This is a genomic window from Salinicola sp. 4072 (assembly GCF_036663415.1).
Taxonomy (GTDB): domain Bacteria; phylum Pseudomonadota; class Gammaproteobacteria; order Pseudomonadales; family Halomonadaceae; genus Salinicola; species Salinicola salarius_A.
Genome location: NZ_JAXOVV010000006.1, coordinates 114,266 through 159,440 on the forward strand (window position 1 = coordinate 114,266; position 45,175 = coordinate 159,440).

Genomic DNA, 45,175 nt, shown 5'->3' on the forward strand with positions numbered 1-45,175 from the left:
ACAGCCCGCTTCGATTCCGTTCAAGCCGTGGTGGCAGGCGCTCGGCGCCCTGGTTCTGGTGGCCTGGCTTGCCGGTTGCGCCGGACAGGCACCTGCACCGGACGTGCCGCGCCAGCCCGACGACTGGCAGCGGCAACAGGACGACCTGGCCGCGCTCGACACCTGGACGGTAGCCGGCAAGGTCGGCCTGCGAACCCCGGAAGAGAGCCGCAGCGCCAATCTGGACTGGTCACAGTCGCCCGGCCACTACCGCATGCTGATCAGCGGCCCGTTCGGCGCCGGACGCAGCGTGCTCGAAGGCCGCCAAGGCGCGGTGACGCTGACCACCAGCGACGGCCGTTTCGAGGCATCGTCACCGGAAGCCCTGATGCAGCAGCAACTGGGCTGGTCGCTACCGATCTCGGCACTCGACTACTGGGTGCGCGGCCTTCCGGCGCCCGGTCGCTCTCACCAGCAGAGCGAAGACGAACTCGGCTTCCCCAGGACCTTGAGCCAGGACGGCTGGAACATTCGCTATCGCGACTGGACCTACGCCGATTCGCTATGGCTGCCGAGCCGCCTGATCATGACCTACGACGACATCCGCGCCACGCTGGTCGTCAACCAGTGGCAGCCGCAGACTGGAGCCGAACGTCCCGCCGACGGGCCTGAGCGATCCTCTAACGGGCCTGAGCGATCCGCTGAAAAGACACCGGACGCGACCCGATGACACCATTGACGCTGCCCGCGCCGGCCAAGCTCAATCGCCTGTTGCGCATTACCGGTCGCCGGCCGGATGGCTATCACACGCTGCAGACGCTGTTCCAGATTCTCGATCGCGGCGATACGCTGCGATTCCATCCGAGGTGCGACAGCGACGAGATCACGCTCACCCCCGCGCTGGCCAATGTTGCCGAAGCGGACAATCTCGTCGTTCGAGCGGCTCGGCTTCTTCAGCGCGAGACCGGCTGTCGCCAAGGCGCGGCGATCGAGCTGGAAAAACGTCTACCGATGGGCGGCGGGCTGGGCGGCGGTAGCTCCAACGCCGCCACCACGCTGTTGGCGCTCGACCACCTCTGGGGACTCGATCTCGGCCTCGAGCGACTGGCGACGCTGGGGCTGGAACTGGGCGCCGATGTCCCGGTGTTCGTGCAGGGCCACAGCGCCTGGGCGGAGGGCGTCGGCGAACGTCTCGTCCCCGTCGACCTGGTGCCCTCCTGGTTCGTCGTCATCCACCCAGGCGTGGAGATCTCCACCGCGGCGATTTTCGGCCACCCCGGTTTGACACGTAATAGCACGGTCATTAGTATGCGTCGCGCACTCGACGGGGCCGCCCCCGACGCCGTGTGGCGCAACGATTGCGAGAGCATCGTGCGAGCGCTTCACCTCGAGGTAGACCGCGCGCTGAACTGGCTCGGCCAGTACGGCACGGCGGCACTGACAGGGACAGGCGCCTGCGTCTTCTGTCCGCTGGACGACGAAACGCAAGCCGAACAGGTGCTGCGACAGGTCCCGGACGAATGGCAGGCATTCAAGGCCCGCGGCAGCAACGTATCTCCGCTGCACCAGGCTCTGGAAGCTGCCAAGGGTCTGGACAGGACTCGAGCGTGACGTCGCCACACCGTCCACTGAGGAAATCGCTTCGACTACGCGGTTTTTATCAGACTTTTCAGACGGCTTGTGGCATCACGGCTGGTTTTCCGTCCAAACCTAGCCAACGGTTTGTGCTTTTGCGCATAATAGGCGCGACCAATGATTGCTGGGGTATCGCCAAGTGGTAAGGCACTGGTTTCTGGTACCAGCATTCCCAGGTTCGAATCCTGGTACCCCAGCCACTTCCTGACTTTCGACAAGCCTGCATACGGAAACCGGGTCGCGATGGCCACTCAGCCCACACGATTTCCCCACCGGCGTTGCGGTTGCTTCTCCTGCCGTCTCGACGTACGACTTCGATGCCAGCCCGCATCGTCGACGGGCAAGCGTGGCATTTCAGAATCTTGCCCATCGCACCGCCTTCCCCCTGCAGCCTCGTCATCCGTCCTGAAACCGAAACGAATGTCCTCTACCGACCTTCAACTGCTCTCAAAGGTGGCCGCGCGTGTCTAAATTGATGGTTTTTACCGGTAACGCCAACGTCGGACTTGCTTCGAAGGTAGCCGAGAGTCTGGATAACCGACTGGGTCACGCGACGGTCGGGCAGTTCAGCGATGGCGAAATCGCCGTCGAAATCAACGAAAACGTACGCGGTAAAGACGTCTTTATCCTGCAGTCGACCTGCGCGCCGACCAACGACAACCTCATGGAGCTGATCCTGATGGTCGATGCGCTGCGTCGCGCCTCGGCCACCCGCATCACGGCCGTCGTGCCCTACTTCGGCTATGCGCGCCAGGATCGCCGCGTGCGTTCGGCCCGCGTGCCGATCTCGGCCAAGGTCGTCGCCGACATGATGGTCAAGGCCGGTGTCGACCGCGTCATGACCATGGATCTGCACGCCGACCAGATCCAGGGCTTCTTCGACGTGCCGGTGGACAACGTCTACGGCTCTCCGATCCTGCTCGACGACATCGAACGCCAGAACTACGACGACCTGGTCGTGGTCTCTCCCGATGTCGGCGGCGTGGTCCGTGCCCGCGCCATCGCCAAGCAGCTCAACGTCGACCTGGCGATCATCGACAAGCGTCGCCCGCAGGCCAACCAGGCTCAGGTGATGCACATCATCGGCGACATCCAGGATCGCACCTGCGTGGTGGTCGACGACATGGTCGATACCGCCGGCACCCTCTGCAAGGCCGCCGAGGCATTGAAGGATCGTGGCGCTCGCCGAGTGGTCGCTTATGCCACGCATCCGATCCTGTCCGGGCCCGCCGTGGACAATATTAGCGGTTCAGTGCTTGACGAACTCGTCGTTGCCGATACCATACCGCTCTCCGAACCTGCACGTCGTAGCGGCAAGATCCGTCAGTTGACGGTCGCCGGCCTGATCGCCGAAGCCATTCGTCGTGTGAGTAACGAAGAATCCGTCAGCGCGATGTTCCACTGATCGCCGTCGGAACGGTCTTCGGATAACGGCCGTTTCGAAACGATAGGGAACCACGCGCGGATACGTGGGCCACTGCCGTGAGGGCAGTGGCCCTACTGGAAACGGCATCGTCTGGTCGCGGGCGGTGCCGATTTCCATTACTTGACCATTAGAGGTGACAATCAATGTCCCATTACACCCTGACCGCCAATGTTCGTAAGGAGCTGGGGAAAGGTGCGAGCCGCCGCCTGCGCCGCAAGAACGAACAGGTCGCTGCCATCATCTACGGTGGTTCTGCCGAACCGCAGCCGATCACCATCGACAAGCCGGCCTTCTACAAGGCGATCGAAGACGAAGCGTTCTTCTCCTCGATCATCGACATCAGTGTCGACGGCAAGAGCGAGCAGGTCGTCATTCGTGATCTGCAGCGCCATCCGTACAAGGCGCTGGTTACTCACGCTGACTTCATGCGCGTCGATGCGACCCACGAGCTGACCCTGAATGTCCCGCTGCACTTCCTCAACGAAGAAGCATGCAAAGGCGTCAAGGACGAAGGTGGCGTGCTGCACGTTCTGAACAACGACGTTCAGATCAGCTGCCTGCCGTCCAAGCTGCCGGAATACATCGAAGTCGACGTGGCCAACCTGGGCCTCGGCGAGACCATCCACCTGTCCGACATCAAGCTGCCGGAAGGTGTGACTCTGGTCGAGCTGACCCACGGTGAAGAGCACGACGCCGGTGTCGTCAGCGTCACGCACCCGACCGTCGCCAGTGACGACGAAGTCGCCGGTGAAGGCGTCGACGAAGAAGGCGAACCGAAAGGCGACGCATAACCCTGCGTCAGAGACCGGACAACAGGCAGTCGGCAATGACAGTGAAAGCGATCATCGGTCTCGGTAATCCGGGGCCGGAATACGAAGACACTCGTCACAATGCCGGCGCCTGGCTGGTCGAGCAGCTCGCTCGGGACACAGCGGAAACGCTGCGTCCCGAACGCAAGTTTCTGGGTCTTCATGCCAGGATCCGCCTGGGCGGGCACGATCTTCACCTGCTCAACCCCACCACTTTCATGAATCGCAGCGGTGCCTCGGTGGCTGCGCTGTGCCAGTTCTTCAAGATCGCTCCGGACGAGCTCCTCGTCGCTCACGACGAACTCGACATCGCGCCCGGCTGCGCCCGTTACAAGACGGGTGGCGGACACGGCGGTCATAACGGCCTGCGCGACATCATCAGCGCACTGGGCAACAGCAACGGCTTCCACCGTTTGCGTATCGGCATCGGCCACCCCGGCAGTGCCAAGCTCGTCACCAACTATGTCCTCGGTCGTCCCGGCAAGGCCGAACGCCAGGCCATCGACGATTCGCTTGATGAAACCATCGCCACCCTGCCCGACGTACTCGACGGAGATTGGGCCAAGGCGATGAATCGTCTGCATAGTTTCAAACCCGCCTGATTCGCTCGTAGCTCGTAGCTCGTAGCTCGTAGCTCGTAGCTCGTAGCTCGTAGCTCGTAGCTCGTAGCTCGTAGCTCGTAGCTCGTAGCTCGTAGCTCGTAGCTCGTAGCTCGTAGCTCGTAGCTCGTAGCTCGGCAAGAGTCTGGCCCCCGCCGACCGCGTCCCGTAGAATGCCCGCCATTCACTTTTTCGTGCTTATTCGTTCGCGTCTGCCATGATCGAATCGAATTCAGGATCACACCGTTTCAGGGATATATCATGGGTTTCAATTGCGGCATCGTCGGCCTGCCCAACGTTGGCAAGTCGACCCTCTTCAATGCGTTGACGCGCTCCGGCATCGACGCCGAGAACTTCCCGTTCTGCACCATCGAACCCAATACCGGTATCGTGCCGATGCCCGACCCGCGTCTCGACAAGCTCGCCGAGATCGTCAAGCCGGAAAAGGTGGTGCCGACCACGATGGAGTTCGTCGATATCGCCGGCCTGGTCGAGGGCGCCTCCAAGGGTGAAGGCCTGGGCAACCAGTTCCTCGCCAACATTCGCGAAACTGACGCCATCGCCCACGTGGTTCGCTGCTTCGACGACGACAACGTCATCCACGTCGCGAATCAGGTCGACCCCACCGCCGATATCGAGACCATCAATCTCGAGCTGGCCCTGGCCGACCTCGACGCCGTCGAACGCTCGATTCAGCGCCTGACCCGTGTGGTCAAGGGCGGTGACAAGGAAGCGATCGCCACCAAGGCCATTCTGGATCGTATTCAGCCGCACCTGGCCGAAGGTCAGCCGCTGCGCAGCTTTGGCCTCGATGCCGAGGAACAGCAGCAACTGCGCAGCTTCGGCTTCCTCACGCTCAAGCCAACGATGTACATCGCCAACGTCAACGAGGACGGGTTCGACAACAACCCTCACCTCGATATCGTGCGCGAGATCGCCGCCAGGGAGAATGCGGTAGTCGTGCCGGTCTGCAACAAGCTGGAAGCGGAGATCGCCGAACTCGAGGACGAAGAACGCGCCATGTTCCTCGAAGAAATGGGTATGGAAGAACCCGGTCTCGATCGCGTCATTCGTGCCGGCTACGGCCTGCTGGGGCTGCAAACCTATTTCACTGCCGGTGTGAAGGAAGTGCGAGCCTGGACCGTCAAGGTCGGCGCGACCGCACCGCAAGCCGCCGGCGTGATCCACACCGATTTCGAGAAGGGCTTCATCCGTGCCGAGGTGGTCAGCTACGAGGACTTCGTCGCCCTGGGTGGCGAGAATGGCGCCAAGGAAGCCGGCAAGTGGCGTCTCGAAGGCAAGGCTTACGTCGTGAAGGACGGCGACGTGATGCACTTCCGCTTCAACGTCTGAGGGTTTTCTCGGAATGCAGTAGCGGTCCTATTGTTCATTGAGGTCCCGAAAATCAGGTCAGCCAAACCTACTGGCCGAGGACAGGGGGCTTTCTTTCCGGTGATCAAACCCACTGGCGGCAAACGTTATCGGTAGCGGTGCTGTCGTGGTTTAATGAAATCGCCCGGCGCCTGTGCGATGTCCAAAGGTGATATCTCGCGCCCGCTTCCCAAACCTAAGATTGGGCGGTTCGCGGTAGAGGTCATCAATCACTTAGGGACTAGGTGACGAAGATGTTCAAAGTCTGACGCGGAGAGAAAACATGACACAGCCCCCTTTTATTAGCCGCGTCGCCGTTCGCAACTATAAGAGCATCGGCTATTGCGATGTGAGTCTGCGCCCGCTGACCTACTTGGTGGGTCACAACGGCGCGGGCAAGAGCAATTTCATGGATGCCCTGCATTTCGTGCGCGACGCGCTTTCCAATTCACTGGATAGTGCTCTGAACGAACGGGGCGGCATCAACGAGGTTCGCCGGCGTAGCGGAGGTCATCCTACGCATTTCGCACTTCGAATCGAGTTCGTCATGCAAGGCGGCCAAGTTGGGCACTATGGCTTCGTTATCGGGGCGTTGAAGAATGGCGGTTACGAGGTGCAGCGAGAGGAATGCGTTGTCGCTGGCATCGGCAAGGGTCCATTCTTCCGCATCGGGAAAGGCAAGCTTCGAGATAGCAGCGAGACCACCTTCCCCTCGGTAACTGCGGACAGATTGGCATTGGTGGCAGCCTCGGGCCTGACGGACTTCCGCCCGGTATTTGATGCATTGACCGCGATGGGCTTCTATAACCTCAACCCAAAACTGATGCGCGAATTACAGAAACCCCAAGATGGCAGACTGTTGCGGCCTGCCGGGGAGAACATCGCCAGCGTGATCGGACATTTGGAAAAGGTAGCACCTGCCCAGATGACGCTGATAGAGGAATATTTACACTCCGTGGCGCCTATGGTACATGGCGTGGAGCGCAAGCCCATTGGGCCAATGGAAACGCTGGAGTTTCGTCAGGACATGGCCGGCTCCAAACATCCTTGGCGTTTCCTTTCTCAAAATATGTCCGATGGCACCCTACGCGCACTGGGCGTTCTGGCCGCACTGTTACAGGGTAATGTGGATTATTCACCGACATTGATCGGCATCGAGGAACCTGAAACCGCCCTGCATCCGGCAGCTAGCGCCGCACTTCGCGAGGCATTGGTGCGCGCTTCTGAAACCACGCAAGTCCTTGTGACTAGTCACAGTCCAGACCTCCTGGATGACCGCAGTATCGACGCGGATGCCGTGCTGGCCGTCGTGTCTGAGGCGGGCGAAACAAAGGTTGCGCCACTGGACGAAGGCTCACGCCAAGTCATGCGGGAGCATCTGTTCTCGGCTGGTGAACTGCTACGCATGAACCAACTGGCACCCGACCGAGACAGTATAGAACGCCAGGACAAGGCGGCCTCTGGGGATCTTTTCAGTGAAATGGAGTCTACATGATCCCAGTCGCCAGCATTGTGGAGGGCCATGGCGAAGTTGACGCCTTGCCGGTTTTGCTGCGTCGTCTGAATGCATGGCGTCCGGGCCGTGACTACGCGCATGCGCTCCCACCGATTCGGGTTCACAGGGACCGTTTTCTCAATCGCGAAGAGGAGTTCCGCAAGCAACTGTTGCTGGCGGCCGCCAAATGCGGCGAGCAGGGATGGATTCTGGTGGTTTTGGACGCCGATGACGACTGTCCAGCCACCTTGGCAGCCGAGGTCCATCAGCGTGCGAGGCAGCATTTGCCGCACCGGCGCCTATCGGTGGTATTGGCCAAGCGCGAATACGAAGCTTGGTTCATTGCGGCAGCCCCGTCACTCGACGGACGCCGGGGATTCCGCTACCCGGCTGATGCCCAAGTCGATGCAGAGACGCCGCGAGACGCGAAGGGTTGGCTGCGCCGAAATATGGAGGGCGGAACCTACAGCGAAGTGCTGGATCAACCCGCTTTCACGGCACATTTCGACCTGCAACAAGCATTTGACAACAGTCGTTCATTCCGCAAGCTGTGCAAAGAATGGCAAGTCAACATCGTAGATTTGAACGGCAATTGAAGCAGGGTATTGCTTATCGCCGTCTTTAGGGAAACGCTGCATAAATGCCTGCGCGAGCGAATCGCTTCGTTGCGTGGTACTCGAAAATCCGCCTAACTTCATTAGGTCTCCTTTTCTGCGTTCCATACGCCTCGCGCTTCATCTCGCTCGTCGATTTATTCAGCATTTCCTTAGGATGCTGACGTATCGGCCAAACTTCTGTGTTGGCGGCTTTGCGTTCCTTGGCCGAAGCGCTATTCCCTCGAGACGCCTGGGTGCCATCCAAAGGCCTTGTCGAGATCAGACCCAAGAAATTATTGACGTTTCATCAAGTTATGGTAGTATTCGCAACCGTTGTCAGGCGACTCAGGTTAGCTTGACACGGCTGCCCCGAAGGCTACGTAGCTCAGCTGGTTAGAGCACATCACTCATAATGATGGGGTCCCCTGTTCGAATCAGGGCGTAGCCACCAGATATCGCGAAAAAGCCCGCCGTTCTCACGATCGGCGGGCTTTTTCGTATCGGCTTTCTGCCGGGTTTCCTTATTGTCGCTTGGCGGCAGGCTGTCGATTCGCGCAGCCTGCCGCACGATTCAGATGGCGCGACGGCGACTCTCTTCGATGTAGGCTCCACGCAGCTTTCGCGCCACCTCGCCGGGACGGCCGCCTGCGACCGGCACACCGTCGATCGCCACGACCGGCGTGACGAACGATGACGCCGACGTCACGAAGCACTCTCTGGCATTTTGTGCTTCCTCGACGCTGAAGGCCCGCTCCTCGACGCGCAGAGACAGCGTCTGGGCGAGCTCCAGAACGACGGCACGAGTAATGCCGGGGAGAATGGCGTGGGAGAGCTCTCGCGTCACCAGCGCTCCGTCGTGGGTCAGCATCCACGCGTTGTTCGATGCTCCTTCGGTTACCAGCCCCTCCTCGACCATCCAGGCATCGTCGGCACCGGCCGCCGTCGCCGCCATCTTGGCCATCACGGGGTAGAGCAGCTGCACCGTCTTGATGTCGCGTCGCGTCCAGCGCCAGTCGGGTTGCGTCGCGACACGAATGCCCTCGCGGCCACTGCGGCTGTCGACGAGGGCCTTGGCCTGGGTGAACAGCACCAGCGTCGGCGGCGTATCGGCGCCAGGATAGTGGAAGTCCCGATCACCGGCGCTACCTCGCGTCAGCTGGAGGTAGACCATGCCCTCCTCGAGCGCGTTGCGCCGGATCAATTCGCGATGGATCGTCAGCAGCGCATCGTCATCCCACGGCAACGCCATCTCGAGTTCACCCGCCGAGCGCTTCAAGCGCCGCATATGGCCGGAAAAATCGATCAGCTTGCCCTCCAGCACCGAACAAACCTCGTAGACGCCATCGGCAAACAGGAAGCCGCGATCGAAGACCGATACCTTGGCGTCCTGTTCCGCGACGTAGTCGCCATTCACGTAGACCGTGCGCTGTGTCATCTCATGCCGTCTCTATGTCTGTCTTCACGTTCAGGTTCGCCTTCATGTTTACGTCTTCCGCTGAATCCGCGCCGGGGTACAGAACCTGGTTCATGATAGCGATCGCTCAGCCCCACAATGCCGACGTCGCCGGATGGATGCCTTCAGCATCGAAACGCATGCCGTGCTCGCGATCCTGTGCCAGCAATAACGGGCCATCGAGATCGACCACCGCCGCCCCCTGCGCCACCAGCAGCGCCGGCGCCATCGACAGCGACGACCCCACCATGCAGCCGACCATGATCTCGAACCCGCTTGCCAGCGCTTCCCGCTTGAGCGCCAGTGCTTCGGTCAAGCCGCCGGTCTTGTCGAGCTTGATGTTGATCATGTCGTAGCGGCCGACCAGATCGGGTAGCGACGTGCGGTCGTGGCACGCTTCGTCGGCACACACCGGCAGCGGACGCTCGATCTCCGCCAACGGCGCATCCTGGCCCGCCGGCAGCGGCTGCTCGACCATGCTGATTCCCAGCGACACCAGCGTCGGCGCCAGACGTTCGTAGGCGTCGCGATCCCAGCCCTCGTTGGCGTCGACGATGATCCGTGCCTCGGGTGCGCCCTCGCGAACGGCCTCGAGGCGCTCGATATCCCCCTCGCCGCCCAGCTTCAGCTTGAGCAGCGGCCGAGCGGCGTGGCGCCGGGCCTTCTCGCGCATGGCATCGGGTGACTCCAGCGACAGCGTGAAAGCGGTGATCTCGGCCCTGGGCGCGTCAAGACCGGCGAGTTTCCACACCGGCTTGCCAGCGGACTTGGCTTCCATATCCCAGAACGCGCAGTCGAGCGCATTGCGTGCCGCACCGGCCGGCAGTCGCGACTGCAGTTCGAGACGATCCATGCCCTGCGCCAGCGCATCACGCATCGACTCGATCTGGGCGATGACGCTATCGACCGACTCGCCGTAGTGGGCATAGGGCACGCATTCACCGCGGCCGGCATGAGCGCCATCGCTCAGCGTCGCGACCACGACTCGCGCCTCGCTGCGTGAACCGCGGGAGATGGTGAAGACTTCGGCGAGCGGAAAGACCTGCTCCTCGACGCTCAGCTTCAGCATGCCAGCACCGCCGCGGCCAGCCGATCCGCGCCCTGCCGGTAGGGATCGACACACGGCAATCCCAGCCGCGATTCGAGCGCCTCCAGATACCGGTCTGCCTCGTCGACCGCCATGTTGGAGGTATTGACCGAGACACCGACGACCTGGCACGCCGGGTTCACCACCTGCGCCAGCGGCAGCGCCGTATCGCGTAGCTGTTCCAGCGTCGGCAGCGAATAGTGCGGCAACCCTCGCATATGGGTGCGCGTCGGCTCATGGCACAGGATTAGCGCGTCCGGCTGGCCACCGTGGATCAATGCCATGGTGACGCCGGAATAGGAAGGGTGGAACAGACTGCCCTGCCCTTCGATGATATCCCAGTGATCGTCGTCGTTGTCCGGCGTCAGCCACTCGATCGAACCCGCCATGAAATCGGCGATGACGGCATCCAGCGGCACGCCTTCGCCGGTGATCAGAATCCCGGTCTGGCCGGTGGCACGGAAACTCGACTTCGCGCCGCGCTCGCGCAGGGCGATGTCCAGCGCCAGCGCCGTGTACATCTTGCCGATGGAGCAGTCGGTACCCACGGCCAGACAGCGCTTGCCACGGCGCTTCTTGCCGTCGCCAATCGGATACTGGACCTGCGGCACGCGCACGTCGATCAGGCGCCCGCCATGCTTCTCCGCCGCCGCCACCAGCTCCGGCTCGTCACGCAGCAGATTGTGCAGCCCGGAAGCGATATCCATGCCGGCTGCCAGCGCCTCTTTGAGCACCACGATCCAACTGCGGGAAATCACCCCGCCGCGATTGGCCGCACCGATCACCAGCGTCCTGGCACCCTGCGCCACGGCCGCGTCGATATCGAGATCCGGCAGTTTCATGTCCGCCTGGCATCCGGGTAACCGGTACTGCCCCAGCGCATACTCCGGGCGCCAGTCGCGAATGCCCTGGGCGACCTTGGCGGACAGCGGATCGGGCACGTCGCCCAGGAACAGCAAATAGGGAGTCTTGAGCATGTCATCACTACTCGTTCAATGTGAAAAGAGCCGACCCGCAAACGGTCGGCACCGAACGTCATCCTGCACCGCCATCAGCCAGTTTGACTGACGAGACTCAACCGGTCATCAGGTCGGCTCGATTGAAGAACGTGGTCAACGCCCGGACCAGATATTGCGGATCGCGCGTACCGGCCGTCTCGCGAATCGAGTGCATGCCGAACTGCGGCACGCCCACGTCGATGGTCGGCACGCCAAGCTCGGTGGCGGTGATCGGGCCGATGGTGCTGCCGCAGCCCATGTCCGCGCGGGTCACGAACTGCTGCACCGGCACGTCGGCTTCACGGCAGATATCCTGGAACAGTGCCGCCGTGGCGCTGTTGGTGGCGTAACGCTGGCTGGCGTTGACCTTGATCACCGGCCCGGCGTTGAGCGACGGCCCATGATTGGCGTCGTGCTTGTCGGCGAAGTTGGGGTGCACGGCGTGGGCGTTGTCGCAGGAGATCATCAGGGAGCGCTGGATCAACCGTACGAACCCTTCGTCGCCGGGCTCGCCGAGTGCCGCGTTCACGCGGCGCAGCACGTCGGCCAGAAACGGCCCCTGGGCGCCACAGGCACTGGCACTGCCGACTTCCTCATGATCATTGGCCACGAACAGCGCGCCCTGCTGGCCATCGGCAGCCAACAGCGCTTCGACACCGATGAAGCAGGAAAGCAGGTTGTCGAGTCGCGCGCTGGCGATCATTTCCCTGTTGATGCCGACCCGAGCCGGCGGCTGGACGTCGTAGAAGCCCAGCTCGAAGTCGACGATGTCCGCCACCTCGATGGCGTGCTCGCGCTCGATCCACTGTTTGAGCAGGTGATCGAAATCCGGCGCATCGCCGCCCTGCATCAGCAGCGGTGCCATCTGCGTCTGCGCATTAAGGACACGACCGTTGTTGGCTTCGCGATCCATATGGATCGCCAGGCTGGGGATGATCGCCACTGGCTCACCCATATTGAGCAAAACCCCTTGCAGACGGCCATCGGTTCGGCGAACGTGAACCCGACCGGCGATCCCCAGGTCGCGATCGAACCACGGCGACAGCAACGCACCGCCATAGACCTGGACACCCAACTGCAGCCAGCCCTTGTTGACGATCGCCGGTTGCGGCTTGAGCCGCAGCGCCGGGCTATCCGTATGAGCGCCGACCATGCGCATCGCCTCGAGCGGCGAAGCCGGCAACTGGAACGCGATCAAGGCACTATCGTTACGCGTCACGTAATATTTGTCGCCTCGTGTTAACTTCCAGCTGTCAGTTTCCTTGAGGGGCCGATATCCTGCCGCCTCCAGCCGTGTCACGAGGTTGGCGGTGGCGTGCCAGGGAGAAGGCGAGCGCTGGAGGAAATCGAGCAAGCGATCTTCGAGAGCCTTGTCGGCGGCGTGTTCTGACATGGGTTTCCTCGGATGTCGGTCTGTAGTCACGCGGACTGACTGCTACAATGGGTCCCGGACCTGAAAAAGATTCATGGATCCGGTGGTCTTCTAGGGAATAGAGAGTGTACAGGAAACCGGGAGTGCTTCATTGATGACCCTGACTGCCGCCGCTCGGTACGCGGCCATGTGTTTGCTATTGCTGGCATGGAGCGTCACGGCGCTAGCCGGTCCCACCCCAACGGACGATCAGCGTCAGGCGGCAAGCGAGGTCGCCGAGTCACTGCAATATGGCCACTACGCCGACGTCGATCTCGACGACGATTGGTCGAAGCGAGCCTTTCAACGTCTGCTGGACGTGCTGGACGATCAGCGCGCTTATCTGCTGCAACGAGACGTCGACAATTTCAGCGACCTGGAAACGTCACTCGATGATGCCGTCAAGTCCGGTGCTCTGGACCGCGTCTATGCATTCTATTCACACTATCAGGATCGCGTGGAAGCCCGGCTCCAGTGGCTGGTAGACAAGGTCGATCAAGGCGTCGACTACGCCTACACCAGCAACGAGCGCCTGGCGCTCGACCGGGAAGACTCTCCTTGGGCGGGCAGCGAGGGAGCGCTCGACGAGCTCTGGAACAAACGGCTGGAGAACGCCGCCCTGACGCTTTTCTTGAGCGACCAATCTCCCGAGGAGATCCAGAAGACGCTCCACGACCGCTACGCCAATCAGCTCAATCGCGTGCGCCAGACCAACGCCGAAGACGTGCTCGTGCTGTTGATGGCAGCGGTCACCGGCACGATCGACCCGCATACCGAATACTTTTCCCCGCAGCAGAGCGAATCCTTCGATATCCAGATGCGCCTCTCGCTGGAAGGGATCGGCGCGCTGCTGCAGAGCGACGGCGAGTACGTCAAGGTATCGAGCCTGGTACCCGGCGGCCCCGCCGACAAGGCCGGGGCACTGCAACCGGCGGATCGCATTGTTGCCGTCGGCCAGAACGAAGACGGCGACATGGTCAACGTGGTCGGCATGCGTCTCGATGAAGTGGTCGACCTGATTCGTGGCCCGAAAGGCTCGACGGTGCGACTCGACATCATCCCGGCCAAGGCCGTCGACGTGACCCGCACGCACACCATCCGGATCACGCGAGATACCGTCAAGCTCGAGGATCAGGCCGCCCATAGCCGGGTGGAAGAGATCCAGCGTGACGGCACGACGCACAAGATCGGCATCATCACCGTGCCGGCATTCTACGTCGACTTCGACGCCTGGCAGGCGGGCGAGTCCGACTACCGCAGCACCACCCGGGACGTGGCCAAGGAGATCGACAAGCTCAAGGCGCAGAACGTCGAAGGCATCGTGCTCGATCTGCGCAATGACGGCGGCGGCGCGCTCCAGGAAGCCAACTCGATGATCGGCCTGTTCATCGACCGGGGCCCCACCGTACAGGTCCGCGATGCCGGCGGACGCATCAATCTCTACGGCGATACCGACGCCGGGGTGGCCTACGAAGGTCCGCTGGCGGTGCTGGTCAACCGGCTTTCCGCTTCCGCCTCGGAGATCTTCGCCGGCGCGATCCAGGATTACGGTCGCGGCCTGGTGGTCGGCAGCCGCACGTTCGGCAAGGGCACCGTCCAGACACTGACCGACCTGAGCCACGGCCAGATCAAGCTGACCCGCGCCAAGTTCTATCGCATTTCCGGCGAAAGCACGCAGCATCGCGGTGTCGAGCCGGACATCCTGTTCCCGAGTCTGATCGACCCCGACGAGATCGGCGAAAGCGCCCTCGACAACGCCCTCCCCTGGGATCGCGTCCGCCCGGTGCAGTATCGTCTTTACGGTGAGCCGTGGCGCTACCTGGAAGCGCTGCAGGATCGCCACGAGCAGCGCATCGCCAACGACCCGGACTTCGTCTACCTGGAGAAGCAGGCTCAGTTGAGCAAGCGGCTGCGCGATCAACAGACCAGCATCAGCCTCAACAAGGAGCAGCGTCAGCGCGAGATGGATGCCCAGGAGACCGAGCAGCTGGCGCTCGAGAACCAGCGTCGTAGGGCGCTGGGCATGGAACCGCTCGATCACTGGACCGATGCCCGCGAACAGGACGAGACGTCAAGCAACGACCAGACCGACACCAGCGACCAGAGCAGCGACAGCGGCAGCGGCAGCGGCAGCGGCAAGGACGATGCCAATGCCGAAGACGCCAACCCGACCGATCGCGCCGAACTGCAGGAAACCTCCCAGATCCTGCTGGACTACATTCAGTTGAAGTCCAACGGATGATCGGCGGCGCTCCGGCCCGTCGCCGGAACGCCGACCCGTAGCTGCCGGCGCTCGATCTCCAGCCTGACCGAAGCCTCGCGAAGACATTCGCGGGGCTTTTTTGATCAATCGGTCGTGGCAACTCACGGCATTAATGGTTCGAAACCCGAACTCTCGGTATTCAGAAAATCGCCGGCCGGTCGTTGTACGTTTAAAAGACCCGAGAGAGCGATGCCATGATTGCGATATTGATCCGGGCCGCGGCCCTCGTCTGGCTGGGGCTGGCCGGGCTTGCCCAGGCCGACCCGGCTCATGACGACCCGATTCAGGCCGATACGGTTCATGACGACACGGTTCAGGCCGACACGATTCATGACGACGATGACCAGACGGCTCGTCACGCCACCACAGCAAACCCATCATGCCCGCCGGGGGCGACACGACCACGGCAGCAAGACGCCCTGACCACGCTGGCCCGGCAGCTCGAAGCATGGGACGAGGCGTATTATCAGCGTGGCGAGCGTCTCGTTGACGATGGCGTCTACGACGAAGCCAAACGCCGCTGGCAACGCTGGCGAGACTGTCTTAAACCCCTCGATCTCAAACCCCTCGGTCTCGATCCTGCCGCCGAGCCATCCCGCCAGCCTACGCCGGCTTCCTCCCGGGACGAGCTCGAACATCCCTTCGCCCAGACCGGACTCGACAAGCTGCCCGATCGCCAGGCCGTCGGCGAATGGCTTGCCAGGCAGTCGGACCAGACGCTTTGGATCCAGCCCAAGGTAGACGGCGTTGCCGTGTCGCTCGTGTACCGGAATGGCGAGCTCGAGACCGCCATCAGTCGTGGCGACGGAGAAACAGGCCAGGACTGGACGCGTCAGGTCAGGCAGATCGAGAGCCTTCCCCAGCACCTGCCGACCGACGAACCGGTCACCTTGCAGGGAGAGCTCTATCTTCGTCTTCCCGGTCACGTACAGGCCCGGGATGGCGGCGTCTCCGCGCGCTCCGAGGTGGCCGGGCTGCTGAACCGACACGAGCTGTCCGCGGAGGCAGCTCGTGACATCGGCTTTTTTGCCTGGGCCTGGCCGGATGGCCCTGCCAGCGGCGAACGTCGGCTCCAGCAACTGGCCGATCTCGGCTTTGGCGACACGGCCAGATACACCCGAACGGTCTCGCAGCTATCGGAAGTCGTGCAGTGGCGCGACCGCTGGTATCACGCCCCGCTGCCGTTCGCCTCCGATGGTGTCGTCATCAAGCGCAGCCACAGGCCTCCCGGGGCGCGCTGGCAGGCAGCGCCGCCGAGCTGGGCTATCGCCTGGAAATACCCGGCGGCGCAGACGCTGGCCGTGGTCGAAGCGATCGACGTTTCGATCGGCCGCACCGGACGCCTCACGCCCATCGCCCAGCTCGATCCCGTCCTGCTCGACGATCGGGAGGTCAGTTCGGTGAGCCTGGGGTCGCTGGCGCATTGGCAGGAACTGGACGTTCGCCCCGGCGATCAGGTATCGCTCTCGCTCGCTGGCGCGACCATTCCCCAGATCGAACGCGTGGTCATCCCGGCAACGCCGCGCCAGGCGCTGACGCTTCCCGATGCCGAACGCTACGATGCGCTCTCCTGCCTGACATTGATGCCCGGCTGTCGCGAACAGTTTCTGGCCCGCCTGGCATGGCTCGGCAGCGAGGATGGCCTGGACATGAGCGGCATCGGCCCTGCCAGCTGGGCTGCGCTGGTCGATGCCGGCCTGGTCGATGATCTGCTGGATTGGCGGCAGTTGCGTGCGGAGCAGTTGCAAACGCTGCCTGGCGTCGGGGAAGCCCGCGCCCGGCAGTGGATCGACGCCTTCCGTGCCGCCGAAAGGAGGGATCGGACGCGATGGCTCATCGCCCTCGGCCTGCCGTCGATACCGGATGAAGTGCGTCGAGCCGCCTTGGCAGCGCCACTCGCCGCCTTGCGAGATCGTTCCGAACAGGGCTGGCAGACGTACGCCGGCATCGGCGCCACTCGCAGTGCGCAGTTGGTGGCGTTCTTCCACGATCCGACCATCGGCGCCCTGCTGGCCTCCCTGCCGCCATCTTCATCAGTCTCGCCGTCAACCCCGTCGTCAGCGCCATCGTCAACCTCGCTGTCAACTTCTCCTGCCAGACGGCCTTGACTTGCCAGACGACCTTGACGGGCTGAGAAGCCTCATCTTTCCAATACGATGTAAACCACCGCCCGATTCACGAAAACGCGGCATGGCAGGCAAGCCAGGCCGCGCTACAGTCGAGACGTGCCTGCATCTTCCGGAGCCGGGCGGCGGCGCCGGCACGCCGTCGGCAGTACGCCTCCGACCGGCGGGTCGACGCCACCAATGCCCATGATTCCTCTCCCGGATGCATCCTGAAGGCATATTCCCAACCACGATGTCGACGACGGCCGATTCCCGCATCATCGCAGAGTCGCCAAAGCGTCCGACACAGACAGGGATCGACATGATGTTTCCGGCGAGGCGAGCCTTCCTGTTCCTTCAAGGGCCCCGCTCCCCGTTTTTCCATCAGCTCGGGCAGCGGCTCAGTGACGATGGCCACAAGGTCGTCAAGGTCAACTTCAGCACCGGCGACCAGGCCGGGTGGCATGGCAAGTCGACGGAGACCTTTCGAGATCCCTGGCCCATGCTGGGGGAATTCGTCACCGATCTATGGCGACGCCACGACATTACCGACCAGATCGCCTTCGACGACTGCCGCCCCGCCCACAAGGCGGTGATGCCCGCGGCACGCCGGCGCGGCATACGCAATCATGTCCTGGAATCGGGCTACTTCCAGCCCTACTGGGTCACGCTGGAACGTGAAGGCGCCCATGGCCATTCGCTGCTGCCGAAGGACCCGGAGTGGTATCACAGCGTCGGCCCGACCCTCCCTCGGGCCTTGCCACCCCGCCCCTTCCCGCAGCCGTTTGCCATGCGCGCCGTCCATGATGCCGGCTATCGTCTGGCACAGCTCGCCAACCCGTTGATGTTCTGGCACACCCGCGGCCAAGCCGAACTGCCCCGGGACGTGAGCTACCGCGGAGGCACGAGACGGCTTCTCGGCCGGCGTCAGGCCGCCAGCCGTTGCCGGGCGCTGCTCGATGACGGCCGACCGTTCTATCTCTTCCCGCTGCAGCCCGACGATGACCGTCGGACTCGCTTCCATTCGTCCTACGCCAGCGGGTGGAAAGCCGTGGAGCAAGTCGTCGATTCCTTTGCCCGCTTTGCCCCGGAGCGTACACGTCTGGCAATCGTCGGCCCGGCCGACGACATGCCCGGCCACCGGCGCCGCCTGCGCAAGCTGGCCGTGGAAACCGATATCGGCGATCGCCTGGTCTTCCTGCCCGGCGGCAACCTGAGCACGCTGATTGATCACGCCTCAGGCCTGGTAACGATCAACGGCAGCGAAGGGCTCATGGCGCTCGAAAGCGAATGCCCCACGCTCGCGCTCGGCAATGCCATCTACCGCATGCCCGGGCTCACCTCGCCCAGCTCGCTCGACGACTTCTGGCGTCATCCGATCGGTCCGGACAAGCGGCTGTTCCGAAGTTTTGCCAGGGTCGTCATTCACGCGACCCAGATCAACGGGGGCTTCTTCAGCCGCGAAGGTATCGATCTGGCGGTGATCAATGCGGTATCCCACCTGACCGAGAACGTCTCCCCCATCGAGCGCCTGCTCTGGGATTCCCGCCTCCCGGTCGCCTCCTAGCGCCTGCGCCTGTTGCCGTTTCAGCGCGAACCGCGCTGCCGCACCAATGACGCCAGGCCCGGCTCGATCGCAAGGGCCTGAAACGGAAAGCGGCCAGGTGGATGCCACCTGGCCGCTACGCTTCCCCGTGGAAAGTTCGGTCTACTGGTTGGCTGGCACCAGCGCCCGTCCGATATCGATGCGGGGCTTCACCATCAATTTGGTGAACGCCATCAGCACCATCTCCTCGATGGCCGGCCCCATGTCCTGCTTGAGCGCCTCATAACTCGGGTAGCTCGGCTCGGGGGCGATACACATCTCGAAGAAGTGCTGCCGGTTGATGTGCGGGTTATCTATGAAGAACTGGCTCAGGCGGTTGTGCTTCTCCTGCTTCGCGGCGCTGGAAACGTAGTTGCCGATCCTGGCGAAGAACTGCTCCACGCTGCGCAGCGGAAGATGATAGATGCAGGCCTCCCACTCCCGGGCGAAATCCATGATCTCGGGCTCGGGCTCCAGCACCGTGCCATCCTGTTTCGCCATCAACCAGTGATAGCCCATGTGGAGCCGATGAGACTGGCGATAGACGAACAGCGCCTTGGTATCGGAAGCCTGCTCGCCCAGCGACCAGTACTCGGCTTCCAGCAGCTTGCCTTCGAGATCTTCCTGATAGGCAATGGATTCCTGACAGATGACGTTGATCCACGGCAACCGGAAGTAGAAGCGCTTGAGGTTCTCCTCGCCCGGAAAACGCTGCGCGAACGCCGCATAGAAATCCTTGACCGTCAGGCCTTTCTTGAAAGTCAGGAACTCGTCGGCATCGAAGCCGTAAACGACGTTGTAGCAATCCTTCTTCAGATAGAGCTCCAGCGCGCCGTTGATATAGTCTGCCTTGCGCCTGGAGAAGCCCTGCTCGTCCTCGATCTCGACGAAGGCCACCTCTTTTTCCGGATAGCGTTCTCGCAGCTCGGCGACACAGTCCCGTAGAAAATCATGCTCGATATGGCTAAGCACGATGAGCCGGTCGAATCCCAGTCGCAGGTGGTGCAGGCAGGAAGCGAAGACGACGTCTTCTTCTCCCCGAACCATCGTGATGGCGGTAAATTCAAGTTTCATCGTGAAGTTTCCTGTCAATGTCAAAGGTTCTCGTCGCCCGGAGGCGACGCAGATCGGGAACGTTTGCCGTCATCATCCGAACGGGATCGGGCCGGTGATTTCTGCCTCACAACGCAGCGTCAGCGTCTCACCCACCAGAAGGCTCGGGCCTTCTCCGGATTGCCGATATCGAGCGCCTTGCGGGCCGCGTTCTGCGCCATGAGTCGCGCACCGGCCGGATCGTCGATCAACTGCTGCATCGCCGAACGCCAAGCCTCGGGGGTATCCTCGACCAGCAAGCCGTCTTCGCCTTGCGAGACGATTTCACGGTAAGGAGAGCGGGCGCTGTAGAGCCCCACGCTGCCCATCGCGGCGTTATCCAGAAACTTGATGTAGGTCTTGCCGGCATTGAATGGGGTATCGCGCATCGGCGTCAGGCTGATATGCATGCGCTGCCGGTCGCGATAGCGCTGGAAGGCCCGCCAGCCTAGCGGCTTGGGAGTGCGTACCCGCTGCAGCCCCCGCAGCGAGACCGGCGAAAAGCCTCCCAGCATGATCTCGAACATCAACGCCTTGTTGCGTTCGTGAATATCGACCAGGGCCGGCGTGATGTTCTCGAGATCGGCCAGGTGGGCACGCGAGCCATGGAACCCGACGCGCGGCGCCGACTGGATGAAATGATCGTGGGTGGGCATCGGCGCGATCAGCGATGGCGCCAGCAGCGAGACCGAATCGTGGCGCCGGCTGAAGTGCTTCGCCAACGGCTCGCAGCAGGCGATCACTTCGTCGGCGATCGCCAGCAGGCGCGGCTGCACGTGGGACGACACGTGCGCCATGCGCCGCCGGTAGGTTTCCGGCAGCTTTTCGTCCAGCGCGGCGGCATCGATATCGTCGTCGATCAGATAGCGAATGGTGGCCACGCGGTGCCGGTTGTCTTCCAGCCACGAGATCCAGGCGCCGTTGAGAGATCGGCAGACGAGGATATGGGCATTGCGCAGCTCGCCCACCAGCCACGGCATGCACATGACCGGCAGCCGCCAGTAGCTGGTGTCGATACGCTTGACCTCGATGCCACGTGATTGCAGCCACGGTGCCACCGATTTCAGGAAGTAGATATCTTCGGTCGGGCAGGTTCCATCACTCAAAACCACCCAGCGCGGATAGTTCATGATCAGTCCCCTCGTAGGCTGGATTGTCATTCCTTTCGCGACGGTTCAACGCAGCGAAAAGTCCTCGTAAGTCAGTGTCAGGCTGGGGTGGTAGGCCGGATCGTCGAACAGCCGATGACGCCACCGGCGACGCATGTAATCCGCCTCCCGGGTCGCTCGCAGGCGCTTGGCACTGGTATCGTCGGCGCCCCGGGAGACGGACTCGTGGTGGTAGAGTTCGGCAAACGGCGTCCATAGATTGCGGTATCCCGCTTCCTGCACCTTGAGGCAGAAATCGACGTCGTTGAACGCGACCGCCAGGTTCTCTTCGTCCAGCCCGCCGACGGCATCGAATAGCGACTTGCGTACCACCAGACACGCCGCTGTCACGGCGGAAAAGTTCTGGACGAGATGCAGCCGGCTGAAATAACCGGGTTCGTGGCGCGAGAAATACTTGTGCGCATGACCCGCGACACCGCCCACACCCAGCAGCACCCCGCCGTGCTGGACCGTGCCGTCGGGGTAGTAGAGCTTGGCACCGACGCAGCCGATCTCCTCGCGACAGGCCTGGCTTACCATCTCCTCCAGCCAATCCTCGTTGATCGGTTCGATGTCGTTGTTGATCAGCCCCAGGATGTCGCCGCGCGCGTGACGAGCGCCGAAATTGTTGATCGCCGAGTAGTTGAACGGGTATGGCCACGACAGCACGCGAACTCGCGCATCCCTGGCGATCTCGTCCAGGAAGGCCAGGGTCTCGCGGCAGGTGGAGCCGTTGTCGAGAATCAGCACTTCCAGCCGCGAATAGCGTGTGCGTTCGAGCAGTGCCTCGACACAAGGCCGCAGGATCGACACCTGGTCGCGCGTCGGAATGAGCAGACTCACCAGCGGCGCCGGGTCGGGAAGCGGCCAGCGAATCCGATAAGTATTGGGATACTTGCCCGGCTCGGCGCGCGCCCCCGCGGTATGCCGGTCCAGATGATCCTGCACCGCACGCAGACCGGCGCCGGCGGTATAGCGCTTCTCCACGGCCGCGGCTGCCGTCGAGCCCTGGCCGGCGTGCCAGTGATAAAGCACCCTGGGGATCCTGACGATTCGATCCACCGCGAGCCCAGCGCAGAATCGCAGGGTCAGGTCGTGATCCTGGCTGCCCTCGAAGCCCTGGCGGAAACCGCCGATGGCCCGCACTCTCGACGTCCGATAAACGCCGAGATGGGAGATATAGTTCTGGCCCAGCAACAGATCCGGGTTCCAGGCCGGCTTGAAGTGGGGATCGTAACGCTCGTCGAACCCATCGACCTTGTCCTCGTCGCTGTAGAGCAGCTCTGCCTGCGGTTGCTCCTGCAGCGTCTCGACGACGTGATAGAGCGCCTCCGGTACCAGCCGGTCATCATGATCCAGCAGTGCCACGTACTCGCCCCGGGCACGTGCCAGCGCGCTGTTGCTCGCCGCACAGATATGGCCATTGGTCGGTCGAAACACTACGTCGATGCGCGAATCCCGCTCGGCGTAACGGGAAAGCGTTTCCCGGATTCGCGGATCGGTGGAGGCATCGTCGGCGATACACAGCTGCCAGTGCGGATAGCGCTGCGCCAGGACCGATTCGATACAACGTTCGAGGTCTTCGGGCGCCGGGTCATAGGTCGGCAGCAGAATCGAGATCAGCGGCCGATAGGAAAATGCCGCCAGCTGGTGCGCCATCTGCTCGGCGGACAGCACGGGCTGCTGTGCCAGCCACTGCCGATAGCTCTTGCGCGGGCACAGCCGGACGAACGTCTCCTCGTACTGCCGAAGGGCAAGCGCTCGCCAATGGACGTTCTGCTCTCTGGCACGCTGCTTCAGCTGCGGCAGAATGTCGGTCTTGGGAGTCTCGAGCCACTGGCCGTGCAGATTGGCCAGGCGCTGGGCCAGGCGGTCGTAGGCAAACCACGGGCTCAGCCAGACCAGTCTCAGATGCTCGACGGCGAAGCACCCCTCGGTTTCCAGCGGGTCGAACCGAATCGCCCGGACACCCGCGCCGATGTAACAGAGCCGCTTGGCGGTCCGTCCCGGCTTGAGCGTCAGGTAGAAGCTCTCCGCCTCGTTGAAGCCTCGCCCCGTATCGACGTACAACCGCACCGCCCCGCTCGGCTGGTCATGCCGAATCGTGACTTCGAGCATGTTCCAGCCGGGCATCGGCAGATGGCGCTTCCAGGCGAACTGGGGGTCGTTGCCCGTCGAACGCCAGACGTACTGGCGAGCCGTGTCCGCCTCTTCCTGCGTCAGCCGCTCGAGATGGTAGAGCGGCTTCAGGCGTGGGTGACAGACGATCCGCGTGGTGCGATTCAGGCCACGCCAGAACATCCAGTGCTTGGCGTCCGATACCGGCGACAGAGAAGTCTGCATGGCGTATCCCTCAAGGTTCCAGCACGGGCTGAAGGGAAGCGGTTCGATGCACGCGGTGCCGACCCAGGGACTGTTGGGTCAGGGTCACGCGGCAGTCGACGATGTCGCCGGGCACGGCTTCCAACGGCAGATGGAAACCCACGTAGGCGCCCCGCGGCGCGCCCCAGCGCAGCATGCCGGGGCGCAGCGCATTGGCCAGCGTGCGGCCGACCTTGCGATCGTTGACCCAGACCTCGATCTCGACCGGGCTGTCATCGGTGGCCCACCACGCCCATCCCACCACCTTGTCGGCCACGCACTGCTGAATCGCCCCATGCACGAACGGCCGACCCTGCCGGAAAAGCCCCAGCCGCAGCTCGAAGAGCCGCTGGCTCTCCCGATAGAGCTGGAAGTCCTCCGCGTTCAGCTCCCGCAAGGCCAGCTCGTCGGCCAGATCGATGTCGTAGACGTGATCGACGGAGGCGTGCCCCAGGTTTTCGGCCATGCCGGGTATCTGCCAGCCGTAGAGATCGTTCAGGATCGCCAGCGATTCCGCGTACCGTTCCGTCAACCCGATAAATCCCAGTGCCTCGAGCCGCGTCGACTCCAGAAATCGGCTCTGGCGATTGATCATGTCGTGACGCCGATAGAACGCTGAGAACGAATCCTGGTAGCCGTGGTGGCGCACGAAGTGGTGATATTCGGACGCCAGCCGCTGCAAGGGGTCGCGCACGAACGAAAAGCAGTGGCGCATGCCCGCCAGATGGGCATATTTATCCAACCGAACGTGCCCACCCAGCAGCTGTACATTCTGTTCGGAGAGAATCTGCCAGAGCCGCCAGACGTCGCGCCGTTCGTAGACCCAGCGCACCACCATGGGGGCGGTTTCGCGCTGCTTTTCCCCGTAGTCGTGCCAGACCTGGTCCTCGCCGAGGTGCGCCCTGGCCCCTAGCCGGAAGCTGGTTCCCGCGGTCTTGGGAATGTGAACGAAGAAGCAGGGCTGGCGCCGGGGCGCGACCATTTCCGGCAGCAGCTCACAGCTGGCCTGACGCACCCGGCTCAACAGCTCGGGCGAGAAGCGAACGCTCACCTCGTTCATGTCGTGGTTGCGGAAATAGTCCAGATCGCGGGAGTGCGCCGGCCCCAGGTTGGCGCGGCCGCGCGTCATCTTGGTATCGACGAACTCTTCGTACGATTTGATGTTGTAGTGGTAGATTTTCAGCGGGGTGTCGACCACGCGCTCGGTACGGCCGGATTTCACCTTGCCTTCCAGGAAATCCGCTTGCTGACCGTTGGCGGTGAGATAGCGATAGCCGGGCTTGAGCTCCGCCGTATGCGCGGTCATTGACAGCACCAGCGACGGTTTGACGATCGACTTTACGTGACAATTGACGACGCGCTCGCTGTCGCTCGCCAGGCGGAAGCGCTCCAGGACACCGCCGGGCTGGCGAAAGCGCATGCCCGACGAGCCGAAGATCCGCCAGTTGATCGCCACGGCGCCCACATCATGGGAGGCCAGGGTCGGCGCCAGCCATTCCAGCGGACGGTCACAGTTCGGGTGCACCAGGAATTCGTCGACATCCAGGAACGCCATGTAGGTGGCCTCCCGCCCGTGATGCTCCAGCACATGCTGGTACCACAGCGTCTGCGCCTTCTCCTCAGGCTCCCACTGCCGCACGGTGACCAGTCCCTGGCGTTGCCACTTCGCCAGCAGCAGATCGGTACCATCGGTGCTGCCATGGTCGGCAATGTAGAAATGCTCGAAGCCGATCAGGCGGTGATAGGCGATCCACTCGGCCAGATAGGGCCGCTCGTTCTTGACGATGGCGACGATGGCGAAGCGATAACGGGCTTGATTGGCAGTAGTACGTGAAATCATCGGCGTAAGTTTCCCAGGCAACACGAACTCGGCGACTATTTCGCCGAACTCAGGACCGGGCCGACGTCCACTCGATGGCGGTAAATGAATCGAGTGATGGCCCGAATCTTTCTATCGGTAATGGCTTCACCGAAGACGTCTGCAGCTTCGGCGAGACTTGCAAATCTTGGCTGGCTGGCGGTACACGCCGAAAACAGCGCATCGGCAATATCGAAAGGCAATTCGGCATGGGCGGGAGACTGGCCCGAGCCGGTCTGGATCATCACGCGCCGCATGGGCCCTTCCAGGCGCGCCCGGAACTGATCCGGGCTGCGCAACGGCACGTGATAGACGCACGCCCCGCTGGCCTCGACGAACTTCAGCGTCTCGGGATCCGGCAGTACCGGAACATCCTTCTCGCCGGCGAAAGCCTGGTGATAGGCCATGTGAACCCGCGTACCGGAACGCTTGCGGAACAGCACCTTGTGGCGGCTGTTCTGGCGGGTATCGACGCAGAGATAGTCCCCGTCGAGAAACTGCCCGCTCAGATCCCGCTCCGCGTAGTGGCGGCGTTGGGGGATCAGGTTCAGCCACGGCAGCGCAAAGCACTCCCCGACCGCGCCCTCTCGCGCACCGGCGGGCAGGCCGGCCAGGAAGGCGGCGAAGAAGTCGCCGATCGAGGCATGACTTCCCAACGACAGGAACTCGTCGGCATCGAAGCAGTAGACGTAGTTCTCCTTCTTGGGGTCGATGAACAGCGACAGCGCCCGATTGACGTAGAAGGCCTTGCGCCGCCCGAAGTGCCCCTGGCTTTCGAGCTCGACGAGGTCGACTTCCACCGCAGGGAAATCGCGACGCAACTTGTCGATACACTGACGCAGGAAGTCATGTTCCAGATAACTGATCACGATCAGACGCTGGAACCCCAGTCGCGCATGGTGAAGCAGCGACGACCACACGATATCGCTCTCGCCGCGCACCATAGTGAGGGCGGTGAAACAGATGTTCGGCGTGGAACGAGAATCCGCGCGCTTTGAATCGACTGTCACGCTCTCCCCCTCAACCGCTAAATATGTCGCAGGATCGGCACTGGAGATCGATAACGGATCTCCATCTGCTCTTTCGTCAATCGACCGACGGTGAACGAATCCGCTGGCGATGCATCGGCTCGTCGTCATCGGCGACAGGGCCCGCCACCCGGCCAACGCTCACCACTTAGTGGCCAGCGCTCACCACCGAGCGGCCAGCGCCGGCGCCGAGTGGCCAGCCACGATGTCATTCGCCGATGAACGGATTTCTTCCGACTTCGCTGATCAGCCGGCCCCACTTGAGTATCTGCATCTCGTCCAGCGCGTCCGCGCCATGCAGCGCCGGCGGGAATCCCAGGGCCGCCCACTTGTCCATCGGATGGAGGATGTGGAAGGTCGTCAGCCCCAGGTCGCCCGGCATCTGGGCGTCCGCGACCACGTTGTCGCCGATGTGCAGGTGACGATCGATCCCTTCGTTGGCCAGGTCCTGTTTCACCTTGACCCACATCGAGCCGTTATCCTTGCGCGCCTGCTCTTCGCTGGAGACCATCAGCCGATAGGCAGCGGCAACGCCGGCCTTGCGCAGCATCAGCCCCACCTGCTCGCGGTTGTAATAGCTGTCGGAAATGACCCAGAGGATGTGCCCCTGCGCGGCGAGATGGTTGAACAGCTCGACCATCTCGTCCTTGGGCTGGATCATTTCGAGATCGAGTTCGTACTCCAGCGCCATCCACTCCTGCGCGGTGTCCGGGCTGACGTCCAGCTGGTCGGCCAGCTCGTCGTAGATCGCCTCGATGCGCACGTCGCCCTGGAAGTTGGCACGTCGGCGCAGGGTCGATTCGGCATCGTTGCGCAACTTGACGAAGGCCTGTGCGGAGGGAACGATCCCCTGTTCCGCCAACATCTTGCCCAGCTTCAGCTTGGCGTAATCCGGCATGGTGTATTCGCGGCGCACCAGGGTGTCGAACACATCGAAACTGATGCAGGCATGCGCCTGGATGCTGGCGATATGCTGCTCCAGCCGGCCGTGATAGCTGGCGGTGATATAGCCGTTGTCCGTGGTGAACTGCCCGGTTGGCGGATAGAAGAACAGCTGCCGGAAGCCGTGATGCTCGGCCAGCGGCCCCAGCACGCGCTCGAGGGCGTGAAGCATCGAGTTGTCGTTGGGCAACGGCTCTTCCGGGAAATCCTCGTAGGTCCAGGTCTGGTCCAGCACACCGTTCATCGCCTCGGGGCGCGACCAGAACATGCCGCCGGCGGGATAGCTCAGGAACTCGGGAATGTGGCCCAGCCCCAGCTTCTCCTGCCATTCGCGCATGAAACCCTTGTTCATGGTCTGATGGTTGACCCAGGAAGGCATCATCCAGAACGTCGTCGGGTAGTAGAGTCCGAGGGATTCGTCGGCGGCGAAAGCGTTCAGCAATCGCGTGATGACGGAAGTATCGCGAAGCAGATATTCGATCAGATACTCCGCCCACTGCGTCTGTTCCTTGCCCGAATAGAGCGACTTCTTCGAATGCAGGTGGCAGAACAGATCGTACTCCTGCAGGGCCTGGCCATACTCCACCAGCACCGGGCCGAAGTTGCGGCCGCGGTTGGGCACGACGCGAGTCTCGAGCTTGCCGACCCGCGCATGCTCGCCGAACAGCTGCCGGGCACGCGTCTCGAAGCTGGCATCCGCCAGCGTGAGATAGACGTCGACGGTCACCGGGAACCGCTCGATGGCCTGAGCAAAGCGATCCAGAAAATCGACATAGAAGACATGCAGGCAGAGCGCGACCTTCAGCTCGCTCGCTGCCGGCGTCAGCCTCTTGCCGGGCGTGACGATCTCCCGGGGGAACCAGCGCACCGTGGCGGGCACATGCTGCCGTCCTTCGCTACGCCCATGCAGCAGATAGTGCTGAAGCGGGCTCTGCTGGGCATGAAAGACATCGATGTACATCCGATGATAGGTTTCGCTGTCGAAGCGCGGCGAGGGGTTGACCGGCGCGAAGCGGGACTTGCGAAGATAGTCGTCGAACGCCTCACGCTGCGTCGAGAAGCGCAGCCCGTATGTCGTCTGATACCATTTGGGATCGAACAGACCCGTGTTCAGCGCATCCATGAACGCCTGGCTCATCATGGCGGCATGGGCCCCGCCTTCACGTGCGGTATCCCCCAGCGGCAGCTCGATGGCCTCGGACTCGACGGCTTCCGGATTGACGATTTCCGGACCGAGGACATCAGAGCTTGCCACTTCCTCGACGATGGCCGCCGAAGCGGGGTCGACAGGCGATGTCACCTTGTCGCTGCCGTCGGCGTCGGTCGAGGAAAGATCGTCGTTGACCGCCTCGCCCTCCGCGACGACGAACGTTTCGGTCACGGTAACCAGATTTTTGTCATCGGGGACGGACTCTTTGCGCGGCTGATCCTCGATGCCGCTCTCCGGCACGACGATATTGTCGTCCATTCCCACGACCTCTTCCGCCGCCAGACGTTTCTTGCGCGCCTGACTGGCGAACTGGGTCTGAAATAGCCACGGTAGTAGCGATATCATCTTTCCCGTTGGTTTCATGTGGGCCCCCACCTCTCGATTTATATTGCGAACATTTGCATCGGATTGACGATGCCGTTGCCGGTGATGTCATCATCGACACTGAAAAGGTGCCAAACATCGTGCGGAATGCAGTTGGGTCGGGTCGCAAAGACCTCGTAAAGCCCCTGCACATCCTCTGGTGAATAATTCACGCCGTGTCGTCGACACATCACGACATGGTCGATCGCTCCATCGAAGACCGTCTTCAAATCCTGGAAATGGCGCTGCGTTCCCGCCTGGCGTCCGTAGAAGTATTCGAACTCCTGATTGCTCTTCTGCCGAATGTCGACCATCTGCCCGTGCGGCGCGGTCAGCAGGCATTCGAAAAGCAGCGAACGGTCGAGCATGGTGCAGCCATTGCGCCAGCCGACGCCCTCGTGGAAGACGCCCTTCAACAGCGCATGGTGCTTGCTGACTTCGGCGTCACCCGGCTTGGTGGCGATGAAATAGAGCCCGGTGGTATCCCGCTCGAGGATATGGGTGAGAATCTTCTGGATCGTGCCGGAGTAGCCCAGGTCCAGCATCAGAGGGCGCTTGTCCGGGTCCATCAATCCGGACCGTTCCAGATAGGCAACCAGCGATTTTCGGGTCGGTGAAACGACCTTCTTCAACGCCTCGAGATGGGGCGTCAACCACTGCAGAACCAGATCCTTGTCCTTGGGAAGCTCACAATTGAAGCGCAGCAGCTCGAACGGCAACGCCGCGAATATCTCATGCAACTGAAGACCAAATCGTTTGCGCATGAGATCCAGAATGCTGCCCGAGAAATCGTTGCTCAGCGCCATCGGCGTGATTACCTCCGAGCCCAGCATGGCGCGGAAGAGCAGCGTTCTGGACACCCGCAGGTAGACAGGATCGTGCGGCAGGTCGATCGACGACTCCCGCTGGAGACGAGTCAACAGACGGTGAAAGCACCAGCCTTCTCGCGCCAGGCACACCGGCAAATGACCTTCGACCTCGGCTTCAATGGACTCGGCGTAAACGTGCAATGCGGGCCCAAGAAAGGTCGCCCCGAATTCATATAATGCCCGGCTCTTGGCTTGCATGGTGATGCCTCGTCTGTCGTTTGGTGTGTCACAATGAGCGACTTGTTTCTATGATCGACTTATTACTGTTAGCGACTTATTGCATTCTTTCCCATCACGGCGATGGGATACCGCCAGGCGCATCTCATACGGAATACGTCATGACACCAAGTGCCATTATCGGTAGCGGTGACACATGCAGAAGCAACATTGCTTCATCGTAAAAACGCCACCTTTATTGTAAAACCAGGGCCATCGATTGCGGCCCATCAATAGCCCGCCTGACAATTCGTTGGCTGTTAATCAGAATCCGTTGCCGGGTAGCAACAGGCTTTTCGAAGCATCAGCAACATCAATAACCAACGAAAATAGAACTTAAAAATCAAACCGATGATGATGTGACGCCAATTTCGCGCGTTGGTAACCGAGCAACCATTGATAAGACTTTAGTCAGATTAATCGCGCCCCGGGTTTTATTGAAGATGAATTTACTCATCGATATTCACCATCCATAAATCAATGAATAAATCACTCCAGGAGCTTATTAAAAACTTCATGAATGGCGGAATTAGACTTACTCAATAGAAACATTTCGCAGAATTTTATTATCGTTTTGTAGCCCGGCAACGCCCACTCGAGTGGCGGGCCGGGCTTTCGACAGGAGGAAAAGACGTGTCAGGCGGCAACGCGAGGATCGATCGTCTTGCCCCGCCCCACCGCGTAGTAGTCGACTCCGGCCGCGGACATGGTTTCCGGGTCGAACAGGTTGCGACCATCGATGACCACCGGTGCACTCAGCTGGCCGCGAATCCATTCGGCATCGAGGGTGCGAAACTCCTTCCATTCGGTGCAGATCACCAGCGCATCGGCCTTCTTGACCGCCTGGATACGGTCCGCGACCAATACCAGGTCATCTCTCTCGCCGTAGATGCGGCGGCACTCCTTCATGGCCTCGGGATCGTAGGCCTGCACCGTGGCGCCTTTGTCCCATAGCGCTTCCATCAGCGTCCGACTTGGCGCATCCCGCATGTCATCGGTTTCCGGCTTGAAGGACAGCCCCCAGACCGCGATGGTCTTGCCTTCCAGTTCGCCATCCAGGGCGTGGGAAAGCTTTTCGAACAGGGTGGATTTCTGGCGCTTGTTGACCGCCTCTACGGCCTTCAGCAGCTCGGCCTCGTATCCCACCTTGCTGGCGGTACGGGCCAGTGCCTGCACGTCCTTCGGAAAGCAGGAACCGCCATAGCCACAGCCGGGATAGATGAAGTGATAGCCGATACGCGGGTCGGAGCCGATGCCACGCCGCACGTCCTCGATATCCGCGCCTAGGCGTTCGGCCAGGTTGGCGATCTCGTTCATGAAGCTGATCTTGGTCGCCAGCATCGCGTTGGCCGCATACTTGGTCAGTTCGGCCGCGCGCACGCTCATGAACATCAACTTCTCGCGATTGCGGTTGTAGGGTGCGTAGCACTCCCGCATCAGATCGGCGACGCGATCCGAGTCGGTCCCGACGACGATACGGGCACCTCGGGTGAAATCCTCCAGTGCCGAACCTTCCTTGAGGAATTCCGGGTTGGAGCAGACATCGAACGGCAGATCGGCGACGCGTTCCGCCAGCACGCCCTCGATGCGCTCCCGCACCTTGTCGGCCGTACCGACCGGCACGGTCGACTTGTCGATGACGACCTTGTAGCCGTTCATGTACTGGCCGATGGTGGATGCCACCGACAGCACGTATTGCAGGTCGGCGCTGCCATCCTCATCGGGCGGCGTGCCCACGGCGATGAACTGCAGCACGCCATGTTCCACTGCCATCCTGGCATCGGTGGTGAATTTCAGGCGCTGGCCTTCGATATTGCGCAGCACCATCGACTCGAGGCCGGGTTCATAGATGGGAATGTCTCCCTGAACCAGGCGCTCGATCTTGCTTTGGTCGATATCGACACAGACCACGTCATGGCCAACGTCAGCCAGACAGGTGCCCGTGACCAGACCGACATAACCGGTACCGAAAACGGTGATCTTCATCCGAGAAATCCCCATGATGCGCGATGCCGCCCGCTGGGCAGCTCAGAAATTCGAATAGGCGAGACCGGCCGGCCCCGCATGGAATGACACTTTTGCCACATCGCCACGTCGCCACGCCGCTCCGAGATCCAAGCGTCGAGACTCGAAACCCGAGCCCCGTGATCCGGGCCCGTGAGTCCGGCCAATGACCGGAACGCGGGTCGGCGAGCGCCGACGGTCCCAGGAACGGTGGTCTGAAAGATCGTCGAGTGAGCTTCGAGACCGCTTCGAGACCGCTCCCGCAGCGTTTCCCCAAATTGACTCGGGACTAGGCGAAGGTCGCGGCGTCGGCCAATCGCCTTCCCTGCTCGTCCTTGTCGGAAGTCACCGGCTTGTCACCCACCAGCGGCCAGTCGATGGCCAGCTGCGGATCGTTCCAGTGCAGGCTGTATTCGTCGCCCGGCGCATAGTAGTCCGTGCACTTGTACTGGAACTCGGCGATCTCGCTGGTGACGTAGAAGCCGTGGGCGAAGCCTGGCGGCACCCACAGCATCTGGCGATTGTCTTCGCTCAACAACGCCCCGACCCACTGCCCGAAGGTGGGCGAACTCCGGCGAAGATCGACCGCGACGTCATAGACCTCGCCCCGGGTGACCCGCACCAGCTTTCCCTGCGGCTGCTGCAGCTGATAATGCAGCCCACGCAGAATGCCCTGACCGGATCGGCTGTGGTTGTCCTGCACGAACTGATAGTCGCCGCAGTGTTCGACAAATTCGCTGTGTCGAAAGGTCTCGAGGAAGAATCCTCGTTCGTCACCGAACACATGGGGTGTCATCAGCACGACGTCAGGAATGGCCAGCTTTTCGTAATTCATGTCGTCCGTCTCTCCGGCTGGGTTGATGGCTGGGTTGATGGCTGAGGTGATTGGCTGAACTGACGAACCCAAATCAGCGACTGCCACCGAAACTGGCCACTGCGACTTCGCCAACTGTCCCGCCGCGCTGAGCGTCTTCGAGACGTTTCAACAAATATTGGCCGTAGCCGGTCTTCTTGAGAGCGGTTCCGCGCTCGGCCAGCGTCGCGTCATCGATCCAGCCATGATTCCAGGCGATCTCTTCCAGACAGGCGACCTTGAGCCCCTGGCGGTGCTCGATCGTCTGCACGTACTGCCCGGCTTCCAGCAGGCTGTCGTGCGTGCCAGTATCGAGCCACGCGAAGCCGCGCCCCAACCGCTCGACGCGCAAATCGCCCCGCTCGAGGTAGGCATTGTTGATACTGGTGATTTCCAGCTCGCCGCGCTCGGAGGGTTTGACCTGATGGGCGATCTCGACCACGTCGTTGTCGTAGAAGTAGAGCCCGGTGACCGCGTAAGGCGACTTCGGCTTGATCGGCTTCTCCTCGATCGACAGCGCCTTGCCCGAGGCATCGAACTCCACCACGCCGAAGCGCTCCGGGTCCTTGACCAGATAGCCGAAGACCGTCGCGCCCTTCTGCACGTCCGAAGCCCGCATTAGCTGCTCCGAGAAGTGCTGGCCGTGGAAGACGTTGTCGCCCAGTACCAGACACACGGAGTCGTTGCCGATGAACGATTCGCCGATCAGGAACGCCTGGGCCAGACCATCCGGCGAAGGCTGTTCGGCGTATTCGAATCGCACCCCGAACTGCGCGCCATCGCCCAGCAGGTATTGATATTGCGGCAGATCGGAAGGCGTCGAGATGATCAATATCTCGCGGATTCCTGCCAGCATCAGCACCGAGATCGGGTAGTAGATCATCGGCTTGTCGTACACCGGCAGCAGTTGCTTGGAGATGCCCTGGGTGATCGGATGCAGGCGAGTACCGGAACCGCCGGCCAGAATGATGCCTTTACGTGCCATGGTGAAGCTCCTTTTCGATACGAAGATCGATTCAGCCATTCAAGGTAACGGTATAAAAGTCGCCCCTCTTGCAAGGGCCTTCTTTCACGAGAAGTTGCGATCGCGTCATGGAAGAACGCGTTACGCGGCTTCGAGCAGCTCCGCCAGCGTCAGCTGCAATTGGGATTCCCAATTCGGCAGCGTGATACCCAGCGCTTGCTCGACTTTCTCCAGCGACAGCCGCGAGTTGAGCGGCCGGCGCGCAGGTGTGGGGTAATTCGCGGTCGCAATCGATACCACCTGATCCGGGTTTACGCGCAAGTTTTCCCCGAGTGCCTCGGCATGCCGGAAGATTGCCTGGGCAAAACCATGCCAATTGGTCTCGCCACGGGGGGCGAGGTGGTAGAGGCCCGGTTCGAGGCGGCCCTCCCCGCGCTGCTTCACGGCCAGCAAGGTCACTTCCGCAATCAGCCGAGCCGTTGTCGGCACACCAATCTGATCGCCGACGATGCGCAACGCCTCGCGCTCCCGAGCCAGGCGCAGCATGGTCTTCATGAAGTTGTGGCCGCGTGCGCTATAGACCCAGCTGGTGCGGAAGATCAACGCGTCTGCGCCGCTGGCCAGCACCGCCTCGTCACCGGCCAGCTTGCTTTTTCCATAGACGGATAACGGGCCGGTCTCGCTGGTCTCCCGCCACGCCGTGTCGCCATCGCCGGGATAGACGTAGTCCGAGGAGTAGTGAACGAGGGTCGCCGAATGCGACGCACAGTAGTCGGCAAGTTGGGCCGGCAGCGCCGCGTTGAGGCGAAAGGCCTCGTCACGTGCCTTTTCGGCGGCATCCACCGCGGTCCAGGCAGCCGCGTTGACGATGAGGGTCGGTCGAAGCTCGTCGAGCAGACGAACGACGGCCGCAGCATCCTGCAGATCGAGCGACCGGCGCCCTGGCGCGATGCAGTTCCCGAGCGGGGCCAGCGCGCGCTGCAGCTCGAAGCCGACCTGGCCGCTTCCTCCCAGAATCAGAATGCTCATGCGATTGCCCCCAGTCGCTCCCCCTGGTAGCTGCCGTTCTGTACCCGACGCCACCAGACGTCGTTTTCGAGGAACCACTGCACCGTCTTGCGCATGCCACTCTCGAAGGTCTCGCGCGGGGTCCAATCCAGTTCACGCTGGATCTTGGAGGCGTCGATCGCATAGCGCTGGTCATGGCCCGGCCGGTCGGTCACGAAGGTGATCAGATCCCGGTAGTGAGCGACCCCCGCCGGCTTCCGTGGCGCGAGTTCCTCGAGCAGTTCGCAGATGGTCTCGACGACCTGGATGTTCTGCTTCTCGTTGTGGCCGCCGATGTTGTAGGTTTCGCCGATCTTGCCCTCGCTGGCGACCTTCACCAGCGCCCGCGCATGATCCTCGACATAGAGCCAATCACGAATCTGCTTGCCATCGCCGTAGACGGGCAGCGACTGCCCCGCCAGCGCGCTGAGGATCATCAGCGGGATCAGCTTTTCCGGAAAATGGAACGGCCCGTAGTTGTTGGAACAGTTGGTCACCAGCGTCGGCAGGCCGAAGGTCCGGTGCCAGGCGCGAACCAGGTGATCGGAGCTCGCCTTGCTGGCCGAATAGGGCGAACTCGGCGCGTACGGCGTCGTCTCGGTGAACAGGTCGTCCACGCCATGCAGGTCGCCATAGACCTCGTCGGTAGAAATGTGGTGGAAGCGGAACGCCGCGGCCTTGCGGGGGTCGCTGTCCTGCAACCCTTTCCAGTAGGCGCGTGTCGCCTCCAGCAGGACGTAGGTCCCCATGATGTTGGTCTCGATGAACGCCGCCGGCCCATCGATGGAGCGATCGACGTGACTTTCCGCCGCCAGATGCATGACGACGTCCGGACGGTACTCCCTCAGAATCCGGGTCATGGCCGAGGCATCGCAGATGTCGGCCAGCCGGAATTCGTAGCGCTCGTCGTTGTCGACGCGTGCCAGCGATTCCGGATTGCCGGCGTAGGTCAGTTTGTCGACATTGATGACGCGATGCGGTGTGTGTTCGATCAATTCGCGCACGACTGCCGAGCCGATGAACCCGGCGCCACCTGTCACTAGAAATGTCATGCTCATGGTGATTCCCCCGTCGAGCCTGTAGTTGGGTAGATCTTTAATTGGGAAGATCTGTAGTTGGGTAATTCGTCTTGTTGGTAACCGTCTCGTTGATAACCGTCTTGCTGGTTGGTCGTCTTGCTGGTTAACCGTGTCGCTGGCCAATCGTGCCGCCAGGGAGGACCAGGCCGTGGCATGTGCCGGCCCCGCCCTGCCTGCCCGTCAGTCGCGGTGGTCCTTCACGATCAGGATCAGCATGTTGATGATCAGCGTGATGAACAGCGCGATCACCGCGAACACCACCGAGTTGTAGAGCCGCTCGGGCTGCTCGGGGTATTCCGGCATCGTCGGCGTCTGCAGCACGGAGACCTGCTTCAGCTTCCGTGCCGCTTCGATACGGGTGTTCTCGAGTGCGCCCAGCGCCCCGGAATAGCTGTCCTGGGCGAACTGCGCCCGCAGCATCAGGGTCTGGTACTCCGAGGAGATGCTGTTGAGCGCGTTACCCGATTGGCGGGCCAGACGCTGCTGCTCCTGCGCGATTTGATTGGTAAGCGCCTTGATCTCGCTATTGACGCGCACGATCTCCGGTGAGCGGGCGCTCTGGAAGCTGGCCATCGCGCTCTTGCGCGCCTTGGCGATGGCGAGCTGCCCTTCCAGCCCCGAAACCACCGAGCTGAGGCTTTCCACCGTGCCCGTCGGCGAGACCAGCCCGTTGGCGTTCTGGTAGTCGAGCAGCGCATCGCGGGTCTGCTGGAACTTCTCTTCCAGCAGCGCGACCTGCTGTTCGAGGAAGCGCACCTGCTCCTCCGCCAGGCGTTGGCCCATCAGGTTCATGTGGCGCTCGCCCTCGTCCAGCAGCAACTGCGCGATCTTGTTGGCTTCCTCCGGATCGAAGGCTTCGACATCGACCCGCAGCACGCCGGCGTAATCGTCCAGCTCCACCGAGACCCGCGAGAGGAAGTAGTCGTGAAGCTCTTCCAGCGGCGCGTTTACGTCGCCCAGTGCGCTGAAGAAGTCCGCCCCGGAATTGGCATAGTGATTACGAAAATCCGCCTCCTCGACGAGCAGCTTCAGCATGTCGACGGAACGCATGTAATCGCGCAGCAGCAGCATGTCCGCGAGATTACTGGTCGCCCCGCCGCTCAACAGCGAACTCACGCTCAACGTCGGCGAGGCGAGCTGGGGACTTTCGAGTACCACGTTGGCATGGGAGACATAGCGATCGCTGGCCCACAACGCCCAGTAGAGCGAGACGACGACGATCGCGATCAAGCACACGACCCAGTGGAACGACTTGCGCAACCGCGATGATTTATTGGTATGAGATGACTTGTTCATGGCCGACCTGTCTTTTTCGTAGTCTTTTTCGTTCGGTTACGAGGCTTGGCTTTCGCTTTCGCCTGTGACTGGAACTGCTGCACATGACGACGCGCCTCGTGCATCCGCTCGCGGGACTCCTCCATGCGCCAGCGCAGCGCATCGCCGGGATCGTTGCGGGCAGGATCGTCACTGGCTATCTGGTACTCGACACGGGCCTGCTCGAACTCGAGATTGGCTTGCATCAGCTGCTGCTTCGCTTCGGCGAGCGACGTGGGCACCTTGGGCGGTGCGATCTTCTTGCCGTCGGTCGCCTCGTGATAGGCGCTGATCGCCTCCTCGATATCGTCGAACCATTTCGCCTGCCCTTTCTCCAGCACGATGCCCGCCTCGCAGAACTCCCTCAGCACCCCTTCGCCGTGGGAGACCATGATCAGGCTGGCCCGGCCGACACGCTCCTTGAACGCGTTCTTGGCCTTGGCCTTGAAGGCGCGGTCGCCGACGGCGGTCGCCTCGTCGGAGAGATAGACGTCGAAGTCGAAGGCCAGCGAGAGCCCGAACGCCAGTCGCGAACGCATCCCGGAGGAGTAGGTCTTGACCGGCTCGTCGAAGGCATCGCCGATCTCGGCGAACTCCTCGACTTCCCGCACGACCCGTTCGATCTCCTCCTCGGCACCGTGAATCCGGGCCACGAACTTGACGTTCTGGCGTCCGGTCATCGAGCCCTGGAAGCCGCCCGCCAGGCCGATCGGCCAGGAAACGCGGCTGTTGCGGATGATCTCGCCGCGGTCCGGCGAATCCATGCCGCCGATCAGCCGCAGCAGCGTCGACTTGCCCGCTCCGTTGCGACCCAGCAGTCCCACACTGACCCCGGAAGGGATGGTCAGAGAGATGTCCTTGAGCACCCACGGGCTGTCGTGATGGTTGTGGTAGCGCTTGTAGAGATTGCGGATTTCGATCATGGGAAAAGCCCCTCACGTTGTCTGAAAAATCAGTGCGCTTTCAGTTGATCGCGAAAGCGCATGTGAAGGACCAGCCCCAGCGAAATCAGCGCCAGCGCCCAGAACCAGAGATACGTCATGTCGATACCGTCGATCGTGTGGTAGCCGGCAAAGAAGTTCAGACGCATGCTCTCCAGGCCGTGGACGATCGGGTTCCACAGCAGGTATTCCCGGAATTGATGCGGCACGTAGAGCACCGGAAGAATGACGCCGGAGAGCAGCAGCAAAGGCAGGTTGAGAATGCGAGCGACCCTGCCGACTTCCGGCACCAGATCGCCCAGCACCGAGAGCGTCAGCCCAGTGCCCCAGCCCAGCGCCCACAATGAAAGCCAATCCATCATCGCGCCGAACGGATAGTCCGGCATCAGCTCGAACTTGAGCAGGCTGCCTATGGTGATGAACAGGATGAAGATCAGCGACTTGAGCATGCCTTCGAGAAAACAGCGGACCAGCACCGGGTCGATCGGCTTGACCTGGCGATAGGCGAACAGTCCACGATTGGCTTCCACCGCACCGATCGAACGCATCATGTTCTCGCGGAACAGCATGAAGCCCATCAGACCGACCACCATCCAGGCCACGTAATCGGCACCGGCGATGTGGCGGCCGGACATGAACAGCCCTCGCACCGACACCATCACGCCGATGATCGCCAGTGGCTCGAAAATCATCCAGAACCAGCCCATGCGATCGGCCATGGTGCGAGAGATCGCCTCGCGCATGAACATGGCGAACCACACGCTTTTGGCGACCCGCCATGACGAGCGCGAAGGCGCGCCAGCCGGCCTCGAGAAATCCGGTTGTGAAAAATCCGGTCGTGAAGAATCTATAGCCATGATGGATTACCCCCGATGGTGCGCGCGTGATGCGCATGCCCGTCGGAAAGAGCACGGAAAGATCGCGGGTCGAATGCGCTCATAGGTCGAGCGCCACGCGAGTGGCCACGGCAATCTGGAACAGGATCTGGGTAATCGAAGACGCCAGTTCGATATTGCTCGTCGGGGCTGCCGGCAGAACGATGATCTCATCGCCAGCGCGCATCCGGGTCTGACCCGACTGGACGACGGCGCCATTGCGGTGAACCACCAGAACCTGATCTTCGTCGGCTCTGGGCGTGAATCCGCCAGCCTGCTGGATGTAATCCATGGCGCTCATGCCCGGCGTGTAGACCATCGCCTGAGGAATGATCACCTCGCCGCTCAACAGGACGGAATCGGTGTTCTCGGGAATCGTGACGATGTCGCCGTCCTGTAGTCGGATGTCCGCGACATTGCCTTCCCGGGCGACGACCAGCCGACCCGTCGGCTTGACCTGGGACGCCTTCCGCACGAACCGCTCGATCAGCTCCGCCTGACGCACCTGAATCTCGCCTTCCTTGGCCGTGCGGGCCGGGTAACCGAGATAGGTCGTCTCGAGCCGACGCAGGCTGTCCTTCAGTGACTGGGCCTGCTGCTCCGCCACGCTGATCCGGCGGATGGAAATATCCTGATAGCTGGTCATGTTCCGGGGCACGCTGATCGCGTTGAGAAACTCGCCCAGACGCGCATCCCGCGGCAGCGCATAACGTGAAGGCCCGTAATAGCTGCCCTCCACCTGGACCACGATGGTCTCGTCGCGCAGGTCGGCGCTGAACAGCACCTCGTCTCCGCGGCGCACCTCGGCGCTGCGGAACTCCGCCAGCGGCAGATAGCGGGAGATCGGGCCCGACGGGCGGCTACCACGCAGCAGCACATGCGATACGCCGGATTTCAGTCGCGCCAGGTTGATCACGTCCTGCCCGGTCAGGGCATCGCCGATCAGCTCGTAGCGGTAGTTTTTCTGCACATCACCGACGACGCTAATGGCCGGCCCGCGCTCCTCGACCACGATGGTGTCGCCGTCCCGAAACTGCGGTCGCGCGATATCGCCATTGATGAGGAAGTTGTAAAGATCAACGACGTTGACGACCCGGTTGCCACGCTTGATCACGACCTGGCGATAGCTGCCCAGCGCCTGGTCGATGCCGCCGGCCTGATCGAGGAAATAGAGCACCGAATCGTTCGGTGTCCCCGAGTAGCGCCCCGGATTCATCACGTAGCCCGTGACGAAGACCCCCACCGGCTGCACGCCCTGCAGATTGGTGTAGACGCTGACGTTTTCCGGGTAGACCGACTGGATTGCCCCACGCACCCTGGCATTGAGCTGGGCGTTGGAGATGCCCTGGACCTGCAACGGCCCGATGCTCGGCAGGAAGATGTTGCCCTGCGCGTCCACCGCCAGCACGCGATCGATCTCGACCCCGCCCCAGACTCGGATCGTGATCTGGTCGCCAGGCTTGATCAGATAATCGGGATTGAGCCCGTCGGCCATCATTCCGCGGAAGCCGCCGCTGAACAGATTCTCGCCGAACGGCGGCAGGCTGTTGGGATCGACCATGGCCTGTGCCCGAGGATCGACCGGCCCATAGGTGCCGCTATCCCAGTCGGCTCGCGGCGTCGTCTCGGCCATGTCACCCTCTTCCGTCTGCGAGGTCATCGCCTGTGCCTCCTGGTCGCTACCCAGCAGCGTGCTGCTGTTCAACCCGATGGCCTGCCCGTGAGCAAGGTTGGCGCTCAAACACGCTACCGCCACCAGGCACATGGCCCGGAAAATCATTGCTACCCGCTTCATGATGGTTCCCTTCCTTCACGTTTTTTCAGGCCACGAATACCGGATCTCGAAACATTGAATAGCCGGTCAAATGCCGCTGAAGGCACTCGTCAATTCGGTGGCAGCCAGGTCGTTCCGGCATCTGGAACGACGGATTTCGACGGCTTCGCCGATCACGCATCCGAACGACTTTCGGACGCGATCTAGCGAATGATTTCCGTCACCAGACGTTGTGCGTACCAGCCTTTACCGGGCACCAGGCAGGTGATTTCCCCCGCCGGCAGGCTGGCCGGTGCCGCGTTGCGCGTGACATCCAGACGAACGCAGCGCCGGCCGCTGGCCGAGAAGTAGCGTTCGCGAGCATGAATCGCCACGTTGGCGCCCCAGGGCGACGTGGCGAGCGTGGTGACGCTGCCCGTGGCGGCGCTGTCGAGAAACGTCGCCAACGCCGCGTTCACCGGCGTGGCATCGTCCATCGGCACCACGGCCGTATCGAGACGTTGCTGATAGGAGGTCGCGCATCCCGAGACGGCGGCGAGCGTCAGCGCCACCGCCAGCCATCGAGATGCGCGATCGAACCTGACTTTCCTGACTGCTTTTTTCATCGTGCCCACCTTTCCCTCGATTTCCCGTGCGTTATCGCCGAGAACCTTGCCTGCTGTTGCGATGTAATTGACTGCTGCTTCTCTACCCACTGACTGCCACCTACTGATTGCCCATTCTTGAAAAATCGACTGCTATCTCGCCCGCCTATGCGAGCGGGATTCATGCCCTTCAAATGATCCGATGCCGACGCAGAGCCGTGATGAGTCGACCGATGGTCTCCTCGAGGTCATAAGCGGAGGTGTCGATTTCGACTTCAGGTGATTCCGGCGCTTCGTAGGGGGAACTGATGCCGGTGAACTGGCTGATCTCGCCGCGGCGCGCCTTGTGATAAAGGCCCTTGGGATCGCGCTGTTCGCAGACCGAAAGCGGGGTATTGACGAAGACCTCGATGAACTCCCCGTCTTCCACCAGATTGCGGATCATGCGGCGGTCGTCGCGAAACGGTGAGATGAACGAGACCAGCGTGACCATGCCGGCATCGACCATCAGTCTGGCCACCTCGCCGATCCGGCGGATGTTCTCCTGGCGATCCTCGTCGCTGAAGCCGAGGTCGCGGCACAGGCTGTGGCGGACGTTGTCGCCATCCAGCAGATAAGTGTTGTAGCCCATGCCGAAAAGCTGTCTTTCCAACGCATCGGCCACCGTGGACTTGCCCGCCCCGGAAAGCCCGGTGAACCAGATGATGCTCGGCTTCTGGCGATTGCGTTCGGCACGCCGACGCTTGGTGACCGCCATGTCGTGCCAGACGATATGGCCGACGTTCAGCGCATCCACGACCATGCCGGCGCCGACCGTCAGGTTGCTCAGCTTGTCGATGAAGATGAAATTGCCGGTTTCCGGAGAGCGCTGATAGCTATCCAGCACCAGCGGCTGGGTGACCTCGATCTGGCAGCGGGCGATGCCGTTGAGACCCAGGGTGTCGGCGGCACTGCGCGCCATGGTGTTGACGTCGACCTGGTAGACGATGCGGACGACACGCCCCGGCACGATGCGAGTGCCGGCCTTGATCTCGTACTCATGGCCCAGCATCAGCGGCGTCTCGTGCATCCACACCACGTCGGCGGTGAATGCCGTGCAAGGCTCGATGTTGCTGTTCGCCGCGACGAGGGTATCGCCACGGGAGATGTCGATCTCGTCGTGCAGCGTCAGCGTCACCGATTGCCCCGGATAGGCCACGTTCAGGTCGCCATCGTTGGTCACGATGCGCGCCACGGTCGAACGCTTGCCGGAGGGCTCGACCCGAATCTCGCTCCCCACCTCGACGGCACCGGCCGCCAACGTGCCGCAGTAACCCCGGAAGTGGAGATTGGGTCGATTGACGTACTGCACCGGGAAGCGCAGCTCGTGCAGGTTCTGCACCGACAGGGTCTCGATCTGCTCGAGCTGGGTCAGCAGCGGCGCCCCGTCGAACCAGCGCATATCGCTACTGGGATTGACGACGTTGTCGCCGTTCAGCGCCGATATCGGCAAGAAGCGCACGTCGGTCACGTTCAGCCTGTCGGCGAAGTCGCGGTAGTCGGCAACGATCTCCTGGAACCGGGCCTCGGAGTAGTCGACCAGGTCCATCTTGTTGACCGCGATCATGAAGTGTCGAATGCCGAGCAGATCGCAGATGAAACTGTGCCGCCGGGTCTGCAACTGCACGCCGTAGCGCGCATCGATAAGGATCACCGCCAGGCTGGCGGTGGAAGCGCCGGTGGCCATGTTGCGGGTGTACTGCTCGTGTCCCGGGGTATCGGCGATAATGAACTTGCGCTTGTCGGTGGAGAAAAACCGATAGGCGACATCGATGGTGATGCCCTGCTCCCGCTCCGCCTGCAGGCCATCGACCAGCAGCGCCAGATCGACCTGGCCGCCCACGCTGCCCCGTAGACGAGAATCCCGCGTCACCGCAGCCAGTTGGTCTTCCCGGATCATCCTGGAGTCGTGCAGTAGCCGGCCGATCAGGGTCGATTTGCCGTCATCGACGCTGCCACAGGTGATGAAGCGCAACAGCCCCTTGCTCTCGTGTTCCTTGAGATATCGGTCGATGTCATTGGCAATCAGCGCGGGTTGATGGGTCATCGGACGTACCCCTCGCGCGCTTTCTGCTCCACCGGACCGGCGCCGCCATGATCCACGCCACGACCGAAGCGCTCGCCGGTACGGGCCAGCAGCATCTCCTGAATGATGGCCGGCAAGGTGGTCGCACGTGACTCGGTGGCACTGGTCAGCGGGTAGCAACCCAACGTGCGGAAGCGTACCCAGCGCTCCTGCGGCACCTCATCATCGGCCAGCGGGAACCGGGCATCGTCGACCATGATCAGCCTGCCGTCCCGCACGACCGTAGGGCGTGGTGCCGCGTAATAGAGCGGCACGATGGCGATCGACTCGAGATGGATGTACTGCCAGATATCCAGTTCGGTCCAGTTGGAAAGCGGGAATACCCGGATCGATTCGCCCGGGTTGACCTTGCCGTTGTAGAGACTCCACAGCTCGGGCCGCTGCTGCCTAGGGTCCCGACGGTGATGCTTGTCGCGAAACGAGTAGACGCGCTCCTTGGTACGGGAAGCTTCCTCGTCTCTTCGCGCACCCCCGAACGCCGCATCGAAGCCGTACTTGTCCAGTGCCTGCTTGAGCGCCTGGGTCTTCATGATGTCGGTATATTTGGCGCTACCGTGATCGAACGGATTGATACCGGCGGCCTGACCCTCTTCGTTGACGTGCTCGATCAGCTCCATGCCGACCTGAGCGGCCACTCGATCGCGGAACGCCATCATTTCGCGGAACTTCCAGTTGGTATTGACGTGCAGCAGCGGAAACGGTGGCGTCCCCGGATAGAAAGCCTTGCGCGCCAGGTGCACCATCACCGACGAATTCTTGCCGATCGAATACAGCATCACCGGATTGCGAAACTCCGCAGCTACTTCTCGAATGATCTGAATCGACTCTGCTTCGAGTTGCCGAAGGTGAGTCAGAGCCCTGATTGTAAGTTCACGCATAACATGTCCATGCATCCGATCGAGAGTAACGAAACGAAAGTTCCCAATGGTCAAAACCGGCTCGAGAACACTCGGGACGCCGCTGCCATTTGTTGTTTTCGAGACCTTTTTCGACCAATTGCCCAGTCCAAGTCAAACTTTAAAATCGCGACAGGTAAGCTCATGTAAAGCGTCAACACCCTTTTCAGAAGCGTTGGCAAAAACAATTACACAGCACGGACTCATGCTAAAACACGAACCTCTAACAACACCATCAAGCCACTGTTTTTAAACGAATTAAACTCAAAATAGCGGTATTGAACACGCCATATTGGTAGTGACATCCATTAGCAGAAAGCTGCACGTCGTGAAATTACCCAAACATGCCAAGACCTATGTAAGCCATTCGCTTAACTCAAAAACAACGAATTAAATACCTCGATAAAAAAAGACAAAGCATGAGTTTATTAATCCCCGGAGCACCGGTTTTCCCCGCAGAAAAGTTTACTTACACTTCCCTCGTTAGTTAGTACATTAACGGTTACAAAAAATTCTGTAACTATTCAGGTCACGCTGCCTGATCCAGGCCGTCCCGACGCATGAATTCGGGCACTTCACCGGCAAACAACTGTTCCAGTGCGGTGTGCGCTGCCAGGCCCTGCTTGACCGCCGTCGAGAGGAAGCTGCGCATCCGGCAGAAGATCTCGGCACCTTCCCAGGAGCGGAAACAGCCTGAAATCTTCTGCTGGACCTTGGTCATCCGCAGGTCACGCTCCCCTTGGTTATTGGTGAAGGGCGCGGCGGGGTCGTCGAGGAAACGCAGCACGTCGTCCTCGTACGCCTGGAGACGTTCGAGCAG

General features: G+C 61.8%; 35 protein-coding genes and 2 tRNA genes (1 of these 37 only partly in view). 13 read left to right on the plus strand and 24 right to left on the minus strand.

What is annotated here, in order from left to right; genetic code table 11:
• The 10 genes from lolB to R3F72_RS06770 form a co-directional block, all read left to right on the plus strand.
• Positions 1–709, plus strand: the 3' portion of a protein-coding gene (lolB, locus tag R3F72_RS06725) for a lipoprotein insertase outer membrane protein LolB (RefSeq protein WP_332779254.1). The gene continues 32 nt to the left of window position 1, outside the view; only the last 709 of its 741 coding nucleotides appear in the window; its start codon lies beyond the left edge, outside the window; its stop codon occupies positions 707–709.
• On the plus strand, positions 706–1,590 hold the full coding sequence (ispE, locus tag R3F72_RS06730) for a 4-(cytidine 5'-diphospho)-2-C-methyl-D-erythritol kinase (protein ID WP_332779255.1): 885 nt from the start codon (positions 706–708) through the stop codon (positions 1,588–1,590). Before lolB ends, ispE begins: the two co-directional genes overlap by 4 nt.
• A gap of 149 nt (positions 1,591–1,739) precedes the next feature.
• A tRNA-Gln gene (locus R3F72_RS06735) sits at positions 1,740–1,814 on the plus strand.
• A 263-nt stretch (positions 1,815–2,077) separates the two neighbouring features.
• A complete protein-coding gene (locus R3F72_RS06740; protein WP_170835901.1) occupies positions 2,078–3,019 on the plus strand; it encodes a ribose-phosphate pyrophosphokinase in 942 nt (313 codons plus the stop codon).
• 164 nt (positions 3,020–3,183) lie between these two features.
• Positions 3,184–3,831 carry a 50S ribosomal protein L25/general stress protein Ctc gene (locus R3F72_RS06745; RefSeq protein ID WP_087720481.1) on the plus strand — a complete coding sequence of 216 codons (648 nt, stop codon included), beginning with the start codon at positions 3,184–3,186 and terminating at the stop codon, positions 3,829–3,831.
• A gap of 35 nt (positions 3,832–3,866) precedes the next feature.
• A complete protein-coding gene (gene pth, locus R3F72_RS06750; RefSeq protein WP_087720482.1) occupies positions 3,867–4,451 on the plus strand; it encodes an aminoacyl-tRNA hydrolase in 585 nt (194 codons plus the stop codon).
• A gap of 258 nt (positions 4,452–4,709) precedes the next feature.
• Complete coding sequence (ychF, locus tag R3F72_RS06755) at positions 4,710–5,801, plus strand: redox-regulated ATPase YchF (protein ID WP_303854652.1); 1,092 nt, start codon at positions 4,710–4,712, stop codon at positions 5,799–5,801.
• Between the two features lie 301 nt (positions 5,802–6,102).
• Positions 6,103–7,314 carry an AAA family ATPase gene (locus tag R3F72_RS06760; protein ID WP_087720484.1) on the plus strand — a complete coding sequence of 404 codons (1,212 nt, stop codon included), beginning with the start codon at positions 6,103–6,105 and terminating at the stop codon, positions 7,312–7,314.
• Positions 7,311–7,910, plus strand: a complete 600-nt coding sequence (locus tag R3F72_RS06765) for a DUF4276 family protein (protein WP_087720485.1) — start codon at positions 7,311–7,313, stop codon at positions 7,908–7,910. Before R3F72_RS06760 ends, R3F72_RS06765 begins: the two co-directional genes overlap by 4 nt.
• 374 nt (positions 7,911–8,284) lie before the next feature.
• Positions 8,285–8,361 (plus strand) — tRNA-Met (locus R3F72_RS06770).
• Between the two features lie 120 nt (positions 8,362–8,481).
• Here R3F72_RS06770 and R3F72_RS06775 read toward each other — a convergent pair.
• The 4 genes from R3F72_RS06775 to R3F72_RS06790 form a co-directional block, all read right to left on the minus strand.
• The gene (locus R3F72_RS06775; RefSeq protein ID WP_303854653.1) at positions 8,482–9,345 is read right to left on the minus strand and encodes a D-amino-acid transaminase; all 864 of its coding nucleotides are present in this window, start codon (positions 9,343–9,345) and stop codon (positions 8,482–8,484) included.
• A gap of 106 nt (positions 9,346–9,451) precedes the next feature.
• Positions 9,452–10,432, minus strand: coding sequence for an N-acetyl-D-Glu racemase DgcA (gene dgcA / locus R3F72_RS06780; protein WP_322527539.1), 981 nt, complete (start codon positions 10,430–10,432; stop codon positions 9,452–9,454).
• Entirely contained in the window at positions 10,426–11,427 is a 1,002-nt protein-coding gene (gene dgcN / locus R3F72_RS06785; RefSeq protein ID WP_332779256.1) for an N-acetyltransferase DgcN, read from the minus strand. Before dgcN ends, dgcA begins: the two co-directional genes overlap by 7 nt.
• A gap of 97 nt (positions 11,428–11,524) precedes the next feature.
• Positions 11,525–12,841 carry a M18 family aminopeptidase gene (locus R3F72_RS06790; RefSeq protein WP_303854656.1) on the minus strand — a complete coding sequence of 439 codons (1,317 nt, stop codon included), beginning with the start codon at positions 12,839–12,841 and terminating at the stop codon, positions 11,525–11,527.
• Between the two features lie 133 nt (positions 12,842–12,974).
• Between R3F72_RS06790 and R3F72_RS06795 the strand changes: the two genes are divergently transcribed.
• The 3 genes from R3F72_RS06795 (at position 12,975) to R3F72_RS06805 (ending at position 18,794) form a co-directional block, all read left to right on the plus strand.
• Positions 12,975–15,101 carry a carboxy terminal-processing peptidase gene (locus R3F72_RS06795; protein WP_332779257.1) on the plus strand — a complete coding sequence of 709 codons (2,127 nt, stop codon included), beginning with the start codon at positions 12,975–12,977 and terminating at the stop codon, positions 15,099–15,101.
• 215 nt (positions 15,102–15,316) lie between these two features.
• On the plus strand, positions 15,317–17,230 hold the full coding sequence (gene ligB, locus R3F72_RS06800) for an NAD-dependent DNA ligase LigB (RefSeq protein ID WP_332779258.1): 1,914 nt from the start codon (positions 15,317–15,319) through the stop codon (positions 17,228–17,230).
• 319 nt (positions 17,231–17,549) lie between these two features.
• A complete protein-coding gene (locus R3F72_RS06805; RefSeq protein WP_332779259.1) occupies positions 17,550–18,794 on the plus strand; it encodes a capsular polysaccharide export protein, LipB/KpsS family in 1,245 nt (414 codons plus the stop codon).
• Positions 18,795–18,935: 141 nt separating this feature from the next.
• On the opposite strand, the gene R3F72_RS06810 is transcribed toward R3F72_RS06805, so the two are convergent.
• From R3F72_RS06810 to R3F72_RS06905, 20 genes are all read right to left on the minus strand, one after another.
• Positions 18,936–19,886 carry a glycosyltransferase family 2 protein gene (locus R3F72_RS06810; protein WP_332779260.1) on the minus strand — a complete coding sequence of 317 codons (951 nt, stop codon included), beginning with the start codon at positions 19,884–19,886 and terminating at the stop codon, positions 18,936–18,938.
• Between the two features lie 119 nt (positions 19,887–20,005).
• Positions 20,006–21,034 carry a glycosyltransferase gene (locus tag R3F72_RS06815; RefSeq protein WP_332779261.1) on the minus strand — a complete coding sequence of 343 codons (1,029 nt, stop codon included), beginning with the start codon at positions 21,032–21,034 and terminating at the stop codon, positions 20,006–20,008.
• Between the two features lie 45 nt (positions 21,035–21,079).
• Positions 21,080–23,395, minus strand: coding sequence for a glycosyltransferase family 2 protein (locus R3F72_RS06820; protein WP_332779262.1), 2,316 nt, complete (start codon positions 23,393–23,395; stop codon positions 21,080–21,082).
• A gap of 10 nt (positions 23,396–23,405) precedes the next feature.
• Positions 23,406–25,253: a glycosyltransferase family 2 protein gene (locus R3F72_RS06825; RefSeq protein ID WP_332779263.1), complete on the minus strand. Its 1,848-nt coding sequence runs from the start codon at positions 25,251–25,253 to the stop codon at positions 23,406–23,408.
• Between the two features lie 35 nt (positions 25,254–25,288).
• Positions 25,289–26,281 carry a glycosyltransferase family 2 protein gene (locus tag R3F72_RS06830; RefSeq protein WP_179208958.1) on the minus strand — a complete coding sequence of 331 codons (993 nt, stop codon included), beginning with the start codon at positions 26,279–26,281 and terminating at the stop codon, positions 25,289–25,291.
• Between the two features lie 226 nt (positions 26,282–26,507).
• Positions 26,508–28,814 carry a rhamnan synthesis F family protein gene (locus R3F72_RS06835; protein ID WP_332779264.1) on the minus strand — a complete coding sequence of 769 codons (2,307 nt, stop codon included), beginning with the start codon at positions 28,812–28,814 and terminating at the stop codon, positions 26,508–26,510.
• Between the two features lie 20 nt (positions 28,815–28,834).
• Positions 28,835–29,881 carry an HAD family hydrolase gene (locus R3F72_RS06840; RefSeq protein ID WP_087720758.1) on the minus strand — a complete coding sequence of 349 codons (1,047 nt, stop codon included), beginning with the start codon at positions 29,879–29,881 and terminating at the stop codon, positions 28,835–28,837.
• A 654-nt stretch (positions 29,882–30,535) separates the two neighbouring features.
• Positions 30,536–31,885: a UDP-glucose dehydrogenase family protein gene (locus tag R3F72_RS06845; RefSeq protein WP_332779265.1), complete on the minus strand. Its 1,350-nt coding sequence runs from the start codon at positions 31,883–31,885 to the stop codon at positions 30,536–30,538.
• A 307-nt stretch (positions 31,886–32,192) separates the two neighbouring features.
• Positions 32,193–32,738 (minus strand): dTDP-4-dehydrorhamnose 3,5-epimerase, encoded by a 546-nt coding sequence (gene rfbC / locus R3F72_RS06850; protein ID WP_087720762.1) that lies wholly within the window; start codon positions 32,736–32,738, stop codon positions 32,193–32,195.
• Positions 32,739–32,811: 73 nt separating this feature from the next.
• Positions 32,812–33,741 carry a glucose-1-phosphate thymidylyltransferase RfbA gene (gene rfbA / locus R3F72_RS06855; protein WP_087720764.1) on the minus strand — a complete coding sequence of 310 codons (930 nt, stop codon included), beginning with the start codon at positions 33,739–33,741 and terminating at the stop codon, positions 32,812–32,814.
• 120 nt (positions 33,742–33,861) lie between these two features.
• Complete coding sequence (gene rfbD, locus R3F72_RS06860) at positions 33,862–34,749, minus strand: dTDP-4-dehydrorhamnose reductase (protein ID WP_332779266.1); 888 nt, start codon at positions 34,747–34,749, stop codon at positions 33,862–33,864.
• Entirely contained in the window at positions 34,746–35,819 is a 1,074-nt protein-coding gene (rfbB, locus tag R3F72_RS06865) for a dTDP-glucose 4,6-dehydratase (RefSeq protein WP_218777072.1), read from the minus strand. Before rfbB ends, rfbD begins: the two co-directional genes overlap by 4 nt.
• 207 nt (positions 35,820–36,026) lie before the next feature.
• On the minus strand, positions 36,027–37,142 hold the full coding sequence (locus R3F72_RS06870; RefSeq protein WP_087720770.1) for a chain-length determining protein: 1,116 nt from the start codon (positions 37,140–37,142) through the stop codon (positions 36,027–36,029).
• Positions 37,139–38,083, minus strand: a complete 945-nt coding sequence (locus tag R3F72_RS06875; RefSeq protein ID WP_332779267.1) for an ABC transporter ATP-binding protein — start codon at positions 38,081–38,083, stop codon at positions 37,139–37,141. The genes R3F72_RS06870 and R3F72_RS06875 overlap by 4 nt, the downstream gene beginning before the upstream one ends.
• Positions 38,084–38,112: 29 nt before the next feature.
• Entirely contained in the window at positions 38,113–38,958 is an 846-nt protein-coding gene (locus tag R3F72_RS06880) for an ABC transporter permease (RefSeq protein WP_332779268.1), read from the minus strand.
• Positions 38,959–39,037: 79 nt separating this feature from the next.
• Positions 39,038–40,771 (minus strand): polysaccharide biosynthesis/export family protein, encoded by a 1,734-nt coding sequence (locus R3F72_RS06885; protein ID WP_332779269.1) that lies wholly within the window; start codon positions 40,769–40,771, stop codon positions 39,038–39,040.
• Positions 40,772–40,953: 182 nt separating this feature from the next.
• Positions 40,954–41,355: a DVU3141 family protein gene (locus R3F72_RS06890; protein WP_071231571.1), complete on the minus strand. Its 402-nt coding sequence runs from the start codon at positions 41,353–41,355 to the stop codon at positions 40,954–40,956.
• Positions 41,356–41,524: 169 nt separating this feature from the next.
• Positions 41,525–43,420 (minus strand): sulfate adenylyltransferase subunit CysN, encoded by a 1,896-nt coding sequence (gene cysN / locus R3F72_RS06895; protein WP_332779270.1) that lies wholly within the window; start codon positions 43,418–43,420, stop codon positions 41,525–41,527.
• Positions 43,417–44,337, minus strand: a complete 921-nt coding sequence (cysD, locus tag R3F72_RS06900; RefSeq protein ID WP_332779271.1) for a sulfate adenylyltransferase subunit CysD — start codon at positions 44,335–44,337, stop codon at positions 43,417–43,419. Before cysD ends, cysN begins: the two co-directional genes overlap by 4 nt.
• 547 nt (positions 44,338–44,884) lie before the next feature.
• Positions 44,885–45,175, minus strand: a 291-nt coding sequence (locus R3F72_RS06905; RefSeq protein WP_332778557.1) for an IS66 family transposase, incomplete at its 5' end; no start/stop codon positions are given.

Bases quoted from the DNA above. Each gene is read 5' to 3' on its own strand.
- ychF (WP_303854652.1), top strand. From the start codon at position 4,710: ATGGGTTTCAATTGCGGCATCGTCGGCCTGCCCAACGTTGGCAAGTCG.
- R3F72_RS06825 (WP_332779263.1), bottom strand. From the start codon at position 25,253: ATGATTTCACGTACTACTGCCAATCAAGCCCGTTATCGCTTCGCCATC.
- R3F72_RS06810 (WP_332779260.1), bottom strand. From the start codon at position 19,886: ATGAAACTTGAATTTACCGCCATCACGATGGTTCGGGGAGAAGAAGAC.
- cysN (WP_332779270.1), bottom strand. From the start codon at position 43,420: ATGACCCATCAACCCGCGCTGATTGCCAATGACATCGACCGATATCTC.
- R3F72_RS06845 (WP_332779265.1), bottom strand. From the start codon at position 31,885: ATGAAGATCACCGTTTTCGGTACCGGTTATGTCGGTCTGGTCACGGGC.
- R3F72_RS06885 (WP_332779269.1), bottom strand. From the start codon at position 40,771: ATGAAGCGGGTAGCAATGATTTTCCGGGCCATGTGCCTGGTGGCGGTA.
- R3F72_RS06820 (WP_332779262.1), bottom strand. From the start codon at position 23,395: ATGCAGACTTCTCTGTCGCCGGTATCGGACGCCAAGCACTGGATGTTC.
- R3F72_RS06745 (WP_087720481.1), top strand. From the start codon at position 3,184: ATGTCCCATTACACCCTGACCGCCAATGTTCGTAAGGAGCTGGGGAAA.
- cysD (WP_332779271.1), bottom strand. From the start codon at position 44,337: ATGCGTGAACTTACAATCAGGGCTCTGACTCACCTTCGGCAACTCGAA.
- R3F72_RS06880 (WP_332779268.1), bottom strand. From the start codon at position 38,958: ATGGCTATAGATTCTTCACGACCGGATTTTTCACAACCGGATTTCTCG.
- pth (WP_087720482.1), top strand. From the start codon at position 3,867: ATGACAGTGAAAGCGATCATCGGTCTCGGTAATCCGGGGCCGGAATAC.
- R3F72_RS06790 (WP_303854656.1), bottom strand. From the start codon at position 12,841: ATGTCAGAACACGCCGCCGACAAGGCTCTCGAAGATCGCTTGCTCGAT.
- R3F72_RS06890 (WP_071231571.1), bottom strand. From the start codon at position 41,355: ATGAAAAAAGCAGTCAGGAAAGTCAGGTTCGATCGCGCATCTCGATGG.
- R3F72_RS06805 (WP_332779259.1), top strand. From the start codon at position 17,550: ATGATGTTTCCGGCGAGGCGAGCCTTCCTGTTCCTTCAAGGGCCCCGC.
- rfbA (WP_087720764.1), bottom strand. From the start codon at position 33,741: ATGGCACGTAAAGGCATCATTCTGGCCGGCGGTTCCGGTACTCGCCTG.
- dgcA (WP_322527539.1), bottom strand. From the start codon at position 10,432: ATGCTGAAGCTGAGCGTCGAGGAGCAGGTCTTTCCGCTCGCCGAAGTC.
- R3F72_RS06775 (WP_303854653.1), bottom strand. From the start codon at position 9,345: ATGACACAGCGCACGGTCTACGTGAATGGCGACTACGTCGCGGAACAG.
- ligB (WP_332779258.1), top strand. From the start codon at position 15,317: ATGATTGCGATATTGATCCGGGCCGCGGCCCTCGTCTGGCTGGGGCTG.
- R3F72_RS06870 (WP_087720770.1), bottom strand. From the start codon at position 37,142: ATGAACAAGTCATCTCATACCAATAAATCATCGCGGTTGCGCAAGTCG.
- rfbB (WP_218777072.1), bottom strand. From the start codon at position 35,819: ATGACATTTCTAGTGACAGGTGGCGCCGGGTTCATCGGCTCGGCAGTC.
- R3F72_RS06765 (WP_087720485.1), top strand. From the start codon at position 7,311: ATGATCCCAGTCGCCAGCATTGTGGAGGGCCATGGCGAAGTTGACGCC.
- R3F72_RS06835 (WP_332779264.1), bottom strand. From the start codon at position 28,814: ATGAAACCAACGGGAAAGATGATATCGCTACTACCGTGGCTATTTCAG.
- ispE (WP_332779255.1), top strand. From the start codon at position 706: ATGACACCATTGACGCTGCCCGCGCCGGCCAAGCTCAATCGCCTGTTG.
- R3F72_RS06760 (WP_087720484.1), top strand. From the start codon at position 6,103: ATGACACAGCCCCCTTTTATTAGCCGCGTCGCCGTTCGCAACTATAAG.
- rfbC (WP_087720762.1), bottom strand. From the start codon at position 32,738: ATGAATTACGAAAAGCTGGCCATTCCTGACGTCGTGCTGATGACACCC.
- R3F72_RS06795 (WP_332779257.1), top strand. From the start codon at position 12,975: ATGACCCTGACTGCCGCCGCTCGGTACGCGGCCATGTGTTTGCTATTG.
- dgcN (WP_332779256.1), bottom strand. From the start codon at position 11,427: ATGCTCAAGACTCCCTATTTGCTGTTCCTGGGCGACGTGCCCGATCCG.
- R3F72_RS06875 (WP_332779267.1), bottom strand. From the start codon at position 38,083: ATGATCGAAATCCGCAATCTCTACAAGCGCTACCACAACCATCACGAC.
- R3F72_RS06840 (WP_087720758.1), bottom strand. From the start codon at position 29,881: ATGCAAGCCAAGAGCCGGGCATTATATGAATTCGGGGCGACCTTTCTT.
- rfbD (WP_332779266.1), bottom strand. From the start codon at position 34,749: ATGAGCATTCTGATTCTGGGAGGAAGCGGCCAGGTCGGCTTCGAGCTG.
- R3F72_RS06815 (WP_332779261.1), bottom strand. From the start codon at position 21,034: ATGAACTATCCGCGCTGGGTGGTTTTGAGTGATGGAACCTGCCCGACC.